Origin of the sequence: Fusibacillus kribbianus, from assembly GCF_030053595.1 — a bacterium.
Classification (GTDB): domain Bacteria; phylum Bacillota; class Clostridia; order Lachnospirales; family Lachnospiraceae; genus Lientehia; species Lientehia kribbiana.
Genome location: NZ_JASGBQ010000025.1, coordinates 1 through 43879 on the forward strand (window position 1 = coordinate 1; position 43879 = coordinate 43879).

39 protein-coding genes, 3 tRNA genes, 2 pseudogenes and 1 riboswitch are annotated in these 43879 nt (G+C 49.7%); of the genes and pseudogenes, 34 read left to right on the top strand and 10 right to left on the bottom strand.

The genetic code is table 11. From position 1 onward, the window contains the following. The first annotated feature begins 214 nt into the window (after nt 1-214). The 3 genes from QJ036_RS11520 to QJ036_RS11525 are packed head-to-tail and all read left to right on the top strand — an operon-like array spanning nt 215 to nt 1859. Nucleotides 215-1078 carry a DNA polymerase Y family protein gene (locus tag QJ036_RS11520; protein ID WP_331487542.1) on the top strand — a complete coding sequence of 288 codons (864 nt, stop codon included), beginning with the start codon at nt 215-217 and terminating at the stop codon, nt 1076-1078. Continuing rightward, a complete protein-coding gene (locus QJ036_RS14150; protein ID WP_331487547.1) occupies nt 1030-1461 on the top strand; it encodes a DinB/UmuC family translesion DNA polymerase in 432 nt (143 codons plus the stop codon). Before QJ036_RS11520 ends, QJ036_RS14150 begins: the two co-directional genes overlap by 49 nt. Nucleotides 1462-1490: 29 nt before the next feature. Continuing rightward, complete coding sequence (locus tag QJ036_RS11525) at nt 1491-1859, top strand: YkvA family protein (RefSeq protein ID WP_283231532.1); 369 nt, start codon at nt 1491-1493, stop codon at nt 1857-1859. Between the two features lie 152 nt (nt 1860-2011). Here QJ036_RS11525 and QJ036_RS11530 read toward each other — a convergent pair. Then, nucleotides 2012-2569 (bottom strand): annotated as a pseudogene (locus QJ036_RS11530) (IS66 family transposase); the annotation flags it as partial. A gap of 78 nt (nt 2570-2647) precedes the next feature. Here QJ036_RS11530 and QJ036_RS11535 point away from each other — a divergent pair. Together QJ036_RS11535 and QJ036_RS11540 are read left to right on the top strand one after the other, a co-directional pair. Continuing rightward, the gene (locus QJ036_RS11535; protein ID WP_278826224.1) at nt 2648-2989 is read left to right on the top strand and encodes a transposase; all 342 of its coding nucleotides are present in this window, start codon (nt 2648-2650) and stop codon (nt 2987-2989) included. Beyond that, a complete protein-coding gene (locus QJ036_RS11540) occupies nt 2986-3894 on the top strand; it encodes an IS3 family transposase (RefSeq protein ID WP_283231533.1) in 909 nt (302 codons plus the stop codon). The genes QJ036_RS11535 and QJ036_RS11540 overlap by 4 nt, the downstream gene beginning before the upstream one ends. Nucleotides 3895-4025: 131 nt before the next feature. On the opposite strand, the gene tnpA is transcribed toward QJ036_RS11540, so the two are convergent. Next, nucleotides 4026-4412, bottom strand: a complete 387-nt coding sequence (gene tnpA / locus QJ036_RS11545) for an IS66 family insertion sequence element accessory protein TnpA (RefSeq protein ID WP_283231534.1) — start codon at nt 4410-4412, stop codon at nt 4026-4028. 383 nt (nt 4413-4795) lie between these two features. Beyond that, on the bottom strand, nt 4796-5281 hold the full coding sequence (locus QJ036_RS11550; protein WP_283231535.1) for a helix-turn-helix domain-containing protein: 486 nt from the start codon (nt 5279-5281) through the stop codon (nt 4796-4798). A 198-nt stretch (nt 5282-5479) separates the two neighbouring features. Here QJ036_RS11550 and gatC point away from each other — a divergent pair, with 198 nt between their 5' ends. Genes gatC through gatB form a run of 3 tightly spaced genes read left to right on the top strand, consistent with a single transcriptional unit; the run spans nt 5480 to nt 8420 of the window. Next, nucleotides 5480-5761: an Asp-tRNA(Asn)/Glu-tRNA(Gln) amidotransferase subunit GatC gene (gene gatC / locus QJ036_RS11555; RefSeq protein WP_283231536.1), complete on the top strand. Its 282-nt coding sequence runs from the start codon at nt 5480-5482 to the stop codon at nt 5759-5761. A gap of 11 nt (nt 5762-5772) precedes the next feature. Further along, a complete protein-coding gene (locus QJ036_RS11560) occupies nt 5773-6981 on the top strand; it encodes an amidase family protein (protein ID WP_283231537.1) in 1209 nt (402 codons plus the stop codon). Between the two features lie 2 nt (nt 6982-6983). Next, nucleotides 6984-8420, top strand: coding sequence for an Asp-tRNA(Asn)/Glu-tRNA(Gln) amidotransferase subunit GatB (gene gatB, locus QJ036_RS11565; protein WP_331487544.1), 1437 nt, complete (start codon nt 6984-6986; stop codon nt 8418-8420). Nucleotides 8421-8541: 121 nt separating this feature from the next. Here gatB and QJ036_RS11570 read toward each other — a convergent pair whose 3' ends face one another. Beyond that, complete coding sequence (locus tag QJ036_RS11570) at nt 8542-8889, bottom strand: helix-turn-helix domain-containing protein (RefSeq protein ID WP_283231539.1); 348 nt, start codon at nt 8887-8889, stop codon at nt 8542-8544. A gap of 267 nt (nt 8890-9156) precedes the next feature. On the opposite strand from QJ036_RS11570, the gene recA reads away from it, so the two are divergent. From recA to QJ036_RS11595, 5 genes are all read left to right on the top strand, one after another. Then, complete coding sequence (gene recA, locus QJ036_RS11575) at nt 9157-10197, top strand: recombinase RecA (protein WP_283231540.1); 1041 nt, start codon at nt 9157-9159, stop codon at nt 10195-10197. Nucleotides 10198-10343: 146 nt separating this feature from the next. Then, nucleotides 10344-11891, top strand: coding sequence for a ribonuclease Y (gene rny / locus QJ036_RS11580; RefSeq protein ID WP_283231541.1), 1548 nt, complete (start codon nt 10344-10346; stop codon nt 11889-11891). A 73-nt stretch (nt 11892-11964) separates the two neighbouring features. After that, on the top strand, nt 11965-12501 hold the full coding sequence (locus QJ036_RS11585; protein WP_283231564.1) for an NUDIX hydrolase: 537 nt from the start codon (nt 11965-11967) through the stop codon (nt 12499-12501). Between the two features lie 90 nt (nt 12502-12591). Then, complete coding sequence (locus QJ036_RS11590) at nt 12592-13170, top strand: stage II sporulation protein M (protein ID WP_283231542.1); 579 nt, start codon at nt 12592-12594, stop codon at nt 13168-13170. Between the two features lie 40 nt (nt 13171-13210). Next, nucleotides 13211-13762, top strand: a complete 552-nt coding sequence (locus QJ036_RS11595) for a flavodoxin family protein (RefSeq protein ID WP_283231543.1) — start codon at nt 13211-13213, stop codon at nt 13760-13762. 105 nt (nt 13763-13867) lie between these two features. On the opposite strand, the gene QJ036_RS11600 is transcribed toward QJ036_RS11595, so the two are convergent. Together QJ036_RS11600 and QJ036_RS11605 are read right to left on the bottom strand one after the other, a co-directional pair. Next, nucleotides 13868-14896 carry a 3-deoxy-7-phosphoheptulonate synthase gene (locus QJ036_RS11600; protein WP_283231544.1) on the bottom strand — a complete coding sequence of 343 codons (1029 nt, stop codon included), beginning with the start codon at nt 14894-14896 and terminating at the stop codon, nt 13868-13870. 18 nt (nt 14897-14914) lie between these two features. Next, on the bottom strand, nt 14915-15799 hold the full coding sequence (locus tag QJ036_RS11605; protein ID WP_283231545.1) for a DUF368 domain-containing protein: 885 nt from the start codon (nt 15797-15799) through the stop codon (nt 14915-14917). A gap of 253 nt (nt 15800-16052) precedes the next feature. Here QJ036_RS11605 and QJ036_RS11610 point away from each other — a divergent pair, with 253 nt between their 5' ends. The 16 genes and pseudogenes from QJ036_RS11610 to QJ036_RS11685 all read left to right on the top strand — a co-directional run bounded on the left by QJ036_RS11610 (nt 16053) and on the right by QJ036_RS11685 (nt 34339). Continuing rightward, nucleotides 16053-18113, top strand: a complete 2061-nt coding sequence (locus QJ036_RS11610) for an LTA synthase family protein (RefSeq protein WP_283231546.1) — start codon at nt 16053-16055, stop codon at nt 18111-18113. A 47-nt stretch (nt 18114-18160) separates the two neighbouring features. Beyond that, nucleotides 18161-18347, top strand: a riboswitch (cobalamin riboswitch). Nucleotides 18348-18604: 257 nt separating this feature from the next. After that, nucleotides 18605-19618 carry a UDP-glucose 4-epimerase GalE gene (gene galE, locus QJ036_RS11615; RefSeq protein ID WP_283231547.1) on the top strand — a complete coding sequence of 338 codons (1014 nt, stop codon included), beginning with the start codon at nt 18605-18607 and terminating at the stop codon, nt 19616-19618. Nucleotides 19619-19683: 65 nt separating this feature from the next. Beyond that, on the top strand, nt 19684-20940 hold the full coding sequence (locus tag QJ036_RS11620) for a D-alanyl-D-alanine carboxypeptidase family protein (RefSeq protein WP_283231548.1): 1257 nt from the start codon (nt 19684-19686) through the stop codon (nt 20938-20940). A gap of 116 nt (nt 20941-21056) precedes the next feature. Beyond that, nucleotides 21057-21995 (top strand): phosphate ABC transporter permease subunit PstC, encoded by a 939-nt coding sequence (gene pstC, locus QJ036_RS11625; protein ID WP_283231549.1) that lies wholly within the window; start codon nt 21057-21059, stop codon nt 21993-21995. Then, the gene (gene pstA, locus QJ036_RS11630) at nt 21982-22905 is read left to right on the top strand and encodes a phosphate ABC transporter permease PstA (RefSeq protein WP_283231550.1); all 924 of its coding nucleotides are present in this window, start codon (nt 21982-21984) and stop codon (nt 22903-22905) included. The genes pstC and pstA overlap by 14 nt, the downstream gene beginning before the upstream one ends. Then, complete coding sequence (gene pstB, locus QJ036_RS11635) at nt 22892-23650, top strand: phosphate ABC transporter ATP-binding protein PstB (RefSeq protein WP_283231551.1); 759 nt, start codon at nt 22892-22894, stop codon at nt 23648-23650. The genes pstA and pstB overlap by 14 nt, the downstream gene beginning before the upstream one ends. 38 nt (nt 23651-23688) lie before the next feature. Beyond that, the gene (gene phoU, locus QJ036_RS11640) at nt 23689-24354 is read left to right on the top strand and encodes a phosphate signaling complex protein PhoU (RefSeq protein WP_283231552.1); all 666 of its coding nucleotides are present in this window, start codon (nt 23689-23691) and stop codon (nt 24352-24354) included. Nucleotides 24355-24508: 154 nt separating this feature from the next. Beyond that, nucleotides 24509-25417, top strand: coding sequence for a phosphate ABC transporter substrate-binding protein (locus tag QJ036_RS11645; RefSeq protein ID WP_283231553.1), 909 nt, complete (start codon nt 24509-24511; stop codon nt 25415-25417). A gap of 136 nt (nt 25418-25553) precedes the next feature. Next, entirely contained in the window at nt 25554-26249 is a 696-nt protein-coding gene (locus QJ036_RS11650; protein ID WP_283231554.1) for a response regulator transcription factor, read from the top strand. Next, on the top strand, nt 26246-27646 hold the full coding sequence (locus QJ036_RS11655) for a sensor histidine kinase (RefSeq protein WP_283231555.1): 1401 nt from the start codon (nt 26246-26248) through the stop codon (nt 27644-27646). The genes QJ036_RS11650 and QJ036_RS11655 overlap by 4 nt, the downstream gene beginning before the upstream one ends. A 245-nt stretch (nt 27647-27891) precedes the next feature. After that, nucleotides 27892-28467: pseudogene (locus QJ036_RS14255) on the top strand (helix-turn-helix domain-containing protein); the annotation flags it as partial. A 39-nt stretch (nt 28468-28506) separates the two neighbouring features. Further along, complete coding sequence (locus tag QJ036_RS11665) at nt 28507-29946, top strand: polyamine ABC transporter ATP-binding protein (protein WP_283231556.1); 1440 nt, start codon at nt 28507-28509, stop codon at nt 29944-29946. A 12-nt stretch (nt 29947-29958) separates the two neighbouring features. Continuing rightward, nucleotides 29959-30753 carry an ABC transporter permease gene (locus QJ036_RS11670; protein WP_283231557.1) on the top strand — a complete coding sequence of 265 codons (795 nt, stop codon included), beginning with the start codon at nt 29959-29961 and terminating at the stop codon, nt 30751-30753. After that, nucleotides 30753-31553: an ABC transporter permease gene (locus tag QJ036_RS11675; RefSeq protein ID WP_283231565.1), complete on the top strand. Its 801-nt coding sequence runs from the start codon at nt 30753-30755 to the stop codon at nt 31551-31553. The genes QJ036_RS11670 and QJ036_RS11675 overlap by 1 nt, the downstream gene beginning before the upstream one ends. Continuing rightward, entirely contained in the window at nt 31550-33043 is a 1494-nt protein-coding gene (locus QJ036_RS11680; RefSeq protein WP_283231558.1) for an extracellular solute-binding protein, read from the top strand. Before QJ036_RS11675 ends, QJ036_RS11680 begins: the two co-directional genes overlap by 4 nt. A gap of 18 nt (nt 33044-33061) precedes the next feature. Continuing rightward, nucleotides 33062-34339, top strand: coding sequence for a saccharopine dehydrogenase family protein (locus QJ036_RS11685; RefSeq protein ID WP_283231559.1), 1278 nt, complete (start codon nt 33062-33064; stop codon nt 34337-34339). Nucleotides 34340-34432: 93 nt separating this feature from the next. On the opposite strand, the gene QJ036_RS11690 is transcribed toward QJ036_RS11685, so the two are convergent. After that, nucleotides 34433-34505 (bottom strand) — tRNA-Ala (locus QJ036_RS11690). 156 nt (nt 34506-34661) lie between these two features. Beyond that, entirely contained in the window at nt 34662-35921 is a 1260-nt protein-coding gene (locus QJ036_RS11695) for a peptidoglycan-binding protein (RefSeq protein WP_331487546.1), read from the bottom strand. Nucleotides 35922-36125: 204 nt separating this feature from the next. Between QJ036_RS11695 and QJ036_RS11700 the strand changes: the two genes are divergently transcribed. The 3 genes from QJ036_RS11700 to QJ036_RS11710 are packed head-to-tail and all read left to right on the top strand — an operon-like array spanning nt 36126 to nt 41387. Further along, nucleotides 36126-37205 carry a carbamoyl phosphate synthase small subunit gene (locus tag QJ036_RS11700; protein ID WP_283231560.1) on the top strand — a complete coding sequence of 360 codons (1080 nt, stop codon included), beginning with the start codon at nt 36126-36128 and terminating at the stop codon, nt 37203-37205. Beyond that, nucleotides 37198-40410, top strand: a complete 3213-nt coding sequence (gene carB / locus QJ036_RS11705; RefSeq protein ID WP_283231561.1) for a carbamoyl-phosphate synthase large subunit — start codon at nt 37198-37200, stop codon at nt 40408-40410. The genes QJ036_RS11700 and carB overlap by 8 nt, the downstream gene beginning before the upstream one ends. Before the next feature lie 32 nt (nt 40411-40442). Next, nucleotides 40443-41387, top strand: a complete 945-nt coding sequence (locus QJ036_RS11710; protein ID WP_283231562.1) for a CPBP family intramembrane glutamic endopeptidase — start codon at nt 40443-40445, stop codon at nt 41385-41387. 202 nt (nt 41388-41589) lie between these two features. On the opposite strand, the gene QJ036_RS11715 is transcribed toward QJ036_RS11710, so the two are convergent. Both QJ036_RS11715 and QJ036_RS11720 read right to left on the bottom strand, forming a co-directional pair. Then, a tRNA-Met gene (locus QJ036_RS11715) sits at nt 41590-41663 on the bottom strand. A gap of 4 nt (nt 41664-41667) precedes the next feature. Further along, a tRNA-Val gene (locus QJ036_RS11720) sits at nt 41668-41740 on the bottom strand. 201 nt (nt 41741-41941) lie between these two features. Between QJ036_RS11720 and QJ036_RS11725 the strand changes: the two genes are divergently transcribed. Next, nucleotides 41942-42877, top strand: a complete 936-nt coding sequence (locus tag QJ036_RS11725) for a diacylglycerol/lipid kinase family protein (protein WP_283231563.1) — start codon at nt 41942-41944, stop codon at nt 42875-42877. Nucleotides 42878-43051: 174 nt separating this feature from the next. Further along, entirely contained in the window at nt 43052-43753 is a 702-nt protein-coding gene (locus QJ036_RS11730; protein ID WP_283231567.1) for a phosphatase PAP2 family protein, read from the top strand. Nucleotides 43754-43879 lie beyond the last annotated feature (126 nt).

Genomic DNA, 43879 nt, shown 5'->3' on the forward strand with positions numbered 1-43879 from the left:
GCATACTTAATTATACCACAGAGGGCAGGTTCTTCGGAACCTGCTTTTCTGTTTTTTACTGATTTTGGGGTATGAAAAGAGGGATGCTACACAACTAATTTTTTTTAGTTGTGCAACATCCCCCTCCTATTTTTATGAAATTGGTCGGATACTAGATTTTTGCGGCTTGGTCGACTATAATGATCGTAACCAATTGTGAGGGGGGGACTGCGCTTTGAAACGGCTGATATTCCATATCGATGTGAATAGTGCTTTCCTGTCTTGGGAGGCCGCTCGGCGTGTTTCCCAGGGCGAGGATGATATTCGCAAGATTCCTTCAGCGATTGGCGGCGACCGCGAAAAGCGTACTGGCGTCATTCTGGCCAAGTCAATCCCAGCCAAAAAGTACGGGATCAAGACCGGGGATCCTGTTGCTATGGCACTTCGCAAATGCCCCGATCTATTCTTAACTCGTCCCGATTTCCGGCTTTACGAACAGTCCTCAAAGGCGTTCATGGACATTGTGCGCTCCTATGCCCCTGTCGTGGAGAAGTATTCCATTGACGAGCGCTTTGCCGATTTCTCCGGGACGCAGAATGTCTATCCTGACCCCATCGCCCTGGCACATACCATTAAAGACAGAATCCGGGATGAACTTAGCTTTACGGTAAACGTGGGTATTGGCGACTGCAAGCTCCTGGCAAAGATGGCCAGCGATTTTGAGAAGCCAGACAAAGTGCATACCCTTTTCCTCTCTGAGATACAAGTGAAGATGTGGCCGCTCCCTGTCCGTGAGCTATTCACGGTTGGGGCGTCCACTGCTGAGAAGCTGGAGAAGGCAAGAATACGGACAATCGGCGATCTTGCCAACACAGACCTATCCAGGGTTCAGAAACTGGTCGGCATGAAGCTGGGGCAGCAGATCCACGATTACGCGAATGGCATTGATCCCTCGCCAGTCCTGGCAGCCCCAGAGGAGGCCAAGGGCTACAGCATCTCCACTACCCTGGAAGAAGTGTTGTCACGGCTGAGCAGGCCCACGCCATCCTCCTGGCCCTCTCAGACAGCGTCACAGCCCGGATGCGGGCTGACGGGGTGAAAGCGTGCTGTGTTGCGGTATCAATCCGTTCTAACGACTTCAGGACGCGCTCCCACCAAAAGAAACTGGCAGACCCCACTGACATTTCCAGGGAGGTCTACCAGTTAAACAAACAGCTATTCTCGGAACTGTGGGACGGCCATACGCCCTTGCGACTTCTGGGCGTTTCCCTAACAGACATAACCCACGAGGACAGCGCCCAGCTTTCCCTTTTCTCGGATGAGGCCAGGGAGCGGGCTAGGCGGCTCGATAAGGCTACCGATGCCATCAACGGCAAATATGGTGCTGCCATCATCGTTCGTGGCTCCAGCGTTCAATCTAACCTCGATGTTGGCAAGAAGTACCGCGCCCAGATGGAACTGAAAAAGAAGCAACAAGGATGAAATTGCACTGACCCAGTGGGGTAAAATATATGGATCTGAAAAAACGAGTAGCGGCCCTCAAAACAGATATTCCAGCCGTGTTCCTCGCCTTGAAAGCAAAAGAGACACCGCTCATTGCAAAGATTGTAGCGGGTATCACCGTGGCGTATGCATTATCGCCGATTGACCTCATTCCTGACTTTATACCGATTTTGGGGTATTTGGATGACGTCATCCTTCTTCCCACGCTGGTATCCTTGACGCTGAAGCTCATCCCTCCTGATGTGTTTGCCAACTATCGTGAGCAGGCAAAGGGTATGTGGGTGGATGGGAGGCCAAAGAAATGGTACTACGCCATCCCCATTATTCTTGTATGGGCACTGATAGTTTTTCTCGTTGTAAAAGCGATTCTCTTTTGACTTGGGTTTCGCTGAGGGCTGAAGCCCTCTAGGTTTTCTAACTTGACTTCCCCCTGGGGGTTCAACTGCACCCTCTGGGGGTTCATTTGTAAACGCTCCATAGCGTGTACTCCTATTAAATAAAGGGCTGTTTTCACAGCCCTGACAAATCGTTACTTATTTTTACGGATGCGATCTGGCAATGCAGGCGACCATGGTAGCAAGTCTTCCATGAATTTCAGATCATGATCATCCATGTGTTTTGGAATCTCGCTCAGCAGATGTTCAAAGTACTCATACGGTTTCAGATTATTCGCCTTCGCAGTCTCTGCAATGCTGTAGATGACGGCTGATGCATTAGCACCATTGATTGTATCAATCATCTGCCAGTTTTTGCGGCCGACTGTAAAGCCTCGGATCGCACGTTCACTGGCGTTGTTGTCCATCGGCACATCACCGTCAGTAAGGAACACCTTCAGATATTTTTCCTGATTCAGGGCATAGTTGAACGCTTCACGCATTTTTCCTTTCGCCTGAATCCTTGGTTCATTCTGCTTCAGATATAAGAACAGGGCATCGACCAGCGGTTTGATCACTACCTCGCGTTGTTTCAGCCGTTCTTCGGATGAAAGATTCTTCAGCTTGCCTTCTTCATCATAGATTGCCTGAATCTGCTTCATTACCAGATATCCGATCGTATTCTTCTGTTCCTTTTTCGGTATCTGTTCCAGGTGATGTTGTATAAATAAAGTTGACACCTTATTCTCAAAGAATTCATGTATAATAAAGAGAATAAGGAGGAACTCTCAATGTCACGTACCCAACGTAAATACGACCACGAATATAAGGTCCAGGCTGTCAAACTTGCCAGAGAAATCGGCGGTGCTAAGGCAGCCAAAGAATTAGGTATTCCAGAAGGAACCATCCATACATGGCTGAAAGCAGTTAGAGCCGGCACATTGGATATTGGCGACGGTGCACATACTCCAGATAGTGCAATGAGCCTCGCTGAGGAACTTGCTATGCTCCGTAAACGCGTTAAGGATCAGGATAAAGAAATCCGGCGTCTGAAAGAGGAAAATGAATTTCTCGAGGAAGCAAGTGCTTTTTTCGCAGCCAGCCGTCGGAAGTCAGCAAGAACCAAAGAATGATGTTCATTGCCATAAAAACGGAAGACGGCGCGATTAAGGGAAAACTCTCATTCTATTGCCGGATGCTTGGTGTCAGCCGCCAGGGGTTCTACAAATATCTTGCTCATAAAGACCGGCCCTGGAAATATCAGGATCTCGCTGATGCTATAAGAGCAATCCATACGGAGGATGAATACAATGATACCTATGGGCGTATTCGCATGTATCAGGCACTTCTCCTTAAGAAACCGGAAGGACTCAAGATTCCTAGTGAGCGAACCGTCTACAGGGTCATGGATGAAATAGGCCTTAGTCATCGACCAAAACGTAAGCCGAATGGTATTACCAAGGCGGATCGGGAAGCTCGTAAGTCAGATGATCTTCTGAAGCGAGATTTCAAATCCGATAAGCCACTTGAAAAATGTGTAACTGACATCACCGAAATCAAGGCTAAAGATGGAAAATTATATGTTTCAGCTATCTTTGACTGCTTTGATTCCAGTGTCCTTGGTCTGGCAATGGAAACCAACATGAAAGCAACTTTGTGCGAGCATACCCTGGATAATGCCTATCTGGCATATCCTGATCCGCGAGGGGCTATTGTACACTCTGACAGAGGAACACAATATACCAGTGAAACCTATCGTAAGGTTCTTGCTAAATACGGTATTATTCAAAGCATGAACAGTGCTGGTGGCAGGTGTCACGATAATGCCCGATGCGAAAGCATGTGGGCCAGAATGAAAAGCGAGCTTCTCTATGACCGCTACAATACGGAGACTATGACCACAGAGGAACTGAAGGTTCTCATTTGGAGATATTTCATCAGTTACTGGAATAACAGGAGGATCTGCTCTGCTAACGGTGGGCTTCCTCCGAGCATCAAGCGCCAGAGATACTATCGATCTTTGGACCTGGCTGCATAGTCAGTGATATCTTTGAGATAAATGTGTCAACCAATATTGACAATATCAGAATGATGTTTGACAGGCTCTCCAGACCACGACGAAGATCAGAGTATCCGGTAGCTATGAAGACTTTTTTAAAGCAGGACGCATTATTCAGCATTGATCAGGCCTCCGACAGCATTGATCAGATCTGGTGATGCAGAATTAGTAAGTCCAATGAGGAGCCCTTTTGCCTGAATAACTGCATCTGGTTTAAAACCGTTATAAACGGAACCTTCTGATGTATTTTGTTCGAACTTCAACTCCACAAATGGAACGGTTGTGGGCTGTAGAACTGTCGGAAGTGACGAAGCTTTATCTGCCGGAACAGCTAATGCATAAGCTTCCCGACGAAGGATCTTCTGCCAGTAAAAAAATGCTTTGTCAGATATCCCGTTTTGCTTACACCAGGCTGTTTTTGACTGCCCGCTCGCAAGACATTCGGAGATGATCTTCGACCATTGTTCGCGACGCATCTGATGAGTAATCTTTTCCATTTTTAATATCCTCCCAAAAACTCGTTAGTTTTTTAGAGAGATTATCCCAGAAAATGGAAGTTGAAACTAGACACGTACTATGGAGCGTTTACATCGGAATGATCAGACTCCTTAACATGTTTGAAACAGAGCAAGAGATCTGCTCCTATTTGCATTATATATTATCATTTCCTACAGGTATATGTTCTGAGTGTGTTTCAGTGCGGCACATTCCAAGGTCATTCTTCGGTTGGAAGCTTTTTATGTTTTTGCGAGTTTGCGGATGGTCTTTCCATAATCCTTCACAATAAGCTTTACAACCTTATCCATTTCGACCTTTTCAGACTTTGGCATTTTTTTCTTTAATTCTTCGGCTGTCATGGCTTAATTATACCATATCCTCTTTATTTCTTCGGATACTCCCAGCTCTTCCGGATATATATTCCGTTCTCTTTGAGGACTTTGCGGATGGTATCTCCGCCAATCCCCACGATGGCTCCAACTTCTTTTGGGGTCTTCATTTCGGCATATAGCTCAATAATCTTTTTGACCAGTTCTGGTTTTGTGGTGGCCTGATGGGATACTTCGACTCCATTGCGCTTCAGAGTGTCGCTGATAGTTCTGCGGTGGCAGCCGAATTCCTTGGCTAGTTCGTAGCTTGAGGCGCCATTCTTATATCTTTCGCAAATAGTTTGAATTTCTAATTCAGAGAGATTTTTCTGTTGCTGAGTGATGGTTTTTACTGTAGAATTTGGGGCGTAGGATAAATCTGTGATTGATGGATCTATGGTCGGCTTTACAGCATTGAGTTCGGATTCTGTGCGTTTTATTCCAGAAAAAAACGCCGTGAATGGGGCGGTGTTCACAAGCCAGATTTTCAGTCCGTGCACGATGAAAGGCTCTCTGCAATCCCTTTTCATCCGTCAAGCTACTTGCGTTCTTTTATAAAGTATTATAAAATAAAAAATGAAAGAAAATTTTGCGAAATCAGGCTGCAAACAGTCGATTTCGAAATATTGGGGAACTGTCTTTTGTTCCGTCAGGGAAAAAGGCAGCTCCTTTTTTATCAATGGGAGGGAAACGAAGGGATGGATCAGGAAGCATTAAAACGATTGGAAAGACTCAATAAGCTTCGGCTTACGGAGGAAGAAACTGCAGCGATGCTGGATTATTTTCAGATGCAGCGCAGGGAACTGGAAAGTCTCCATGCAGTCAACACAGAACAGGTAGAGCGCATGGTGCACGTTATGCCTATGACCAATATTATCAGAGAAGACAAGGCCAGCCAGCCATTTACCCGTGAGGAGCTTCAGGAGGGAGCTCCGGAGTCGTATGACGGATACTGGCAGGTGCCCCGTCTTGTGGATTAATGGAGGAAAGGATGACGACGATGAAAGTATATATCAGTGAAGCACAGGCGACCGAAAACAAAGTGGCGCTGGATGATATGATCCTGACAACGAAGCTGCCCACAACTGCAGGCTCCAGAATGCTGGATGACTACAGAAGTCTGTTTGATGCAGAGGTGGTGACGCGGCTTGAGACAGCAGGTTATGAAATTGCAGGAAAGGTGAATGTGGGAGAGTTTGCCATTGATCTGTTGGGGGAGACCTCATATTATGGTCCATGTGAAAAGGATGGGCTTCTGACCGGCGCAGCTGCCGAGCTTCTGGAAAGGGATGAAGTAAAGGCTGTGGTCAGTCTGGATGTAAATGGAGCGCCAAGGAGAACAGCGGCTCTTGCAGGCCTTATCTGTATCAAACCTACCTACGGAACAGTCTCCAGGTATGGAACCATTCCGGCAGCCTGTTCTGGTGAAACCATCTGCGTAACAGCAGGAAATGCAGAGACCTGCCGCGAGATCCTTTCGGTGATCGTAGGGCATGACTGCAAGGATGGCACGAGTCTTCCGGAGGATGCGTGCGAACGTCTGAAGACAGAGGCGGAAAGAACGCCGGTGAAGAAGATCGCAGTTGCCAAAGCCATGGAAGCAGCTGCCGATGAGGCGGTCAGAGAGAAGATAGAACAGTTGAAAACCAGGGCGGCAAAATGCGGCATTGAGGTGATCGAGATTGAAGCAGAAGAACTTCTTTTGGCAAAGCCGGCGTGGAATATTCTGATGTCCGCTGAGGTGTGCAATAATGTATCCCGGTATGACGGCATCAAGTTTGGATATCGTACTCCCCATTATGAGGATATCGATGAGCTTTATACCAACAGCAGAACGGAGGCTTTTGGATTTCTCCTGAAATCAACCGTATTGTTCGGCTCGGATGTATTGTCTACGGATAATTACTGGAAAGCATATGACAAATCCCTGCGGATCCGCCGGGTACTCAGTGAATACCTGAACCGGATATTCGGTGAAGTGGATGCCATTGTGCTTCCGGCATGCGGGAAAGAAGCCTATAGCGGAGAGATGGTGAAAGAAAATCCGTACATCGCTTATGATGAGAGTCTCTTCACGGCTCCCTCCTCCATTACCGGATATCCTGCGCTGGTTACAGAAGGGGTTCAGTTGATGGGAAACATGTTCTCGGAAAACAGCCTTCTTGATCTGGCACTTATGTTTGAAAAGGAGGGGAAATGATCATGAAATATGAAACTGTCATCGGACTGGAGGTTCATGTAGAACTTGCCACCGAATCAAAAATATTCTGCTCCTGTTCTGCAAAATTCGGCGCAGAACAGAATGAGCATGTATGCCCTGCCTGCTGCGGCATGCCCGGGATGCTCCCCGTTGTGAATAAAAGAGTTGTGGATCTTGGCATGACAGCAGGGATGATGTTGAATTGTGACATCAATCGCGTGACCACCTTTGACAAAAAGAGCTACTATTATCCGGATCTTCCCGCCTCCTATCAGACGACCCAGTGGTTTGCTCCCATTTGCGTCAACGGAACGGTGGATATCAGGACTTCTGCAGGAGAGAAGAAGATAAGGATCAAGCAGATTCATATGGAAGAGGATGCCGGCAAGCTGGTCCATGATGACTGGACCGACACTTCTCTGGTGGATTTCAACAGGACAAGTGTACCGCTGATCGAGATTGTAAGCCAGCCGGATCTTTCCAGTGCTGAGGAGGTTCTTGCTTATCTGGAACGTCTGAGGGATCTGCTCCGCTTTGCAAAGGTTTCAGACTGCCGGTGGGAGCAGGGCTCCATGAGATGTGATGTCAATCTTTCTGTCCGCCCGGAAGGCAGCGATGTGCTGGGAGTAAGGACAGAGATGAAAAATATGAATTCTCTGTCTGCCATTGAACGCGCAATTGAATATGAAACGGCAAGGCATATCGATGCCATTGAGCGCGGAATCGGAGAGCTGGTGCAGGAGACCCGTCGCTGGGATGATATCAAAGGGAAGAGTTATTCCATGAGAAATAAGGAAACGGCGGGAGATTACCGGTATTTCCCTGACCCTAATATTATGCCGGTCGTGATCGACGATGACTGGTACGACAGGATCCGCGCGTCACTTCCCGATTTCCCTGAGGTGAAGAAGGCCCGTTATATGGAGGAACTGGGACTGAGCGAGTATGATGCAGACCAGCTGATCCAGAGTAGGGCATTCTGTGATGTGTTTGAAGCTGCATATGCAGAATGCGGCATGGCAAAGGAAGCAGCCAACTGGCTGATTTCTGACTGTGCTTCGGTGCTGAATAAGAATCAGCAGACCTTTGACATGCTGAACATAAACGGGAAAGCTCTCGGACAGCTGATCAGGCTGGTGGCAGAAGAGAAGGTGAGCCGGGGCAATGCAAAGCGCATTCTGGCGGAAATGTTCAAAAAGGATATCGATCCGGAGGAATTTGCAAAGGCTAACGGCTTGATCCTTTCCAATGATACTGGTGCCATTGAAGCTGTGGTAAAAAATGTGATCGTTTCCGATCCGAAATCCGTTGCTGATTATAAAGGCGGTAAGGAAAAAGCGCTGATGGCTCTCTTCGGAAAATGTATGAAGGAGCTGAAAGGAAACTGCAACCCTCAGGTGCTGAGAGAGTTATTGATCAAAGCGATCAATGAAGAATAGAAAAATAGGAAAACAGGCTGATCCGGCGGTAGAATACCGCCGGATTGGTTCGTTAAGTACCATCTGGAATGAGAGTATAGGCTGATCCAGCGGTACAATACCGTTTTTTCAGGCATATTTATTATCTGGTTGAATCACGCTCAATGCGGCAGAGCTCCCGGATCTTTTCAGCATAGGAAAGAAGGCGTTTTCTGTCTGCAGCATCAAGCTCATGGTATATGGAAAGCAGCGTAGTTTCCTCTTCTGATTTGTTTTTCCAGCCGAGAAGATCATCCGGAGGAATCGAAAGGGAAGCGGCGATGGCTTTCAATTTATCCAGCGGAATGTTGGTAATCATGTCGTTTTCATATTTATATATGGTTTGTTTGGTCGATCCGATTTTTTCTGCCAGCGCAGACTGGGAAAGACCGGAAGCCTTTCGGGCGGATCGGATCCTGGCCCCTGTGGTTTGCGTTTGTTCTGTATTCATATTCTGCCCTCAAAACAAAAATTCGGTAAAAAGTATCTTGATTATATCATAAAAATTGAAAAAAGTCAAGAAAAGTATCTTGACAAGTTACTTTCGGCGCGCCATAATATAGTCAGTGGCAACAGACAGATCATTCGGCCAGATTCAGAAGTGTTTCCGGGATTCTCCCCAATTTTCTCCACGAAACAGGTTGACTTTTGAGAAAAACTATATTACTATATTTACAGTGAGGGACGAACATTCGTTCTGATAGACGGAGGGTGAATTATGATTAAAGAAGAGAAGCAGAAAGCATTGGATGCGGCATTGATGAGTATCGAAAAAGCATATGGCAAGGGTTCCATCATGCGGCTGGGTGATTCTTCTGCCAATATGAATATTGAGACGATTCCCACCGGCTCTCTGAGTCTGGATATTGCACTGGGACTGGGCGGTGTTCCCAGAGGACGTATTGTGGAGATTTACGGACCCGAGTCCAGTGGCAAGACGACAGTGGCGCTTCATATGGTAGCCGAGGTACAGAAGCGTGACGGGATCGCAGGCTTTATTGATGCAGAGCATGCGCTGGATCCGGCTTATGCAAAGAAAATAGGAGTTGATATTGACAACCTCTATATTTCCCAGCCCGACAGCGGCGAGCAGGCCCTGGAGATTACAGAGACCATGGTGCGTTCCGGAGCCGTGGATATTGTGATCGTGGACTCTGTGGCAGCACTTGTGCCGAAGGCTGAGATCGACGGCGATATGGGAGACAGTCATGTGGGGCTCCAGGCACGTTTGATGTCTCAGGCTCTCAGAAAGCTGACAGCAGTCATCAGCAAGTCCAACTGTGTCGTGATCTTTATCAATCAGCTTCGTGAGAAGGTGGGCGTTATGTTCGGCAATCCGGAAACTACCACAGGAGGCCGTGCGCTGAAATTTTATTCCTCTGTCCGTCTGGATGTCCGCAGAGTGGAGAGCCTCAAGCAGGGAGGCGAGGTTGTCGGAAACCATGTCCGTGTCAAAGTGGTCAAGAATAAGGTGGCACCGCCCTTCAGAGAGGCGGAGTTCGATATTATGTTTGGTAAGGGCATTTCCAGAGAGGGAGATATCCTGGATCTTGCGGCCAAGGAAAACATCGTGGAGAAGAGCGGGGCATGGTATGCCTATGGCGGCAATAAAATCGGCCAGGGCCGTGAAAATGCCAAGATTTTCCTGGCAAATAATCCTGCCGTGATGGAAGAAATTGAGAAAAAAGTCCGGGTTCACTATGGTTTTGAGGAGGCTGATCCGGAGAGCGCGCAGGCGGAGGAAAAGAAAGAAAAATAATTTCAGACGTTTCCTCAACAGGGTGTAATAATGCTTGACAGTAGCGGGAAAAAAGTTTAAAATTGTATTGTTGTAGTGCTTATGGTATGTCTGCCATTACGTGCGATAAGTGATGTACAATGAAAACTAAATAAGGAGGTGCTCCTGTGGGAGGAACTATAATTGCTGTAGTTATTACGCTGTGTGTTGTAGCTCCTATAACTTGGTTTATTGCGATCGAATACCGCAAGAAGGTATATGAAAGCAAAATCGGCAAGGCAGAAGAAAAGTCGAGAGAAATCATAGATGAGGCATTGAAAGTTGCGGAAACCAAGAAGCGCGAAGCTCTCTTAGAGGCCAAAGAAGAATCCATGAAGACAAAGAATGATCTGGAGAAAGAGGTTCGTGAGAGAAGAGCGGAGATACAGCGTTATGAGAGGCGGGTATTAAGCAAAGAAGAGAATTTGGAAAAAAGGTCCGAGGCACTGGAGAAGAAGGAATCCAGCCTGTCATCCAAGGAAGAGCAGTTGACCAAGAGAAAGAAAGAGGTTGAAGAGCTTTTCGATAAGGAAGTACAAGAGCTGGAGAGAATTTCCGGATTTACCTCCGAACAAGCAAAAGAATATCTTTTAAAAACTGTTGAAAATGATGTTAAACATGATACTGCGAAGCTGGTAAAAGAGCTGGAAGCAAAGGCAAAGGAAGAGGCGGGGAAGAAAGCAAAGGAATATGTTGTTACCGCTATTCAGAAATGTGCCGCTGATCATGTGGCAGAATCTACGATTTCTGTTGTTCAGCTTCCCAATGATGAGATGAAGGGACGGATCATCGGACGTGAAGGCCGGAATATCCGTACACTTGAGACACTTACCGGTGTTGATCTGATCATTGATGATACTCCTGAGGCGGTGATCCTGTCAGGATTTGATCCCATCAGGCGTGAGGTAGCCAGAATCGCTCTGGAAAAACTGATTCTGGATGGACGGATCCATCCGGCCAGAATTGAGGAAATGGTTGAAAAAGCTCAGAAGGAAGTCGACACCATGATCCGTGAAGAAGGCGAGGCAGCAGTTCTCGAGGTTGGTATTCACGGTATTCATCCCGAACTGGTGAAGCTTTTGGGCAAGATGAAGTTCAGGACCAGTTATGGTCAGAACGCTTTGAAGCATTCGATTGAGGTTGCACATCTGTCAGGTCTTCTGGCAGCCGAGATTGGTGTAGATGTGCGGATGGCAAAAAGAGCCGGTTTGCTGCATGATATTGGTAAGGCAGTAGACCATGAAATGGAAGGCTCACATATTCAGCTGGGTGTTGAATTATGTAGGAAATACAAAGAGTCTGCTGTTGTTATCAATGCAGTGGAATCTCACCATGGCGATGTAGAGCCGGAGACGTTGATTGCCTGTATCGTACAGGCTGCAGATACGATTTCTGCAGCACGTCCTGGTGCGCGTCGTGAGACAATCGAAACATATACCAACAGATTAAAACAATTAGAAGATATTACCAACACCTTCAAGGGTGTGGACAAATCTTTTGCTGTTCAGGCAGGACGTGAAGTTCGTATTATGGTAGTGCCGGAGCAGGTAAGCGATGATGATATGGTTTTGATGGCAAGAAATATTGCAAAACAGATTGAGTCAGAGCTTGAATATCCCGGACAGATTAAAGTAAACGTAATCCGTGAATCGAGAGTTACAGATTACGCAAAGTAATAGGCTGAAAAGCGGAAGAAATTGGTGAGTTTCTTCCGCTTTTTTTATCAGAGGAAGAAGGGAAAGAGGGATAATCATGGAGGATATCAGACGGATCAGGCGGGAACTGGTTTATAAGGGGAAGATCCTGAATTTTTATGAGGACTATATGGCTTTGCCCAATGGGAATACGGCTGTATGGGATTTTATCGAGCACAAGGGAGCTGCTGCAGTGGTACCGGTGACTTCTGACGGAAAGATCCTGATGGTACGTCAGTATCGGAATGCACTGGAACGGTATACTCTGGAAATTCCGGCGGGTGCTGTCAACTATCTGGGGGAGCCGAAGGAAGAGTGTGCAGCCAGGGAACTGGAGGAGGAGACGGGATATCGGGCAGGAAAGCTGGAGTGGCTGATGAATGTCAATACTACGGTAGCCTTCTGTAATGAACTCATTGGGATCTATGTGGCTCAGGACCTGATTCCTACCAGTCAGCATCTTGACGAGGATGAGTTTTTGAATGTGGAAAAACATGATCTGGATGAGCTTCTTGCCATGGTTTATGACGGGAGGATCACCGACGGAAAGACAGCGGCAGCGCTGCTGGCCTATCGCGTGAAATACAGGTAAGACCAAGAGCTCTTCCCAGGTGGGGAGCTTTACAGCATAACATGGACATTCCCATCATATAGTAGCTTTAAGGCGAGGATGGAGGATGTCATGGATCGGAAAAAAAGGTTTATTCAGACGGCAGTGGTCGTTTTTGCAGCTTTTTTGATTGTTGGAACAGTGGCGGCCAATCTGAGCAAAAGCCATGGCCAGGATGGGTGGCAGCTGTATTTCAGCCAGCTTGGTGAGGCTTTGAATCAGAAGGATTTTGCAAGAGAAAGTTATTTTTTCTATGTGCTGCGGCTGCGGCTGACAGAGACGGCAGCTCTGTGGCTGTTGTCCATGACAGCCTTTGGTGCAGTGAGCCTGTGGGCTGCCCTTGCATGGCTGGGATTTGCCTGCGGAGTTCGGATCTCGCTGGGAACCATGGTCTTTGGAAGGAGCGGTATTCTGTACTTTCTCTGCAGTATTTTTCCCCAGGCGGTTTTTTATGTGCCGGCTGTTTTGCTGCTGGGCATTCGTGGATTTCAGATCTATTCGTTCATGAAAAACCAAAAAAGCTGGGGACAGTATCGGCGCATACGGATGGGAAAGGATATGCTGCTTTTGATTATTCTGCTCCTTTGTCTGCTTCCGGGGATCATCTGCGAGTGTTATATCAATCCGCTGCTTTTGAGGGTGTTTTTTTAGTGTTTATAATGGAATCAATATAAGAAACGGAGGAAAAGAAATGAAGGTATTGATGTTAAACGGAAGTCCAAGAATGAAGGGAAACACGAGGACAGCCCTTTTGACTGTAAAAGAAGGAATCGAACGGGAATTGAAGCCGGAGTGTCTTGAATTTTATGACATTTCCCGACATAAGCTGTCCCCCTGCCTGGCCTGCGACGGATGCCAGAAGAACGGAGGAAACTGTGTACAGCCGGATGAGAGCGCGGAACTGATTCAGAAGATCTATGATGCGGATGTGGTTATTTTCGGTACGCCGGTATACTGGTGGGGGATGTCTGCACAGCTTAAAATGGCCATCGACAAGCTGTATTCCAAGGATGGACTTTTGAAACAGCAGGGCGGCAAGAAGATCGGTCTGGTAACTGTGGGAGCGGCAGATACCGAGGATCCGGAATACCGTCTGATCGAGGAACAGATGACCTGTATCTGCAATCATCTCAACTGGAAGCTGGCATTTTCCTATGGAATTTCTGCCTACAATCCCGGTGATCTGGAAAAGAATGAACAGGCTCTGGAAGTGCTGAAGGAAGCCTGGGGAACCCTGGAATAAACACTGCAAAAAGTTAAAAGAAAAACCGTCCGATGACGTTTTCCGTACCGTATATCTGTCGGAAAAGCTGTTGGACGGTTTTTGATTTGAAATAATCGGTCTGATTTAAAGAAGCTCTGCGATGTCATAGATCAGCTGTCTGGATTCTTCCCATCCAAGGCAGGGATCGGTGATGGAACAGCCGTAAATGTGGCCGCCTACCTTCTGACTTCCGGGCTCGATATAGCTTTCGATCATGACACCTTTCACCAGACTCCGGATATCCATGGAATGCTGGCGGCTGTGGAGAACCTCTTTAACGATGCGGATCTGCTCCTTGTACAGCTTGTTGGAATTAGAATGGTTGGCATCCACGATGCAGGCGGGATTCTTTAATTCCCGTTTCCCGTACATATCGCAGAGCAGACGCAGATCCTCATAATGGTAGTTGGGCTGGCTCTGACCGTGCTTGTTGACGGCACCACGCAGGATCGTATGGGCATAAGGATTTCCGTCGGTATGGACCTCCCAGCCGCGGTAGATGAAGGTGTGTCCGTGCTGAGCCGCCATCACAGAGTTCAGCATAACAGAAAAATCTCCGCTGGTGGGGTTTTTCATTCCGGTACCGACTTCCATGCCGCTGACGGTAAGGCGGTGCTGCTGGTTTTCCACGGAACGGGCACCTACTGCCACATAGGAAAGCAGATCGGAAAGGTAACGGTAATTTTCCGGATAGAGCATTTCATCGGCTGCAGAAAGGCCGCTTTCCTGTAGAACGCGCATATGCAGCTTGCGGATGGCCAGGATACCCTCGAACAGATCCGGTGCCTTTTCCGGATTGGGCTGATGAAGGATCCCTTTATATCCATCCCCGGTGGTACGTGGTTTATTGGTATAGACACGGGGAACGATGATCAGGTCATCTTTGGTGTCCTCCTGCACCTTAACCAGACGGGAAACATAATCGCATACGGAATCCTCATTGTCGGCAGAGCAGGGACCGACAATGACCAGAAATTTGTCACTGTTTCCAGTGAGTATGTCACGGATCTCCTGGTCCCGTTTGTGCTTTACCTGGGTGAGTTCCTCAGAGAGGGGAAACTGATGTCGGATTTCAGCTGGTGTAGGCAGCTTGCTGATGAATTCAAAGCCCATAAAACTGTCTCCTTTCTGTCAGGCGTGTTTTCTTCCCATGTACCAGGTGACAAACCCACCGGCAGCGAAAAGGATGATGCCGATGAGGAACCCGGGGATGGTAAAGTGTGCCAGAGCGTTGGTGTTATAAAAAATTCCAAAGGGCGAGGAAAGAATCAGGCCCAGGATTGCAGCGTAAGTAGAAACGGTATGCCGTTCAAAGAGGTATTCAATCAGCTTGGAGATCAGGAAGATTCCCAGAACCGCACCGATCCCAAAGGGGATCAGGATCCCCAGCTGAGCTGCCATGGCGGAAATACTACCGGCCTTGAGTCCGTCGATAAAGCTTGTGATGGAATTGATGATGCCGTAGTAATAACCGAGGATCATCATGATCATGGAGCCGCTGACTCCGGGAATCACCATGGTAGCGGAAGCAATCACACCCATAAAGAACAGGATGATCATCGTGCCGGGAGTGGCAGTCAGGATCATTAAAGTATCATCACTGCTTTTCAGAAGCGGCAGAGCGATGGCAAAGGCAAAAAGCAGAAGAAAGGCCAGTACATTGGCTGCGGTCAGGCGGCCGTTTTTGCTTTTTTTGATTCCCTCCTTCATATCCTTGAAAAGGACGGGAATACCGCCCAGGATCAGGCCGAGAAAAGCCAGACAGGTGGGAAGGGGCTGGTTGGCCAGCAGATATTTGATGGCGTAGGAAAATCCAACAATGCCGAGGGCACAGCCCAGAAGGATCGGAATCAGTGTGGCGATGCTCTTTTTGAAGTCCTTGAACAGGTGGGAAATGGAAGAGATCAGCCGGTTGTAAATGCCGAGAGAAACAGCCATGGTACCTCCGCTGACTCCGGGGATCACGTTGGCGATGCCGATGAGGGCTCCTTTTATGGTGTCCAAAATGAATTTCATAAATGAGAGATCCTTTCATACTCATAATAGTTATGTGTTCAACCACATATTATAGAAGGAAACCGTGGGGATGTCAAGAAAGGGAGGGGACATGGAAACGTAAAATCTGACAGAGCCGGGACCGTAAAATCGGGCGGGATTTCAGCATCAACATCAAAAAATCTTAAGAATTTAGTGTAATTCTCCTATAGGAATTCCATAAAAAATCTGTTATATTCATGGTGTGTCAGAAGAAGGAGGAAAAAGAAGTAAAATGGGAGAATTTTGGAAAAAACTGCAGGCAGGGATCGAGCGGCATCCGCTCCGTTCCGGATTTGCAGCTTCATTGATCTTGAATTTTCTGGTGGAGGTGTTGTCCAGGCGTTCATTGGTGAAGCCGATTCTGTTCCTTGTGACGAGACCTCACATCTTTCTTTATAACAGCTGCATTATTTTCTGGTTTTTTACATTGCTCCTTCTGGTGAGAAGGAAGCTTTTCGGAGGGATCGTGGTCAGCGTTGTCTGGCTGATCCTGGGTTTTGTGAATTTTGTGCTCCTTGGCTGCCGGGTCACACCCTTCAATGGAGCGGATCTTCGACTTACAAAGGATGCACTTGTCATAGCCGGGAAATATCTGACCTGGTGGCATCTGGTGCTGATCGGAGCTGCCGCAGTGGGGCTGATCATTGCCCTTGCGGTGTTGTTCCGAAAGCTGCCCAAATGGCCGAGAAAGCCCATATATATAAAGAGCCTCACCTTCGTGGTGTTTTATCTGCTGGCACTTTTGGGCGTGTTCAGTGTCGGGGTGAAAACGGGAGTCCTGTCCGATCAGTTCGGCAATCTGGCGCAGGCATATCTGGATTATGGCTTTCCCTTGTGCTTTTCCAACAGTCTGATCAACACAGGGATCAGCAAACCGGAGGATTACAGCGAGGAGGTCATCAACGAGATCAAAAATCAGGAGATCCTTCCGGAGGAGCACGGCTGGGCGCCGCTGGTTCTGGAGGATCGGCCCCAGGTCGTCAATCCCCACGGTGTGGCTGTGACAGAAAAAACCCCGAATATTATTTTTCTGCAGCTGGAATCCTTCAGTGATCCCCTGAAGTACCTGCATATGACCTGTTCTGAGGATCCCATTCCCAATTTCCGGAAGCTTTCGGACCGGTATTCCTCCGGGTATCTGTCAGTGCCGTCTGTGGGAGCGGGAACCGCCAATACGGAGTTTGAGGTCATTACCGGTATGAACCTGGACTTTTTCGGTCCGGGAGAATATCCCTACAAGACCGTCCTTCAGAAAGAAGTGTGTGAAAGTCTGTGCTTTGATCTGAAGGAGATCGGGTATCATGCCCAGGCGATCCACAACAATTCCGGCACCTTTTATGACCGGTATACGGTGTTTTCCCAGCTCGGCTTTGATACCTTTACTTCTCTGGAGTATATGTCCTCCTATGAGACCACTTATATGGGATGGGCAAAGGACAAGGTGCTTCGGGAACAGATCGGAAAGGTTATGAATTCCACCACCGGGGCGGACTTCATTTATACGATCTCTGTGCAGGGCCATGGATCCTATCCTGCGGAAAAGGTTCTTGATGATCCGGCGATCCGGGTGACCGGCCTTCCCACGGAGGAGGAGACAAATGCCATGGAGTATTATCTGCAGCAGATCCATGAGATGGATGCCTTTGTGGGGGAATTGATCACGTATCTGGAGAGCCGAAGCGAACCCACGATTCTGGTGATGTACGGGGATCATCTTCCAAGTCTGAATCTCACAGAGGAAAATCTGGAAAATGGGGATGTATTCCAGACAGAGTACGTCATCTGGGACAATATGGGCCTTCAGAGGGCGGTCAGGGACGTGGAGGCCTATCAGCTGGGAGCCTACGTGCTGGATAAGCTGAATATTAAGAAGGGAACCATGTTCCGCTTTCATCAGGCTTATCTTCAGGAGGAAGCACATACGGAAGAAGAGCAGCAGAAATATCTGGATGATATGAAGCTTCTGGAATATGATATTCTTTATGGAAATCAGGATATATTTGAGGGAGAAATGCCCTATGAGGCCACGGACCTCCATATGGGAGTACAGCCTGTCACCATCAGCAGACTTCTTCTGCAGGGAAACGGACTGTATGTGACCGGGTGGAACTACACACCCAACAGCGTGGTTTACATGGATGAGGAAGCCTGCGAGACGCATTTTGTTTCTTCCAATCTTCTCTACTGTGCAGATCTGGAGCTGGAAGAAGAAAGCTGTAAGGTCACAGTCAAGCAGGTCAGTGATGATAATATTGTCCTCAGCAGTTCGGATCCCTACGACCTAGAAAAGTGACAGCTTTTTATTGCCTTTGATCTTCAGATATGGTATAGTTAGTATGTGCAATGAATGCCGTATCAAGTGCCTGCCCATGGCGAGAAGAGGGAATCAGGTGAGAATCCTGAGCGATCCGGTCACTGTATTCAGGGAGCACCGTCTCAAAATCCATTGCAAACCCTATCATGCGAGAAGGAGAGACGGAGGCGTTGAACTGTAAGTCAGGAAACCTGCTTGGTATGTGAGATGGGCTTCCGTGAAAAGCTTTACATCCAACAGAGGAGTTCCTCTGAGGTGTCGGCTTATGGGTTAAGCAGACATATTTTTTATCTCAAACAGTATTTACATGCACAATCATCGTTGCGGAGAATGAGTCCGTGCATGGTGCGTTCCTACTCGCCGGGCATTGCCCGTACGCCGTGTTTCCGGGCTGTGTGCACATTCAAAAGAACGATGGGGACGCGCCGGCAGGTGCGTCCCTTTTAAAGTTTATTGGAGGATGATCGGTTATGGCAGTTTTACTTACCGGGGGAGCCGGTTATATCGGTACCCATACGGCCATCGAGGTGGCAAAGAGCGGATATGATGTGGTGATCGCGGACAATCTGGTCAACAGCTGTCCGGAGGCTGTGAAACGGGCAGAGGAGCTTGCCGGTGCTCCTTTTCCGTTCTATCAGGTGGATGTGGCGGATGAGGAAGGGCTGGAGAAGGTGTTTGCCAGTCATACGATTGAAGCGGTCATTCATTTTGCGGGGCTTAAGGCGGTAGGAGAATCGGTGGAGAAGCCCCTGGAGTATTATGAGAATAATCTCGGCAGCACCCTTACTCTTTTGAAGGTTATGAAAAGGCATGGCTGCAGCCGGATCGTGTTCAGCTCATCGGCGACGGTCTATGGGACACCGGAGACGGTTCCTATCACCGAAACGATGCCTGTGGGCAGAAGCTGTACCAACCCCTACGGTTGGACCAAGGTGTTTATTGAACAGATCCTGAGGGATGCGGCCCATGCGGATCCTGAGCTTTCCGTGGTGCTTCTCCGGTATTTCAATCCCATCGGCGCCCATGAGAGCGGCAGGATCGGGGAGAATCCCAATGGGATTCCCAACAACCTGATGCCCTATATTTCCCAGGTGGCTGTGGGAAGGCTTCCGAGACTGCGGGTGTTCGGAAACGATTATCCGACACCGGACGGGACCGGGGTGCGGGACTATATTCATGTGGTAGATCTGGCAAAGGGCCATGTGGCTGCCCTTTCTTACGGAACCGGTCATAAAGGTGTGGAGGCCTTTAACCTGGGAACCGGAACAGGTTACAGCGTTCTGGATCTGGTGCATACCTTCGAGCGGGTCAACGGAGTGAAGATCCCCTATGATATCGTGGAGCGCCGGGCCGGAGACATTGCAGAGTGCTATGCGGATGCTTCCCGGGCGGAGAAGGAGCTGGGCTGGAAGGCCGAAAAGACTCTGGAGGATATGTGCCGTGACACGTGGAACTGGCAGAGGAACAATCCTCAGGGCTATTGATACGGGAATAGAAATGAAAAAAACGGAATAAAATAGAAGTAACGATAAGACCCGGAGCAGGTTTTATGAAACGATTACTTCAAATGACGGCTGTTTTCTATCTGTCGCTTTGTCTGGTATGTGCCCTTTGCACATCGGTCATGGCGTCGGACGGAGGACAGCCTTTTTTTTCGTCTCCAGAGACAGCCGATCAGCCGTCGCCCGAAGAAAAATCCAGGTCTGCAGATCTGGGAATCACGGCCCGTTCGGCGATTCTCATGGAGGCGTCCACCGGAACCGTCATTTATGAGAAAAATGCAGATGAAGCCCTTCGGCCGGCCAGCATTACAAAAATCATGACGCTGCTTCTGATTTTTGATGCCATTCGGGATGGGAAAATACGGATGGATGACCAGGTGACCACCAGTGCCTATGCAAAATCCATGGGAGGCTCGCAGGTGTTTCTGGAGGAGGGGGAGGTCCAGACTGTAGAGACTCTCATCAAATGCATCGTCATTGCCTCGGGGAATGATGCGGCTGTGGCTATGGCGGAGTACATAGCAGGGAGTGAAACGGAGTTTGTGAGACAGATGAATGAAAAGGCCAGGTCCCTTGGTATGGAACAGACCAATTTCGAGGACTGCTGCGGACTGACTGATTCGGAGACCCATCTGACCTCGGCACGCGATGTGGCCATCATGAGCCGCGAGCTGATTACTCATTACCCCCAGATCGAAGCTTACAGCACCATCTGGATGGAAAACATTACCCATGTAACGAAAAAGGGAAGCAGTGAGTTTTGTCTGTCCAATACCAACAAGCTGTTGAAAATGAGCAATTCCTTTACCGTGACCGGCCTGAAAACGGGAAGCACCAGCCTGGCAAAATACTGTCTGTCGGCCACGGCAAAAAAAGACGGAGTGGAGCTGATTGCCGTGATCATGGCGGCTCCCGACTACAAGGTACGGTTCTCCGAGGCGGCGAGTCTGTTGAATTACGGCTTTGCAGGCTGCCGTCTTTACACGGACAGTGACGAAAATCGGGAAGCTCTTCCCAGGCTTTCGGTAGCCATGGGCGTAGAGCCGGAAATAAAGCTTCAGTATGGGGGAGATTTCTCCTATTTAAGTATGGACGGATCGGATTTTACAGCGGTGGAAAAAACGATCACCCTGCCGGAAAAGCTGACAGCCCCGGTGCGGGAAGGAGACATTGTCGGAAGCCTCACCTATACCCTGGAGGGAAAGGAGCTGGGAACCGTAAACATTCTGGCGGCTGAGACAGTGGAGGCGGCATCCTATCAGGATTATCTGGGATGGCTGTGGAAAAAGATGATTTTTGCATAGGAAAAATTTACTTCCGTTACGGAAACTTTACCACATTTATACGGTGGAGTGGTGTTGAGAGGAAAAAAAACGTGATATTTTGTGTAAGAGACAAGAAGAAAAAGAGAGGAATGCATATGAGATCAAAAAGCTTCAGTATCGTTGGAAGCAATAAGGCCAGAAGCATAACGGAAAGAACCGCCGGCTGCATTTTTATGATCTGCGGCGTGTTTGCCATTCTGGCCGTTGCTGTTATCACCCTGTATATGATCCTCAAGGGAGCGCCGGCTCTGGGTAAAGTGGGAATCGCAGAGATCCTGCTGGGAACCGTATGGGCGCCGACGGCAGCAGAGCCCTCCTTTGGGATCCTTTATATTATTCTGACATCAATCGTCGGTACCATGCTGGCGGTGCTCATCGGAGTGCCTGTAGGCGTGCTGACTGCGGTTTTTCTGGCAGAGGCAGCACCGCCGCGGCTGGCCAAAGCTGTAAGGCCTGCCGTGGAGCTGCTGGCCGGGATCCCCTCTGTCGTTTACGGACTGGTGGGAATCCTGATCCTGAATCCCCTGATGTATAAGCTGGAAATGTTTGTGTTTAAGGGAAGCACGACCCATCAGTGGACAGGCGGGTCCAATCTTCTCTGTGCGGTACTGGTACTGGCAGTCATGATTCTTCCTACGGTCATCAATATCAGCGAGTCAGCCCTGCGGGCAGTTCCGAAGGATTATAAGATGACCTCTCTGGCCCTGGGAGCCACCAGGATCCAGACTATCTTTCATGTGCTTCTGCCTTCGGCAAAATCGGGAATTGCCACTGCCGTTGTGCTGGGCGTGGGACGGGCCATCGGAGAGGCTATGGCCATCTGCCTTGTGGCCGGCAACTCTGTGAATATCCCTCTGCCCTTTAATTCTGTAAGATTTCTGACAACGGCCATGGTCAGCGAAATGTCCTATTCCTCCGGCCTGCACAGAGAGGTGCTGTTTACCATCGGCCTTGTTTTGTTCGTTTTTATCATGATCATCAATCTGATCCTGAGCCGGGTAATGAAGAAAGGAGCGGAACATGGAGACAAATAACAACAGTCTGTTTGTAAAACGGAAGCGTCCAACGGATATGGTATTGAAAGTCCTCATTTATTTCTGCGCTATCCTGTCCATTTCACTGGTGATCGGGATCGGTGGCTATGTGTTTGTCAGGGGAATAAAAGCCATCAACTGGCAGTTCCTTACGACCGTGCCAAGCAGCAGGAAGGGAACCTTCGGTATTGCAGGCAATCTGGTCAATACTCTTTACATCATTGTGATCACTCTGCTCATCGCAACACCCCTAGGAATCGGCGCAGCCATTTATCTCAACGAATATGCAAAGCCCGGGAAGCTGGTGCGCGCCATTGAGTTTACCACGGAGACTCTTTCCGGTATTCCGTCCATTATTTTCGGTCTGTTTGGCATGGTGTTCTTTGGGACGACCCTGGGACTTTCCTACTCCATTCTCACTGGTGCCCTGACGCTGACACTCCTCATCCTGCCGCTGATCACAAGAAATACCCAGGAGGCTCTCCGGACCGTGCCGGACAGCTACAGAAGCGGCGCCCTCGGCATCGGAGCCACCAAATGGTATATGATACGGACCATCCTTCTTCCGTCGGCCATGCCCGGAATCCTTACCGGTGTGATTCTTGCCATCGGACGAATCGTCGGAGAATCCGCTGCCCTGATCTTTACGGCAGGAAGCGGCTATCTGCTGCCGAAGACCGTCGGCGGGGCTTTCCACAAGGTCCTGGAATCGGGAGGAACTTTGACCATTGAAATGTATCTGCGGATGTCCAATGCAGAGTACGATTACGCCTTCGGAATCGCGCTTGTGCTTCTCGTCATTGTGATGGGAATCAATGCACTTACGAAGGTTCTTACAAAACGCTTTGATGTGACAAGGATGGATGAGCGGAAAAAGAAGAAAACAGGAGGAAACTATGCTGGCAAATAAAATTACTGCGGAAAAACTGAATCTTTATTATGGAGAAAATCATGCTCTGAAATCGGTCAGTATGAATATCCGGGAAAAAGCGGTGACGGCTCTGATCGGTCCCTCCGGATGTGGGAAATCCACCTTCTTAAAGACACTGAACAGGATGAATGATCTTGTACCGGGGGTACGCATTGAGGGGAAGGTGACTCTGGACGGGGAAGATATTTATGATCCGGCTGTGGATACGACGCTCCTGCGGAAGAAAGTGGGAATGGTTTTCCAGCAGCCCAACCCCTTTCCTATGAGTGTTTATGACAATGTGGCCTACGGCCCCAGGATCCACGGAATAAAAAACAAGGCAAAGCTGGATGAGATCGTGGAGAAGAGTCTTCGCTCAGCGGCGATCTTTGATGAGCTGAAGGACAGGCTGAAAAAATCTGCCCTCGGCCTTTCCGGCGGCCAGCAGCAGAGACTTTGTATTGCAAGAGCTCTGGCAGTGGAGCCGGAGGTGCTCCTGATGGATGAGCCCACATCGGCTCTTGATCCCATTTCCACCCTGAAGATCGAGGATCTGATGGCGGAACTTCGGAACGATTATACAGTGGTCATTGTGACCCATAACATGCAGCAGGCGGCCCGTATTTCCGATTATACGGCATTTTTCCTGGTGGGTGAGATGGTGGAATTCGGCACCACCGATGACATTTTCGCAAGACCGAAGGATAAGCGGACGGAGGATTATATCACCGGACGGTTTGGTTGATGGATGAACCATATCAGAATGAGGAAGGAGAATGCGTTGTGACAACGAGAGTGAATTATCAGAAAGAGCTTGCGATGCTGGGACAGTCCCTGGAGGAAATGGGAGAACTGGTGGAGAATAACATTGAAAAATCTCTGGCAGCCTTTGAGAAAAGAAATGTGGAGCTGGCCCAGGAGATCGTGAAGGGAGATCGGGCGGTGGATGACATGCAGCGATCCATCGAGGCGCGCTGTCTGTCCCTGATGCTCCACCAGCAGCCGGTGGTGGCCAGAGACCTGCGTCTGGTGTCCTCGGCGTTAAAGATCGTCACAGATCTGGAACGGATCGGCGACCATGCCCAGGATATTGCGGAGCTGGTCCTTCGGATCACCGACGCGGATATCATCGGAAATGTGGGACATATCATCGAGATGGCATCAAAGGCCAAGAAGATGATGAAGGATGCCATTCACGCCTATACAGCCCGGGATATGGCTCTGGCGGATCAGGTGACCAGGGATGACGATGCGGTGGATGATCTGTTTAATGAGGTGAAGCTGGAAATTTCCAATCTTTTAAGAGATGGAAAGGAACCGGTAGACGACTGTGTGGATGTACTGATGATCGCCAAATATCTGGAACGGATCGGGGATCATGCGGTCAATATCTGTGAATGGACAGAGTTTAATGAGACCGGTGTGGTAAAAAACATCCGCCTTCTGTAAGGAGTCGCACTGTAAAAAGAGGAACAACAAAGACGAGTTTACGGGAAATTTACAAAAATCAGATATAAACGTGATAGTTTACTGAAAAAACCAGTGCTAAACTGTGGATGTTCCAAGAGAAAAAGAAAAGACAAGAAAAAGGAGAGGAATTAAAATGAGAAAGAAAATTGTTGCAGCCGTAATGGCAGGCCTCATGCTGTTATCTCTGGCAGCATGCGGAGAGAAAAAGGAAGAGACAAAGGCAGCCGATACCACTGCAGCTGAGACAACAGCAGCTGAAACAAAGGAAACAGAAGCAAAAGAGACAGAAGCCAAAACAGCTGATCTGAGCGGTTCCATTGCCCTGAGCGGTTCCACCTCCATGGAGAAGATGGTGAGAGCTCTGAGTGAAGCCTTTATGGAAGTAAATCCGGGCGTTACCGTGAATACGGAATTCGTTGGCTCCGGCGCAGGCATTGAGGCAGTAACTGCAGGCACAGTAGATATCGGAATTTCCTCCAGAGCCCTGAAGGATGAGGAAAAGGCAAACGGCGTTATTGAGAATATCGTAGCAATCGACGGCATCGCTGTAGTTGTAGATCCCTCCAATGAGGTGACAGCCCTTACCAAGGATCAGCTGATCCAGGTTTATGACGGTACTGTTACCAACTGGAAAGACCTTGGCGGAAGCGATATGCCCATCGTGGTCATCGGCCGTGAGTCCGGATCCGGTACAAGAGGAGCCTTTGAGGAGCTTCTGAAGCTGGAGGACAAATGCAAATACGCTTCTGAGCTTGACAATACCGGCGCTGTTATGGCAAAGGTTGCTGCAACTCCCGGAGCCATCGGTTATGTATCTCTGGATGTGGTGGATGACAGTGTCAAGGCAGTTTCTCTGGATGGTGTAGAGCCCACAGAAGAGAACATCAAGGCAGGAAGCTATATTCTCAGCAGACCCTTCGTAATGGCTACCAAGGGTGAGATCTCCGAGCAGAATGAACTGGTTCAGGCATGGTTTGAGTACATTGCCAGCGCTGAGGGCCAGGAGGTAATCAAGTCCGCAGGTCTGATCCTTCCCAACTAAGAGATCTTCAATAAACGGAGGATATGGTTTACAAGAAATCGAAAATGATTTACACTGAGGGGTGAGCAGAATTTCTGCCCGCCCTGATGTGCGGTTAAAAAAAACGGAATGCAGAGGATCGAGAAAGGAATCAGAAATGGAATTGATTTATGTCATTGAGGACGATGAGAATATCCGGGAGCTTATAAGGGCAGCTCTTTCCAGCTATGGCTATCAGGTGGAGGCTTTTGAGGCGGCAGAGCCGGCCCTGGAGCAAATCGAGAAGGATCAGCCGGCTTTGGCGATCTTTGATCTGATGCTTCCGGGAATGGATGGACTGGAGGCCATTGAGCAGATTCGGAAAATGCCTCAGGTGAGCAGTCTTCCGGTCATTGTCCTGACGGCCAGGGATAAGGAATTCGACAAAGTCATCGGACTGGACAGAGGAGCCGATGATTACATGACGAAGCCCTTCAGCGTACTGGAACTGGCAGCCAGGGTTCGGTCCCATCTGAGACGGGAAAATGCCAGAAAGCAGCCGGCCGGGAGTCTCCGGGAGGGCAGGCTTTTGATCTGTCCGGAAACGAGAGAGGTATTTCTGGATGATGTCCCGATTCATCTGACGCTGAAAGAATATGAGCTTTTAAAATACCTGGCAGAGAATAAAAACCGGGTGGTTCCGAGAGAACAGATTCTGAATCAGATCTGGGGATATGAGTACGAGGGAGAATCCCGTACGCTGGATATGCATATCAGAAGCCTTCGCCAGAAGCTGGGGGAGGACGGTGCGGAAATGATCAAGACCATACGCGGAGTTGGCTACCGCTTTTTCAGCCAGGGGAGTGAAGAGTGAAAAAATCCATTTTCAAAAAATTTGTTCTGATGATTCTGCTGGCCCTTCTGGTGAGCAGCACGGTTTTCGGTCTGGTCATGAGCCGCAGGATCCTGGGGCAGACGGAGGAGAAGCTTTCTGATACCCTGAGACTTATGGATTATATCCTGGATTATGAGGGAGATGTGGAAAGCCAGATCGACTCCCTCTGTGCCATTGACGGAAATGAAAACAGCCGTGCGACGGTCCTGCGTGCCGACGGTCAGGTGCTGGCGGACAGTGGTGTGGTGGACACAGAGCAGATGGAAAACCATCTGGACCGGGAAGAGATCCGCGAGGCACTGGAGAAGGGCCAGGGCTTTGCCACAAGGTATTCCAAGACGCTCCACGAGCAGATGCTTTATGCCGCTATGACTGTCGAAGACGGACAGTATGTGCTGCGCCTTGCGGTTCCTTATGAGGGGCTGTATACGTATCTGAAGGTGCTCATTCCGGCGGCCCTTGCGGGAATCGCCGTGGCAATGGCAGCGTCCTTTTTCATGGCTGAACGGTTTGCCGGATCGGTGTCTACCCCTTTAAAGGAGATCGCCGCTGAGCTCAGAAAGGTGGATAAGGGTGAGCCGGAAATCTTCATGAAGCATTACCGGTACGAGGAACTCAATGTGATCATCGATGCCATGAATCAGATGTCGGCGGAGATCGGAAGTTACGTGAAGAAGCTGGAGCTGGAGCGTATCGTTCGTCAGGAGTTTTTCTCCAATGCCTCCCACGAACTAAAAACTCCCATCACCTCCATTAAAGGCTATACGGAGCTTCTCGGAAGCGGTCTTATTACAAAGGAGGAGGTGCGGGAGGATTTCCTCAGGAGAATCGGGGTTGAGGCTGACAACATGACAAGCCTGATCAATGATATTCTGATGATCTCGCGGCTGGAGACCAAGGACGTAGAGGAGGAGATGGCAGTTCTCCAGATCTGTCCCATTGTCGATGACGTGCTTTCCTCGCTGGAACCGGTGGCGGCCGATTACGGCGTGAAAATCTATGCGGAGTGTGAGCCGCTTAAGGTGAATGCCAGTCTCCGTCAGTTAAAGGAGCTTCTCAATAATCTTCTGATGAATGCCGTCAAGTACAATAAGCCTGACGGTGTGGTGCGCCTGACCGTCTCCTCCGACATGGAGGATCTGGTCATTGTGGTCAGTGATACGGGCATGGGGATTCCCAAGGAGGCCCAGAGCCGTGTGTTTGAACGGTTTTACCGGGTAGATAAGGGCAGGAGCAAAAAGCTGGGAGGTACCGGTCTGGGGCTTTCCATCGTCAAGCATATCGTGAATTATTATGGAGGAACCATCGGCCTGGAGAGCCAGGTGGACGTGGGCACGACCTTTACGGTGAGGCTGCCGATTGTTATACAGAAATAACAGGACTTGCAGTAACGTTATCCGTTCTCTCGTGATATACGTCTAATCGTTTGAGATATGCTTTATATTCAATAAGTTGGGAGTGTTGCACAATGACCTGAAATCAGAATGATTCCGGGTCAGGAGCAACGCTCTTTTTCTTATACTGAAAAAATCCCCCTGAAAACAATATTAATAGTTGACAAAATGTTTAATGATAGTATAATTCATCCTGGGGCGAAAGTTTAGCAAAAAATGATTTTGGGTTTAGGAGAAATAACATTATGGAATTGAACTATGTGAATGCCCAGATTGGTAAAAAAATCAAGGATTTAAGAAACCGCAAAGGGCTGACCCAGCAGGAGCTTGCGGACCGGACCGAGCTTACAAAAGGTTTTATCTCCCAGCTGGAACACGGGCAGGCTTCGCCGTCGGTAGTGACACTTTTGGATCTCATTGAGTGTCTGGGGACGACTGCGTCGGAGTTTTTCAAGGAAGCGATGGAAGAGCAGATCGTGTTTACGGAAGAGGGCTTTTTTGAGAAAGTCGACGAGGTGGGAAACAGCATCCAATGGATCGTACCAACGGCGCAGAAATACCGGATGGAACCTTTGCTGGTGTCGATGCAGCCCCACCAGAGTCTGGACGAGGATAAGCCCCATGACGGAGAAGAGTTCGGCTATGTGATCTCCGGGAAGCTGAACCTGTATCTGGGAGATCAGATCTATCATGTAAAGGCGGGAGAGAGCTTTTATTATCCTGCTAAACGGAAGCACCGCATTGAAAACCCGGGCAGCCGTCCGGCAAAATTTATCTGGGTGAGTACGCCGCCCACGTTCTGATAAAGAAAAATGCTTTTACGAGGATGAGAGGAAAAGACAATGGAGCAGAGAGAGAATATCATTGAATTAAAGCACATTACCAAAACGTTTGAGGACGGTTTCCACGCAGTGGAGGATTTCAATCTGGAGGTAAAGAGGGGAGAATTTGTGACCTTTCTGGGGCCGTCCGGCTGCGGAAAGACGACGACTCTTCGGATGATCGCGGGCTTTGACGTTCCGACAGAGGGGGAAATTCTGCTGAACGGAAAATCCATTACGGACCTGCCGCCCAATAAGCGGCCCATCAACACCGTATTTCAGCGGTATGCCCTGTTTCCCCACATGAACATTTTTGACAACATTGCCTTTGGGCTGAAACAGAAAAAGATCCCCAAAGATGTGATCGAGAAAAAGGTAAAAAAGGTCCTGGAGCTGGTGGATCTGGAAGGGTTTGAAAACCGCCGGGTCTCCACCCTGTCAGGCGGACAGCAGCAGAGAGTTGCCATCGCCAGGGCCGTGGTCAACGAGCCTGAGATCCTGCTTCTGGATGAACCTCTGGGCGCACTGGATCTGAAAATGAGAAAAGAGATGCAGCTGGAGCTTAAAGCTATGCACAAGGAGCTTGGCATCACCTTCATCTATGTGACCCACGATCAGGAGGAAGCCCTTACCATGTCCGATAAGATCGTAGTCATGTCGGAGGGCAGAACCCAGCAGATCGGCACGCCGGAGGATATCTACAATGAGCCGAAAAACGCCTTTGTGGCGGACTTTATCGGAGACAGCAATATTTTCAACGGTATTATGACCGGACATTTGAAGGCGCGTTTCTGCGGTGGCGAATTTGTCTGCGTGGACGATGTGGAGGAGGGGACCCACATCACGGCCGTTGTGCGTCCGGAGGATGTGGTGCTTACCGCACCCGAGGAGGGTACCATAAAAGGCGTTGTCACCTCGGTGATCTTTAAGGGAATCCACTATGAGATCGCGGTGGCCTCCGGAAAGAACGAGATGGTGATCCAGTCGGTGAAGGCGGCAAAGCCGGGCGACCTGGTGGGAATGAAGGTGGATCCCGACAACATTCATATTATGATCGCCGAGGATCACACCAATATTTTTGAGGTGGAGATCAACCGGAACCATCGTCTGGAGTATAACGGTACGGTTCTGGACACCAGCCTGACAAAAATTATCAGAGGCAGCAGGCGGACCGAGAACGGAATGCTGATCGATGCGGCGGGAGAGGAGATCGATCCGAAAAAGATACGGATCATGGCGGCGATCAGGCCGGAAGATATCCGGATGACTGACCATCAGGATGAAGGACTGGTACAGGGCTATATCAGCAATCTTATTTATAAGGGCGACCATTACAGCTATGTGATCCACACGGATATCGGCCAGGATTTTGTGGTCGACGACGAAGATCTTTGGAACATGGAAGATCAGGTTGGACTGATCATGCCGGTTGATAAAATGACTTTTTCAGTCAGGAGATAAGGAGAGAGACGGATGGGTAAAATTTCATTTTCCAGAAAAAGTCTGGGTATTCCCTATACGCTCTTTCTGGTACTGTTTGTGGTGGCGCCTCTTCTGGTGCTGATCTACTATGCGTTTACAAATGGACAGGGGCAGTTTACATTTGCGAACCTGGTCGGCTTTTTTACGAATCCCAACACGTTGGGAACCCTTTTCTACAGCGTTGCAGTGGCGGCGACAACGACGGCGGTCTGCCTATTGCTTGCTTACCCGACTGCCTATATTCTGGCGAAGAGCAAGCTGAAAGCGAAGTCTGTGATCGTGATGACCTTTATTATGCCGATGTGGATCAACTTTTCCCTTCGGATCACGGCCCTGAAGGAGATCCTGACGTTAATCGAGGGAAATCTGGCCTATTATCCTTTCCTCAATGCAGTGATCGGCATGACCTATGACTTTCTTCCGTTTATGATCCTGCCCATTTACAACACCATCGTAAAGCTGGACGAATCGCTGCTGGAGGCGGCCAGAGACCTGGGGGCCAATGAGACCGAGGCGTTTTTAAAGGTGACGCTGCCTCTTTCCGTACCGGGTATCGTAAGCGGCATCGCCATGGTATTTCTGCCGGCCATGACCAACTATGTAGTGCTGGATATGCTGTATAACAGCACTTATATCATGGGCAGTCTGATCGGAGGCTATTTTGCGGCATACAACTGGAACGGCGGATCCATGATCGCGCTGATCCTGTTGGCAATTATCTGTCTGTTTACGCTGCTCACCAGGGGGGCGGAGGAAGAGAATTCGAGAGGGGGTGCGCTTCTGTGATGAAAAAGGTATGGAAAGGCATTGTGATCCTGTTCGTTCTGCTGTTTTTGTATCTGCCGATCCTGCTTCTGGCCGTATACAGCTTCACCGATGCGACCCAGATCGGAGCGATCCGCGGATTCTCTCTGCATAATTATGTGACCCTGTTTACCACTCCCGAGCTGCGGGATATGATCGTCGGAACGATCCTTCTGGCCTTTTCTTCCGCAGTGATCGCAACGATCCTCGGAACAGCCGGAGCCATCGGTTCCTTTTACAGCGGGAAGAGGATGTCCTCGGCGATTTCCACGATGAACCAGGTCCCGGTCGTAAACGCGGATGTGGTGACCGGATTTTCCATCTGTATCCTTCTGGTGGTCGTGTTCGGCATCAGCAAAGACTCCTTTGTACCGTTAATTGTTGGCCATGTGACGCTTTGCGCACCCTTCGTGTTTCTGTCGGTGATTCCGAAGTTAAAACAGATGGATTCCAGCATTTATGAGGCTGCACTGGATCTGGGGGCGACGCCGGCAGTGGCTCTTCGGAAGATCGTGCTCCCTCAGATCATGCCGGGAGTGATATCCGGATTTGCATTGGCAGTTACCCTTTCCCTGGATGATTATTTTGTGGCGACTTATACAAAACCGGCCACTTTCGATACGATCAGCACCTATGTAGTGAACGCCACAAAGGGTTCTCAGACCACCATTAAAACGGCGCTGTGGGCACTTTCTACCGTGATTTTCCTGGTGGTTATTCTGGTTGTTGTGCTGATGAACCTGAAAGCGAAGACAGAGACGTCGGAAAGGGCAGAGGTATGAGAAAAAAGGGAATTTACAGAGCGGCCGTCATGGCTTTAAGCAGCATCCTGCTGTGTACCGGCCTGCCGTCTTTTGCGGCGTCCGGGGAAGAGACGCCGGAGGTGACCTTACGGGTCTGCAACTGGGAAGAGTATATTGATCTGGGCGACTGGGATGAGGAGGAGACCATCGACCTGGAGAGCGGCGATATCATAGGCGAAAACTCCATGGTGGAAGATTTTGAGGCATGGTATGAGGAAACCTACGGAATCAAAGTCCATGTGGAATATTCCACCTTCGGGACAAACGAGGATCTTTACAATATGCTTACCCTGGGAGATGTCTATGATCTGGTCTGTCCGTCCGAGTATATGATCATGAAGCTGATGGCGGAGGATAAGCTGGAGCCGCTTTCAGAAGATTTTTTTGACGAGACCGATGAAAACAATTATTACATCAACGGGGTTTCGCCCTATATCCGTTCCATTTTCGAGGAGAATGAGATCGAGGGGGAGGCCTGGGCCAAATATGCTGCCGGATATATGTGGGGAATCACCGGGATCGTCTATAATCCGGAGCTGGTGACAAAAGAGGATGCTTCCAGCTGGAACATATTGAACGATCCGGCTTATTACCGTCAGGTTACCATCAAGGACAATGTGCGCGATTCCTACTTTGCAGCCTTAGGCGCGCTGAAATCGGACCTTTTAACCTCGGAGGAGTTTTTGCAGGATCCGGACTATTCAAAAAATCTGGAAGCGGAGATGAACGATACGTCTCCGGAGACCATTGCGCTTGTACAGGAGTATTTGCAGGATGTAAAAAAGAACGCCTATTCCTTTGAGACCGATTCGGGAAAGGCCGATATGGTGACCGGAAAGGTGGCGGCCAACTATCAGTGGTCCGGCGATGCGGTGTATACGATGGACCAGGCCGACGAGGACGATTTCACGCTGGCCTTTGCAGTGCCGGAGGAATCCACCAATATTTATTTCGACGGCTGGGTCATGTTAAAAAGCGGGATCGGGGAGGATGCGGCAAAGCAGCACGCGGCGGAGGCCTTTATCAATTTCAATTCCAGGCCGGACAATGTAATCCGGAATATGTATTATATCGGTTACACCTCGGTCATTTCCGGAGGAGAGGACGAGAGAATCTTCGAGTATGCAGACTGGTGCTACGGTGCGGAGGAGGACGAAGAAGAGGTAGAGGATTATAATATCTCCTATTTCTTTACCGACGAGGAGGACAGCGAGGATTATGTGATCACGGCGCCTGCGGAGCAGGTGGACCGGCAGCTGTCGGCCCAGTATCCGTCCAGGGAAGCCATTGAAAGATCCTCGATCATGGTGTACTTCAACAACGAACAGAATGAAGCAATCAATCAGATGTGGATCAGCGTCCGCTGCTACAATATCAATGATGTGCCGGTGTGGGCATGGATCCTGACAGTCTGTGCGATTGCTCTGGTGGCTGTTTTTGGGGTACGGAACGCAAAACGAAGAGGATAAGAGGGGAAAAGAGAGCTTATGAGAATGATGTTGGTGGGCGCGGGAGCCGTGGGGGAGAGCATCTTAAAGATCCTGCAGTGGAGAGATCCGAACGGTTCCTGGCTGGAGTATGTACTGATCTGTGATTATGACAGAAAAAGAGCCGATGAAGTGGCGGGGATGCTGGGCGGCGACCGGCGGTTTGAAACCTCCGGAATCAATGCTACAGACCGGGAGGAGATGAAGCGGGTCATAAGAGACCATGAGATCGATTTTGTGATGGATGCAGCTCCGCCCTTTGCCAGCAATATGATCTTCGACGCGGCCTTTGAGACCGGCTGCAATTACGCCAGCATGGGGACCTGGTCGGTGCCGATGGATGAACCCGCCTACGGACTGGGCATCGAAAACAGCTATCTGGAGCCGATGACAAAGTATAATTTTGACCGACATGAAGCGTGGAAGGAAAAGGGCCAGATGGCGGTCATCTGCATCGGGATCGATCCCGGCGTGGTAAATGTGTTTGCCAAATACGCGGCCACAGAGCTTTTCGACGAGATTCATGAAGTCCATGTCAAGGACGGCGGAAATCTGTCCGTTCCGGGAGCAGACAAGGATGATATCATGTTCGGCTTCAATGTGTGGACTGTTCTGGACGAGGTGATGAATCCCAATGTGGAATACGACGAGTCACGGGGCGGTTTTCTTGTGGAAAAGCCTTTTGCCGGGCAGGAGGTCTTTGAGATGCCGGAGGGCGTGGGCCTCAATACGCTGGTGAAGGTGGAGCACGAGGAAGTGGTCACCATGCCCCGCTACCTGAAGCAGTACGGACTGAAAAAGGCGACCTTTAAGATCAGCCTCGACGAAAATCTGATCATGGCTCTGAAGGTGCTGGATAAGCTGGGGCTTCGTGGGCTTCACCCGGTTCAGGTGGGAGACGTGAAGGTCGTACCGCGGGATGTGGTGGCGGCCTGTGCGCCGCAGCCGAAGGATATCGGAAATGAGATGGTGGGTAAGATGCTGGTGGGCGTCCACTGCATTGGACAGAAAAACGGAGAGCGAAAAGAGTATTTCCTGTACCAGCCCTTTGACAATCAGGAATCCATGAAGCGCTTCGGATGCCAGGCCGTCACAGCCCAGACCGGCTTCGGGGCCGCTCTGGCGCTGGAACTGATCGGCCGCGGAATCTGGAGGGACGCGGGAGTTTTTTCGCCGGAATACTTCGATCCGAAGCCGTATTTGAAGCTGATGGAAGAAAGCGGGTTTAAATATGGCATCAAAGAACGGGGTGAGCAATCATGCAAAAGCGGAATCTGAAAAAGTGAAAGAATCAGAGGGCTGATTCCTGAAGATTTTGCATGATACGTGAAAAGACGGTACAGCTGTCCGGCTGACCGTCTTTTGCTAAAGTGGAGCATACGGGATTCGAACCCGTGGCCTCAACAATGCGAATGTTGCGCGCTCCCAACTGCGCTAATGCCCCTCACAATTATCCATTTTATCACAACCGGAGGAAAAGTAAAGAAGTTTTTCACCTCTTTTGTGCTCTGCTCATAAAATAGAAAAAAGGCATTCAGAGCGGGAAGAAAAAGCCCTCTCCGGATGCCTTTTTGACGGAATGAAATGGAATGGAAGGATTTCAGCTCAGCTCTGCGATTCTGGTGATGCCGACAAAGATTTCGGAAATCTTGTACCAGGTCCGGAAATCCACCACTCCGGTCACGGGAAGACCGAATACGGACTGAAAGGCCTCCACTGCGTTTCGCGTATTCTCTCCGAAGATGCCGTCGGGAGTCAGAGACGGGATCGCATAATACACGCTGGCGATGCTGTTGAGCTGTTCCTGCAGCTGTCTGACCTTCGGGCCGCTGGAGCCGATGGAGAGATCTTCGCCGGGCCAGGAGGAGGGAATACCGGAAATCTGCTCCGCTGAATTGATGTAGATATCTTCTCCATAATAATACCGGAGAATCTCGATGGGAGAATAGCCCTGTTCTCCCAGATCCCTGGAACCCCACTGGGTCATCCAGTCCGGGCAGGCCACTCGCTGTCCGTCACAGTATTGAGTGAGGATCGGCTGCTTTACGTCGGGACGGGACAGATAGCTGGTAAAAATGTCATCGACTACGGCAGAGATGCTTTCAAAGATGTTTCTTCCATAAATCCATTTGTGATCGTAGGCGGTGGAGGAAGTGATGGTGAAGTCATAGCCTTTGTTCCGGTACCATTCCGTATAGACCCGGTTCATGGTGAAGGACATAATGGCAAGCACATTGGCGGTGATGGTGGATTCCGGCCAGTTGGCGTAAATTTCACTGGAGGCCACATTTTTGATGTAATCCCGGTAGGGAACATAGTAATTGGAGGCCGAGGCATTGCGGGGTGTCCCGTCGTGGACCACGATGATCTCCGGCGTGACAACACGGCTCAGCACAATATTTCCGCTTTCGGCGATGGGCTTGATTTCCGGTTCGGCGATTTTAGGCGGATATTCCCCGTAAAGGGTGTGATCCGGGATCAGAATGTCAGGAGGAGTGACCTCATCCTCGGCAAGAGGCCGGAGTCGTACATTCTGGATGGAGGTGGCATCGGGCAGTACCTCGGAGCCCTCGACGGTCTGAGGCTCATAGCCGGGGGCTGAGACCGTGATGGTATATTCTGCGTAGGGGCGCGGTTCCCCGGGCTCCATGCTGTATTCCAGAGGCGGAGTTCCCAGAGTGACCTCATCCGTCTGGCCGGAGGAGTTGGTGTTCAGCTCCTCCAGAACACGGCCGTCTCCTCCGGTGATGGAAATGCTGACGGTGGCGCCGCTTATGGGAAAATTGTTTAAGGAGGAATTTACGGCGATGGAGAGCTTTCCCCTGTCGGTGGTATTGTTCTGTGATGCTCTTAAAATCAAGGGTGATCTCCCGGTTTTATTTCTATATAATATATGGAAGAAATGTGCTTCTGGTGCAGGTCATAAAATTCACAAAATTTCCTGGGATAAAAGGGTTGAAATGTGGAAAGCATTGTGGTAGAATTTTTACAATTTGAGCAAAAGTTGGATGGAGTGTACGGACTCTGTGCATTTTACAGGACTACGAAAGGAAGCGGTGGACACATGAAAGCTTTTCTGATACTAGAAGATGGAACCGTCTTTTCCGGTACCAGTATCGGCTCGGAAAAAGAAATTATCAGCGAAATTGTCTTTAACACATCAATGACAGGTTATCTCGAAGTTCTAACAGACCCCTCTTACGCCGGACAGGCAGTAGTAATGACTTATCCCCTGATTGGTAATTATGGCATTTGCCATGAAGATATGGAATCCTTAAAGCCCTGGCCCGACGGATATATTGTGCGGGAGCTTTCCAGAATGCCCAGCAATTTCAGAAGCGAAGATACGATCCAGCATTTTCTGGAGAGTAATGATATTCCCGGAATCGCAGGAATCGATACGAGAGCACTGACCAAGCTGCTCCGGGAAAAGGGAACCATGAACGGTATGATCACCACCAATGAGAATTATGATCTGGAGGAGGTGCTTCCGAAGATTCGGGAATACTCTCCCAGAGGAGTGGTCCGCAAGGTTACCTGTACGGAAAAGAGTGTGCTTCCCGGAAACGGTTTTAAGGTGGCTCTGCTGGATTTCGGCGCCAAGAGAAATATTGCCCGTTCCTTAAATGAAAGAGGCTGTCAGGTGACGATTTATCCTGCTTACACAAAGGCGGAGGAGATTATCGCAGATGCTCCCGACGGGATCATGCTTTCCAACGGACCTGGAGATCCCAAGGAATGTGTGGAGATCATCGAAGAGATCCGGAAGCTTTACAACACCGATATTCCGATTTTTGCCATCTGTCTTGGACATCAGCTGATGGCCCTTGCTACAGGCGGCGATACCTATAAATTAAAATACGGACACAGAGGAGGAAATCATCCGGTCAAGGATCTGAAGACCGGCCGTGTCTACATTTCTTCTCAGAATCACGGCTATGTGGTGGATACGGATTCTCTGGATGAGAAGGTGGCAGTGCCTGCCTTCATGAATGTCAACGACAGGACCAACGAGGGCCTTGCCTACACCGGAAAAAATATCTTTACGGTTCAGTTCCATCCGGAGGCCTGCCCCGGACCGAGAGATTCCGCATACCTGTTTGACCGTTTTCTTGAAATGATGGAGGTGAAGAGCCATGCCTAAGAATCCTGATATCAAAAAAGTTCTGGTGATCGGTTCCGGTCCCATTATCATCGGCCAGGCTGCCGAGTTTGATTATGCAGGTACCCAGGCCTGCCGTTCTCTGAAGGAGGAGGGCATCGAGGTGGTGCTCTTAAATTCCAATCCCGCCACGATCATGACGGACAAGGACATTGCGGACCAGGTCTATATTGAGCCCCTGACGGTGGAGGTCCTTGAAAAACTTATTGAAATTGAGAAGCCGGACAGTATTCTGCCTACCCTGGGCGGTCAGGCCGGCCTGAATCTGGCCATGGAGCTGGCTGACTCGGGATTTTTGGATACCCACAACGTGAAGCTGATCGGAACGACGCCGGAGACCATCAAGAAGGCTGAGGACCGTCAGGAATTCAAGGATACCATGGAGAAGATCGGTGAGCCCTGTGCTGCTTCCCTGGTGGTCCATGATGTGGAGTCCGGTATTGCCTTTGCCAATGAGATCGGTTATCCGGTGGTACTTCGTCCTGCCTATACTCTGGGCGGCAGCGGCGGCGGTATTGCCGACAATGAGGAACAGCTGGTGGAGATCCTTCAGAACGGCCTCCGTCTTTCCCGCGTGGGCGAGGTTCTGGTGGAGCGCTGCATCGCAGGCTGGAAGGAAATCGAATATGAGGTGATGCGTGACGGAAACGGAAACGTGATCACCGTTTGTAATATGGAAAACATTGACCCGGTGGGCGTACACACCGGCGACAGCATCGTAGTGGCTCCTTCCCAGACTTTGGGAGACAAGGAGTATCAGATGTTAAGAAGCGCGGCTCTCAACATCATTGACGAGCTCAAGATCACCGGCGGATGCAATGTGCAGTTTGCCCTTCATCCGGAAAGCTTTGAGTACTGCGTTATCGAGGTGAACCCCCGTGTGAGCCGTTCCTCGGCCCTGGCATCCAAGGCCACCGGTTATCCCATTGCCAAGGTGGCGGCGAAGATCGCCCTCGGCTATACCCTGGATGAGATTCCCAATGCCATCACCGGAAAGACCTATGCCAGCTTTGAACCCATGCTGGATTACTGCGTCGTAAAGATGCCTCGTCTGCCCTTTGACAAATTTATCAGTGCAAAGCGGACGCTGACCACTCAGATGAAGGCCACCGGCGAGGTAATGAGCATCTGTACCAATTTCGAGGGCGCTCTGATGAAGGCCATCCGTTCTCTGGAGCAGCATGTGGACAGCCTGCTCAGCGTGGATTTTTCAAAGGATACGGATGAGGAGCTTCTTAAGCACCTGCATCGGGTGGATGATCAGCGAATTTATGTGATCGCTGAGGCTCTGCGCCGCGGTGTTTCCTATGACACTATCCACGAGATCACAAAGATCGACAAGTGGTTTATTGATAAGATTGCCATTCTCACAGAGATGGAAAAGCGTCTTCAGACGGAGCCCCTCACAAAGGAGCTTCTGGCTGAGGCAAAGCGCATTGAATTCCCTGACAGCGTTATTGGCCGTCTGACCGGTAAGACGGAGCGGGAGATCAAGGAACTGAGAAACGAATACGACATTCATGCTGCCTTCAAGATGGTGGATACCTGCGCAGCCGAGTTTGCGGCGGAAACTCCCTATTATTATTCCTGCTTCGGCAGTGAAAATGAGGCTGCCGGCGACAGGAGGAGAAAGAAGGTTCTGGTGCTGGGGTCCGGTCCGATCCGCATCGGCCAGGGTATTGAATTCGACTTCTGCTCTGTTCACAGCACCTGGGCTTTCAGCGAGGCGGGCTATGAGACGATTATTATCAACAACAATCCGGAGACCGTAAGTACCGACTTTGATATTGCAGATAAGCTGTACTTTGAGCCGCTGACTCCGGAAGACGTGGAAAATGTGGTAGAGCTGGAGCGGCCTGACGGCGCTGTGGTTCAGTTCGGCGGACAGACTGCCATTAAGCTGACAGAAGCGCTGATGAAGATGGGCGTTCCCATTCTGGGAACCTCCGCCGAGGACGTGGATGCGGCTGAGGACCGGGAGCTGTTTGACAAGATCCTGGAGGAGTGCTGCATTCCCAGACCGGCAGGCCATACGGTGTTCACCTGTGAGGAGGCAATTCAGGCGGCCAACGATCTTGGTTATCCCGTTCTGGTCCGTCCCTCCTATGTATTGGGCGGACAGGGCATGCAGATCGCCATCAACGATCAGGATATCACGGAGTTTATCGGTGTCATCAACCGGATCGCCCAGGAACATCCGATCCTTGTGGACAAGTACCTTGTGGGAAAAGAGATCGAGGTGGATGCTGTGTGCGATGGAGAGGAAGTTCTGATTCCCGGCATCATGGAACATATTGAGCGGGCAGGAATTCATTCCGGCGACAGTATTTCCGTTTATCCGGCCCAGAGTCTTTCCGAGAAGACAAAACGGGTCATTGAGGAATATACAAGGAGGCTGGCAAAAGCGCTTCATGTGCGCGGTCTCATTAACATTCAGTTTATTGTCAGCAACGACGAGGTGTATGTCATCGAGGTCAATCCCCGTTCCAGCCGGACGGTGCCTTACATCAGCAAGGTGACAGGAATCCCCATCGTGAAGCTGGCAACTCAGGTGATCATCGGAACTACCATCCGGGAGCTGGGCTATGAGCCGGGACTTCAGCCGGAGGCAGATTATATTGCCATCAAGATGCCGGTGTTCTCCTTTGAAAAGATCCGTGGCGCCGATATCGGACTGGGTCCGGAGATGAAATCCACCGGCGAATGTCTGGGAATTGCAAAGACCTTCAATGAAGCTCTTTACAAGGCCTTCCTCGGTGCAGGCATCCATCTGCCCAAAACGAAGAAGATGATCATGACGGTCAAGGATGCCGATAAGCTGGAGGCCGTGGACATCGGGCGGAGATTTGCGGCTCTGGGATATAAGATCTATGCCACCAGAAGTACGGCTAAAGTGCTCAACGAAAACGGTGTCAAGGCCATCAGGATCAATAAGCTGGAGCAGGAGTCTCCCAACCTTCTTGATCTGATCCTGGAGCACGATATCGATCTTGTCATCGATACTCCCAACCAGGGGGCCACGAAGAGTCATGACGGTTTTGTGATCCGCCGGAATGCCATCGAGACCGGTGTCAATGTACTGACGGCCATCGATACGGCAAGAGCGCTGGTCACCAGCCTTGAGAACCGGGAGGAAGGCCTCAGCCTTGTGGATATCGCAACGGTGAAGAGCAGAGGCAGAAATTAGACCGGATTTACAGCAGTAAAAGGAGTGAAATTATGGAGAAGCAGGAAAGCTGGGGGAGGAGAATCTGGAGGCTGATCTATCCGGGGCTGACGTACTATGGCGTCTGCTTCATCGTAGAGGTCATTGCAGCTGTGTGGATCGCTTTTTCTACGGTTGCAGGATATGACGCAAACAGCCTGAACAGTGAGATGAATTATATTATCAATGAAATGCTGGAGAGGACCCTTTCAGTTGCCCTTGAGCTTCAGGTCCTGGCAGCACTCATCACCCTTCCTCTCCTGATTCTTTATTATCGGATGGACAGGAAGCGGGATGTGCGCTTTGGACGGGTGCGCCGGTTTACGCAGGTGCCCTCGTGGAAGTATGTGCTGGTGGCTGTTCTTGGTATGGCCACCTGCCTGGCAGGCAACAACCTGATCGCAATCAGCGGTCTTTATGAGATCTCGGATTCCTATGAGGCAATTTCCGAGCTTCTGTACGGGGGCAAGCTGGTTCTGGAGAGCGTTGGTCTGGGCATCATTGTTCCTGTGGTGGAGGAACTGATTTTCCGCGGACTCATGTATCGGAGAATGCGGGAATATATGAGCATCGGTACAGCTGCCGTTGTCTGTTCCCTGATCTTCGGATTCTACCATGGAAATCTGGTCCAGGGTATCTATGCCTTTTTGCTGAGCCTTTTGTTTATTTATGTATATGAGCGGTTCCATTCCATGCTGGCGCCGATCCTTTTCCACGCAGCGGCCAATGTGCTGTCAGTTTTGGTGTCGGAGACCGGAATGCTGGATGGGATTTATCGTTCGGCTGTACCGTTCTGGTCCTGTACCATACTGGCCTGTGCAGTTCTCATCGGCATGGTTTATCTGATTGAGAATTTTGTTCATTCGGAGGAAATACCGGTGCCGGCCGCAACAGAGGCGCTTCCGGAGGAGATCCGGCAGGAGGAGCAGGACGTGGAAAATCCCGAGGACAGGCAATGAAAGCAGATAAACGGCAGTGAAAGGAAAAATGCCGCAGAATATCATGAAATGAAAAAGAAAAGACAGCGCAGAGGGAAGAAATGCTTTTGTGCTGTCTTTTCGCTGTCTGAAACGAAAAGCGGAAGTGGTCTGACCTGACCGGACAGGGGATCTTTCGCAGAAAGAAAAAAGAAAAAGGTCCTGATTTCTCAGAACCTTTTCGTAGCGGAAGGGAGATTTGAACTCTCGACACCACGGGTATGAACCGTGTGCTCTAGCCAACTGAGCTATTCCGCCATAGTGGGGCCTATAGGGCTCGAACCTATGACCCTCTGCTTGTAAGGCAGATGCTCTCCCAGCTGAGCTAAGACCCCTAATGCAATTTTAAACAATATTTTATTTTCGACTGCTTTGCTAGTATACCCCGTATTGTTCAAATTGTCAAGACTTTTTCCACTATTTTTATTTATAAATTTTCTTTGTAACTTTGGTACGTTCTATGGTACAATAGAGTCATCATATAGTGTTAATGGCGGGATACTGCCATGACGCTGTACATTGGCAGGAGGACCCCCATGTATTATTTTATCGTGAATCCGCATTCCCGCTCGGGTAAGGGGATGAACATCTGGAACAGACTGAAAGAACGTCTTGACAGGGAGGAGGTTTCCTATGAAGCATATCTGACGGAGCGGCCGGGACATGCGGTGGAGTTGACTGCCATGCTTACCTCACCCCATCATGAGGACACAGATCCGAAAAACATTGTGGTTCTGGGGGGCGACGGCACTCTGAACGAGGTGCTCAACGGTCTTTCCATGAGCGCTCCCGTGAGCCTGGGCTATATTCCCTCGGGGTCCGGCAATGATTTTTCCAGAGGAATGAAGCTGCCGCGGAATCCGGAAAAGGCTTTGGAGTTTCTGCTGGATTCGCAGCGGATCCGCACCATCGATTACGGTATCCTGTCCTACGGGAAGGAGCGGCCGGTCCATCGGCGTTTCATTGTCAGCAGCGGCATTGGCTACGATGCGGATGTCTGTCAGAGTCTTTTATCCAGCAGGCTGAAGAAGCTCTTAAATCAGCTTCACATCGGCAAGCTGGTCTATCTGGTCATCGGTATAAAAAGGATTCTTCTCTGCAAAAGTGCGGACGGATGTCTGATGCTTGACGGGGTCAAAAAGGTGAATCTGAAACGGATCCGGTTTATTTCTTCTCACATTCAGAAATTTGAGGGCGGCGGATTCCGGTTTGCGCCCAAAGCGGATCCGTCTGACGGGTATCTGGATCTTTGCGTGGTGTCCGGGGTGTCGAAGCTTCGTCTGACCGTGCTGCTGCTTGCATCCCTGGTGGGAAGGCATACCAGCTGCAACGGAGTCCGCACCTATACCTGCAGAGAGGCATCGCTTCATACAGAAAAACCACTGTTCGTCCATACGGACGGTGAGGTTTTGGGAAAGCAGACAGACATTGTGGTCCGCTGTGTGGAAAAGAAAATAAAGTTTATGTGTTAAGATAAGAACGCGGATGGTGGTAAATGCAAATTTTTCAGAATTGTTTCTAAAGATTTGATTAAGATACTTGCCATCTGTAAAGAACCATGCTATAGTGGCACAGAGAAATATTGGAGTATTGTGCTAACGTTGTTGTTCTTTGTGGGAAAAGGAAGGCGACTGAGAGTGAAAGCAATGAAAAACTTCCTGTATAAGTACCGCCAGGCCTGGGTTCTTCTCTATGTGTTTATTTATTTTCCCTGGTTTTTCTGGCTGGAAAAACATGTGACTGTTGGTACTTCGTTTACCAATATCCATATCGCATTTGATGACCTGATTCCGTTTTGTGAGTATTTTATTGTGCCTTATCTGTTCTGGTTTCTGTATGTGGCAGGAACGGTGGTCTTCTTTTTATTCCGTCGTCCGAAAAAGGAGTTTTACCGGATGACGGGCCTTCTGTTCATCGGCATGACGATCTGCCTTGCCATCTGTACGCTGTTTCCCAACGGGCAGACCATGAGGCCTCCGGTGAATCCGGAAAAGAACATTTTCTCGAAGCTGATCGTTGAACTTTATAAAACGGATACTTCCACCAATGTATTTCCCAGCATTCATGTGTTTGCATCCCTGGGAGTCAATCTGGCATGGTGGAACAGCGGCATATCATCCAAACAGCGATGGATCCGCCCGGTGTCTTCGGTAATTGCAGTTTCCATCTGTCTTTCCACGGTATTCTTAAAGCAGCATTCTGTGGTGGACGGACTTGGTGCCATTGTACTGACGATCGTTTTATATTTCTTTGTTTATCAGTGGGAAATGGTAAAGGCGTCTGTCAGAACGGCGAGAGAGCGGGCGAAGTCGAAACGGCGCCGGCTCTACGGATATAAAAGTAAATAGGAAAGGGGGCTGTAAAAAAACTCCCCTGACAGAAAAATCGCCCAGACCGTGAGGTCTGAGCGATTTTTTGGTATAATTAATTATGCTACTAAATAACAATACCAGTACTAATTATACTATGCGTCA

Coding starts and splice junctions, on each gene's coding strand:
- pstC (WP_283231549.1), top strand. CDS start 21,057: ATGAGATCAAAAAGCTTCAGTATCGTTGGAAGCAATAAGGCCAGAAGC.
- QJ036_RS11680 (WP_283231558.1), top strand. CDS start 31,550: ATGAGAAAAAAGGGAATTTACAGAGCGGCCGTCATGGCTTTAAGCAGC.
- galE (WP_283231547.1), top strand. CDS start 18,605: ATGGCAGTTTTACTTACCGGGGGAGCCGGTTATATCGGTACCCATACG.
- carB (WP_283231561.1), top strand. CDS start 37,198: ATGCCTAAGAATCCTGATATCAAAAAAGTTCTGGTGATCGGTTCCGGT.
- QJ036_RS11645 (WP_283231553.1), top strand. CDS start 24,509: ATGAGAAAGAAAATTGTTGCAGCCGTAATGGCAGGCCTCATGCTGTTA.
- gatC (WP_283231536.1), top strand. CDS start 5,480: ATGGATCAGGAAGCATTAAAACGATTGGAAAGACTCAATAAGCTTCGG.
- QJ036_RS11525 (WP_283231532.1), top strand. CDS start 1,491: ATGGATCTGAAAAAACGAGTAGCGGCCCTCAAAACAGATATTCCAGCC.
- QJ036_RS11700 (WP_283231560.1), top strand. CDS start 36,126: ATGAAAGCTTTTCTGATACTAGAAGATGGAACCGTCTTTTCCGGTACC.
- QJ036_RS11670 (WP_283231557.1), top strand. CDS start 29,959: ATGGGTAAAATTTCATTTTCCAGAAAAAGTCTGGGTATTCCCTATACG.
- QJ036_RS11725 (WP_283231563.1), top strand. CDS start 41,942: ATGTATTATTTTATCGTGAATCCGCATTCCCGCTCGGGTAAGGGGATG.
- gatB (WP_331487544.1), top strand. CDS start 6,984: ATGAAATATGAAACTGTCATCGGACTGGAGGTTCATGTAGAACTTGCC.
- QJ036_RS11675 (WP_283231565.1), top strand. CDS start 30,753: ATGAAAAAGGTATGGAAAGGCATTGTGATCCTGTTCGTTCTGCTGTTT.
- QJ036_RS11595 (WP_283231543.1), top strand. CDS start 13,211: ATGAAGGTATTGATGTTAAACGGAAGTCCAAGAATGAAGGGAAACACG.
- QJ036_RS11560 (WP_283231537.1), top strand. CDS start 5,773: ATGACGACGATGAAAGTATATATCAGTGAAGCACAGGCGACCGAAAAC.
- QJ036_RS11535 (WP_278826224.1), top strand. CDS start 2,648: ATGTCACGTACCCAACGTAAATACGACCACGAATATAAGGTCCAGGCT.
- tnpA (WP_283231534.1), bottom strand. CDS start 4,412: ATGGAAAAGATTACTCATCAGATGCGTCGCGAACAATGGTCGAAGATC.
- QJ036_RS11710 (WP_283231562.1), top strand. CDS start 40,443: ATGGAGAAGCAGGAAAGCTGGGGGAGGAGAATCTGGAGGCTGATCTAT.
- QJ036_RS11650 (WP_283231554.1), top strand. CDS start 25,554: ATGGAATTGATTTATGTCATTGAGGACGATGAGAATATCCGGGAGCTT.
- QJ036_RS11600 (WP_283231544.1), bottom strand. CDS start 14,896: ATGGGCTTTGAATTCATCAGCAAGCTGCCTACACCAGCTGAAATCCGA.
- pstA (WP_283231550.1), top strand. CDS start 21,982: ATGGAGACAAATAACAACAGTCTGTTTGTAAAACGGAAGCGTCCAACG.
- QJ036_RS11665 (WP_283231556.1), top strand. CDS start 28,507: ATGGAGCAGAGAGAGAATATCATTGAATTAAAGCACATTACCAAAACG.
- QJ036_RS11620 (WP_283231548.1), top strand. CDS start 19,684: ATGAAACGATTACTTCAAATGACGGCTGTTTTCTATCTGTCGCTTTGT.
- recA (WP_283231540.1), top strand. CDS start 9,157: ATGATTAAAGAAGAGAAGCAGAAAGCATTGGATGCGGCATTGATGAGT.
- QJ036_RS11605 (WP_283231545.1), bottom strand. CDS start 15,799: ATGAAATTCATTTTGGACACCATAAAAGGAGCCCTCATCGGCATCGCC.
- QJ036_RS11540 (WP_283231533.1), top strand. CDS start 2,986: ATGATGTTCATTGCCATAAAAACGGAAGACGGCGCGATTAAGGGAAAA.
- QJ036_RS11590 (WP_283231542.1), top strand. CDS start 12,592: ATGGATCGGAAAAAAAGGTTTATTCAGACGGCAGTGGTCGTTTTTGCA.
- pstB (WP_283231551.1), top strand. CDS start 22,892: ATGCTGGCAAATAAAATTACTGCGGAAAAACTGAATCTTTATTATGGA.
- QJ036_RS11685 (WP_283231559.1), top strand. CDS start 33,062: ATGAGAATGATGTTGGTGGGCGCGGGAGCCGTGGGGGAGAGCATCTTA.
- QJ036_RS11730 (WP_283231567.1), top strand. CDS start 43,052: ATGAAAAACTTCCTGTATAAGTACCGCCAGGCCTGGGTTCTTCTCTAT.
- QJ036_RS11610 (WP_283231546.1), top strand. CDS start 16,053: ATGGGAGAATTTTGGAAAAAACTGCAGGCAGGGATCGAGCGGCATCCG.
- QJ036_RS11570 (WP_283231539.1), bottom strand. CDS start 8,889: ATGAATACAGAACAAACGCAAACCACAGGGGCCAGGATCCGATCCGCC.